This window comes from Ralstonia sp. Ralssp135 (assembly GCF_047304345.1).
GTDB lineage: Bacteria > Pseudomonadota > Gammaproteobacteria > Burkholderiales > Burkholderiaceae > Ralstonia > Ralstonia chuxiongensis.
Genome location: NZ_JBGLYZ010000040.1, coordinates 1 through 45,923, shown reverse-complemented (window position 1 = coordinate 45,923; position 45,923 = coordinate 1). Strand labels below are relative to the sequence as shown.

At 65.1% G+C, this 45,923-nt stretch carries 40 protein-coding genes, 1 tRNA gene and 2 riboswitches; of the genes, 17 read left to right on the top strand and 24 right to left on the bottom strand.

Annotation, left to right across the window (positions count from 1 at the left end):
- Nucleotides 1-1,497: GMC family oxidoreductase (locus ACCD03_RS21495; RefSeq protein ID WP_413412828.1), on the top strand; the 1,497-nt coding region annotated here is incomplete at its 5' end.
- 311 nt (nucleotides 1,498-1,808) lie between these two features.
- Here ACCD03_RS21495 and ACCD03_RS21490 read toward each other — a convergent pair.
- From ACCD03_RS21490 to ACCD03_RS21455, 8 genes are all read right to left on the bottom strand, one after another.
- Entirely contained in the window at nucleotides 1,809-2,717 is a 909-nt protein-coding gene (locus ACCD03_RS21490; RefSeq protein ID WP_413412827.1) for an amino acid ABC transporter substrate-binding protein, read from the bottom strand.
- A gap of 257 nt (nucleotides 2,718-2,974) precedes the next feature.
- Nucleotides 2,975-3,862, bottom strand: coding sequence for an amino acid ABC transporter substrate-binding protein (locus tag ACCD03_RS21485; RefSeq protein ID WP_413412826.1), 888 nt, complete (start codon nucleotides 3,860-3,862; stop codon nucleotides 2,975-2,977).
- Between the two features lie 124 nt (nucleotides 3,863-3,986).
- Nucleotides 3,987-5,648 (bottom strand): acyl-CoA dehydrogenase family protein, encoded by a 1,662-nt coding sequence (locus ACCD03_RS21480; protein ID WP_413412825.1) that lies wholly within the window; start codon nucleotides 5,646-5,648, stop codon nucleotides 3,987-3,989.
- A gap of 79 nt (nucleotides 5,649-5,727) precedes the next feature.
- Complete coding sequence (locus ACCD03_RS21475) at nucleotides 5,728-6,237, bottom strand: N-acetyltransferase family protein (RefSeq protein WP_413412824.1); 510 nt, start codon at nucleotides 6,235-6,237, stop codon at nucleotides 5,728-5,730.
- A gap of 8 nt (nucleotides 6,238-6,245) precedes the next feature.
- Complete coding sequence (locus ACCD03_RS21470) at nucleotides 6,246-6,545, bottom strand: DUF6916 family protein (RefSeq protein WP_325653918.1); 300 nt, start codon at nucleotides 6,543-6,545, stop codon at nucleotides 6,246-6,248.
- An 89-nt stretch (nucleotides 6,546-6,634) separates the two neighbouring features.
- Nucleotides 6,635-7,153 (bottom strand): phage tail protein, encoded by a 519-nt coding sequence (locus ACCD03_RS21465; RefSeq protein WP_045205189.1) that lies wholly within the window; start codon nucleotides 7,151-7,153, stop codon nucleotides 6,635-6,637.
- Nucleotides 7,154-7,170: 17 nt separating this feature from the next.
- Nucleotides 7,171-7,707 (bottom strand): phage tail protein, encoded by a 537-nt coding sequence (locus ACCD03_RS21460; protein WP_024977107.1) that lies wholly within the window; start codon nucleotides 7,705-7,707, stop codon nucleotides 7,171-7,173.
- Nucleotides 7,708-7,717: 10 nt separating this feature from the next.
- The gene (locus tag ACCD03_RS21455) at nucleotides 7,718-8,269 is read right to left on the bottom strand and encodes a phage tail protein (RefSeq protein WP_253535847.1); all 552 of its coding nucleotides are present in this window, start codon (nucleotides 8,267-8,269) and stop codon (nucleotides 7,718-7,720) included.
- Nucleotides 8,270-8,771: 502 nt separating this feature from the next.
- Here ACCD03_RS21455 and ACCD03_RS21450 point away from each other — a divergent pair.
- Entirely contained in the window at nucleotides 8,772-13,805 is a 5,034-nt protein-coding gene (locus ACCD03_RS21450) for a putative Ig domain-containing protein (RefSeq protein WP_413412823.1), read from the top strand.
- 74 nt (nucleotides 13,806-13,879) lie between these two features.
- Here the strand turns inward: ACCD03_RS21450 and ACCD03_RS21445 are convergent, their stop codons facing one another.
- Complete coding sequence (locus tag ACCD03_RS21445; RefSeq protein WP_316677817.1) at nucleotides 13,880-15,040, bottom strand: nitronate monooxygenase family protein; 1,161 nt, start codon at nucleotides 15,038-15,040, stop codon at nucleotides 13,880-13,882.
- A gap of 215 nt (nucleotides 15,041-15,255) precedes the next feature.
- Nucleotides 15,256-15,357, top strand: a riboswitch (TPP riboswitch).
- A gap of 98 nt (nucleotides 15,358-15,455) precedes the next feature.
- On the opposite strand from ACCD03_RS21445, the gene thiC reads away from it, so the two are divergent.
- The 6 genes from thiC to ACCD03_RS21415 all read left to right on the top strand — a co-directional run bounded on the left by thiC (nucleotide 15,456) and on the right by ACCD03_RS21415 (nucleotide 21,327).
- Nucleotides 15,456-17,363 carry a phosphomethylpyrimidine synthase ThiC gene (gene thiC / locus ACCD03_RS21440; RefSeq protein ID WP_045205184.1) on the top strand — a complete coding sequence of 636 codons (1,908 nt, stop codon included), beginning with the start codon at nucleotides 15,456-15,458 and terminating at the stop codon, nucleotides 17,361-17,363.
- Between the two features lie 12 nt (nucleotides 17,364-17,375).
- Nucleotides 17,376-18,521, top strand: coding sequence for an FAD-dependent oxidoreductase (locus ACCD03_RS21435; RefSeq protein WP_253535850.1), 1,146 nt, complete (start codon nucleotides 17,376-17,378; stop codon nucleotides 18,519-18,521).
- The gene (gene thiS / locus ACCD03_RS21430; RefSeq protein WP_325653930.1) at nucleotides 18,518-18,733 is read left to right on the top strand and encodes a sulfur carrier protein ThiS; all 216 of its coding nucleotides are present in this window, start codon (nucleotides 18,518-18,520) and stop codon (nucleotides 18,731-18,733) included. Before ACCD03_RS21435 ends, thiS begins: the two co-directional genes overlap by 4 nt.
- Nucleotides 18,734-18,742: 9 nt before the next feature.
- On the top strand, nucleotides 18,743-19,570 hold the full coding sequence (locus ACCD03_RS21425; protein WP_253535851.1) for a thiazole synthase: 828 nt from the start codon (nucleotides 18,743-18,745) through the stop codon (nucleotides 19,568-19,570).
- Nucleotides 19,567-20,721 (top strand): thiamine phosphate synthase, encoded by a 1,155-nt coding sequence (locus ACCD03_RS21420; protein WP_413412822.1) that lies wholly within the window; start codon nucleotides 19,567-19,569, stop codon nucleotides 20,719-20,721. The genes ACCD03_RS21425 and ACCD03_RS21420 overlap by 4 nt, the downstream gene beginning before the upstream one ends.
- Nucleotides 20,722-20,847: 126 nt before the next feature.
- Entirely contained in the window at nucleotides 20,848-21,327 is a 480-nt protein-coding gene (locus ACCD03_RS21415) for a VOC family protein (RefSeq protein ID WP_316677807.1), read from the top strand.
- Between the two features lie 68 nt (nucleotides 21,328-21,395).
- Here ACCD03_RS21415 and ACCD03_RS21410 read toward each other — a convergent pair whose 3' ends face one another.
- From ACCD03_RS21410 to ACCD03_RS21390, 5 genes are all read right to left on the bottom strand, one after another.
- Nucleotides 21,396-21,755, bottom strand: a complete 360-nt coding sequence (locus tag ACCD03_RS21410; RefSeq protein ID WP_413412821.1) for a hypothetical protein — start codon at nucleotides 21,753-21,755, stop codon at nucleotides 21,396-21,398.
- Nucleotides 21,756-21,769: 14 nt separating this feature from the next.
- The gene (gene thiD / locus ACCD03_RS21405; protein ID WP_413412820.1) at nucleotides 21,770-22,681 is read right to left on the bottom strand and encodes a bifunctional hydroxymethylpyrimidine kinase/phosphomethylpyrimidine kinase; all 912 of its coding nucleotides are present in this window, start codon (nucleotides 22,679-22,681) and stop codon (nucleotides 21,770-21,772) included.
- Between the two features lie 527 nt (nucleotides 22,682-23,208).
- Nucleotides 23,209-23,904, bottom strand: coding sequence for a hypothetical protein (locus tag ACCD03_RS21400; protein WP_413412819.1), 696 nt, complete (start codon nucleotides 23,902-23,904; stop codon nucleotides 23,209-23,211).
- Between the two features lie 75 nt (nucleotides 23,905-23,979).
- Entirely contained in the window at nucleotides 23,980-25,374 is a 1,395-nt protein-coding gene (locus ACCD03_RS21395) for an alkaline phosphatase (protein ID WP_413412818.1), read from the bottom strand.
- A 16-nt stretch (nucleotides 25,375-25,390) separates the two neighbouring features.
- On the bottom strand, nucleotides 25,391-26,851 hold the full coding sequence (locus ACCD03_RS21390; RefSeq protein ID WP_413412817.1) for an alkaline phosphatase: 1,461 nt from the start codon (nucleotides 26,849-26,851) through the stop codon (nucleotides 25,391-25,393).
- A 224-nt stretch (nucleotides 26,852-27,075) separates the two neighbouring features.
- Between ACCD03_RS21390 and ACCD03_RS21385 the strand changes: the two genes are divergently transcribed.
- The 5 genes from ACCD03_RS21385 to ACCD03_RS21365 all read left to right on the top strand — a co-directional run bounded on the left by ACCD03_RS21385 (nucleotide 27,076) and on the right by ACCD03_RS21365 (nucleotide 31,214).
- Nucleotides 27,076-27,825, top strand: coding sequence for an AAA family ATPase (locus tag ACCD03_RS21385; protein WP_260803693.1), 750 nt, complete (start codon nucleotides 27,076-27,078; stop codon nucleotides 27,823-27,825).
- Between the two features lie 42 nt (nucleotides 27,826-27,867).
- Nucleotides 27,868-27,951: riboswitch (S-adenosyl-L-homocysteine riboswitch) on the top strand.
- 108 nt (nucleotides 27,952-28,059) lie between these two features.
- Nucleotides 28,060-29,484: an adenosylhomocysteinase gene (ahcY, locus tag ACCD03_RS21380; protein WP_413412816.1), complete on the top strand. Its 1,425-nt coding sequence runs from the start codon at nucleotides 28,060-28,062 to the stop codon at nucleotides 29,482-29,484.
- 55 nt (nucleotides 29,485-29,539) lie between these two features.
- Nucleotides 29,540-29,884 (top strand): phage holin family protein, encoded by a 345-nt coding sequence (locus ACCD03_RS21375; RefSeq protein WP_004628357.1) that lies wholly within the window; start codon nucleotides 29,540-29,542, stop codon nucleotides 29,882-29,884.
- Between the two features lie 10 nt (nucleotides 29,885-29,894).
- The gene (metF, locus tag ACCD03_RS21370; protein WP_413412815.1) at nucleotides 29,895-30,725 is read left to right on the top strand and encodes a methylenetetrahydrofolate reductase [NAD(P)H]; all 831 of its coding nucleotides are present in this window, start codon (nucleotides 29,895-29,897) and stop codon (nucleotides 30,723-30,725) included.
- Nucleotides 30,726-30,755: 30 nt separating this feature from the next.
- A complete protein-coding gene (locus tag ACCD03_RS21365) occupies nucleotides 30,756-31,214 on the top strand; it encodes a TfoX/Sxy family protein (protein WP_413412814.1) in 459 nt (152 codons plus the stop codon).
- A gap of 4 nt (nucleotides 31,215-31,218) precedes the next feature.
- Here ACCD03_RS21365 and ACCD03_RS21360 read toward each other — a convergent pair whose 3' ends face one another.
- Nucleotides 31,219-31,833, bottom strand: a complete 615-nt coding sequence (locus tag ACCD03_RS21360; protein WP_325653958.1) for a pyridoxamine 5'-phosphate oxidase family protein — start codon at nucleotides 31,831-31,833, stop codon at nucleotides 31,219-31,221.
- A gap of 17 nt (nucleotides 31,834-31,850) precedes the next feature.
- Entirely contained in the window at nucleotides 31,851-32,456 is a 606-nt protein-coding gene (locus tag ACCD03_RS21355) for a 5-formyltetrahydrofolate cyclo-ligase (RefSeq protein WP_413412813.1), read from the bottom strand.
- A gap of 43 nt (nucleotides 32,457-32,499) precedes the next feature.
- On the opposite strand from ACCD03_RS21355, the gene ACCD03_RS21350 reads away from it, so the two are divergent.
- From ACCD03_RS21350 to ACCD03_RS21335, 4 genes are all read left to right on the top strand, one after another.
- On the top strand, nucleotides 32,500-34,452 hold the full coding sequence (locus tag ACCD03_RS21350; protein ID WP_253535864.1) for a lytic transglycosylase domain-containing protein: 1,953 nt from the start codon (nucleotides 32,500-32,502) through the stop codon (nucleotides 34,450-34,452).
- A 185-nt stretch (nucleotides 34,453-34,637) separates the two neighbouring features.
- Complete coding sequence (locus tag ACCD03_RS21345; protein ID WP_045205168.1) at nucleotides 34,638-35,642, top strand: complex I NDUFA9 subunit family protein; 1,005 nt, start codon at nucleotides 34,638-34,640, stop codon at nucleotides 35,640-35,642.
- Between the two features lie 225 nt (nucleotides 35,643-35,867).
- Complete coding sequence (locus ACCD03_RS21340) at nucleotides 35,868-36,557, top strand: glutathione S-transferase family protein (RefSeq protein ID WP_253535865.1); 690 nt, start codon at nucleotides 35,868-35,870, stop codon at nucleotides 36,555-36,557.
- Nucleotides 36,558-36,607: 50 nt separating this feature from the next.
- Entirely contained in the window at nucleotides 36,608-37,840 is a 1,233-nt protein-coding gene (locus ACCD03_RS21335; RefSeq protein ID WP_413412829.1) for a multifunctional CCA addition/repair protein, read from the top strand.
- 30 nt (nucleotides 37,841-37,870) lie between these two features.
- Here ACCD03_RS21335 and ACCD03_RS21330 read toward each other — a convergent pair whose 3' ends face one another.
- The 8 genes from ACCD03_RS21330 to ACCD03_RS21295 all read right to left on the bottom strand — a co-directional run.
- Entirely contained in the window at nucleotides 37,871-38,776 is a 906-nt protein-coding gene (locus ACCD03_RS21330) for a glutamate/aspartate ABC transporter substrate-binding protein (protein WP_413412812.1), read from the bottom strand.
- A gap of 83 nt (nucleotides 38,777-38,859) precedes the next feature.
- Nucleotides 38,860-39,696, bottom strand: coding sequence for a 3-keto-5-aminohexanoate cleavage protein (locus tag ACCD03_RS21325; RefSeq protein ID WP_413412811.1), 837 nt, complete (start codon nucleotides 39,694-39,696; stop codon nucleotides 38,860-38,862).
- The gene (locus ACCD03_RS21320) at nucleotides 39,690-41,045 is read right to left on the bottom strand and encodes an aspartate aminotransferase family protein (RefSeq protein WP_325653969.1); all 1,356 of its coding nucleotides are present in this window, start codon (nucleotides 41,043-41,045) and stop codon (nucleotides 39,690-39,692) included. The genes ACCD03_RS21325 and ACCD03_RS21320 overlap by 7 nt, the downstream gene beginning before the upstream one ends.
- Before the next feature lie 16 nt (nucleotides 41,046-41,061).
- On the bottom strand, nucleotides 41,062-41,970 hold the full coding sequence (locus ACCD03_RS21315; RefSeq protein ID WP_413412810.1) for a MurR/RpiR family transcriptional regulator: 909 nt from the start codon (nucleotides 41,968-41,970) through the stop codon (nucleotides 41,062-41,064).
- A 182-nt stretch (nucleotides 41,971-42,152) separates the two neighbouring features.
- Nucleotides 42,153-42,458: a hypothetical protein gene (locus tag ACCD03_RS21310; protein WP_024977076.1), complete on the bottom strand. Its 306-nt coding sequence runs from the start codon at nucleotides 42,456-42,458 to the stop codon at nucleotides 42,153-42,155.
- 286 nt (nucleotides 42,459-42,744) lie between these two features.
- Nucleotides 42,745-42,820: transfer RNA gene (locus tag ACCD03_RS21305), tRNA-Phe, on the bottom strand.
- 67 nt (nucleotides 42,821-42,887) lie between these two features.
- Entirely contained in the window at nucleotides 42,888-43,601 is a 714-nt protein-coding gene (locus ACCD03_RS21300; RefSeq protein ID WP_316677772.1) for a response regulator, read from the bottom strand.
- Between the two features lie 36 nt (nucleotides 43,602-43,637).
- Nucleotides 43,638-45,923: sensor histidine kinase (locus ACCD03_RS21295; protein ID WP_413412809.1), on the bottom strand; the 2,286-nt coding region annotated here is incomplete at its 5' end.

The following is a 45,923-nucleotide window of genomic DNA, read 5'->3' as shown; positions in this document are numbered from 1 at the left end:
GGGCTGGGCGGGCGTCAGGGCTATCAGCCACGCGGGCGGGGGCTGGGCGGTAGCTCGTCGCTCAACGCGATGATCTACATCCGCGGCACGCCCAGCGACTACAACCACTGGGCGGCGCTCGGCTGCACCGGCTGGAGCTGGAACGACGTGCTGCCTTACTTCAAGCGCTCCGAAGGCAACGAACGCTTTGCCGGCCGCGATGACGACGCGCTGCACGGCGGCACCGGCCCGCTGCACGTAAGCGACCTGCGCACCGGCAACCCGATCGCACAACGCTTTGTCGATGCCGGCGTGGCAGCAGGCTACCGCCGCAACAACGATTTCAACGGCCCCGATCAGGAAGGCGTCGGCTCATACCAGGTCACGCAGTACAACGGCGAGCGCTGGAATGCCGCGCGCGCCTACCTGCATGGCGGGGACAAGGCAGACGCCACCTTCAGCCGCAACCGCCGCCAACTCACGGTGATGCCCGACACACAAGCGCTGCGCATCGTCTTTGAGGGCAAGCGCGCGGCCGGTGTGACGGTGGAGCGCGGCGGTCGCACAGAAACGCTGCGCGCGCGTCGCGAGGTGATCGTCTCATCGGGCGCGTTCGGCTCGCCGCAGTTGCTGATGGCCTCGGGTGTGGGCCCGGCGGAGCATCTGCGCTCGCTCGGCATTCCCGTCGTGCACGACCTGCCAGGCGTCGGCCAGAACCTGCAGGATCACCTCGACATCATCCTGCACAAGAAAGTCTTCAACCTGGATTTGATCGGCTATTCCGCGCGCGGCAGCGTCCACATGCTGGGCGAGATCCTGCGCTATCGGCGCGAGCGTCGCGGCATGCTGGCAACCAACTTTGCCGAAGCCGGCGGCTTCATCAAGAGCCGGCCCGATCTGGCCGATCCCGATCTGCAACTGCACTTCGTGGTGGCCATGGCCGACAACCACAACCGCACGTTCAACTACGGCCACGGCTATTCGTGCCACGTGTGCGTGCTGCGCCCGAAGAGCCGCGGCGAAGTGCGCCTGGCCTCCGCTGACACGCGCGAGGCACCGCTGATCGATCCACGTTTCTTGTCTGACCCTGACGACATGAACGGCATGCTCGCCGGCTTCCGCGCCGTGAAGAGCATCTTCGCGCAGCGTCCGTTGGCTGACCTTGGCGGGCGTGAGCTGTATTCCGGAAACATCCGCGGCGATGGCTCCGACGACGAAGCCGTCCGCGCCCTGATCCGCCAGCATGCCGACACCATCTATCACCCCGTCGGCACCTGCAAGATGGGCAGTGCGGACGACGACATGGCCGTGGTCGATCCGGAACTGCGCGTGCGCGGCCTCACGGGCCTGCGCGTGATCGATGGCTCGGTCATGCCCACGCTGATCGGCGGCAACACCAACGCCCCCATCATCATGATTGCCGAACGCGCCGCAGACCTCATGCGCCAAGGCGGCCGCCCGACGCTGAACGTGGTGAGCAGCATCCCCGCACAAGCTGCCCCGGCCGAGGTGCACTGAGAAACAAGACAGCAAGACACACCTGGGCGCCAACCCAGGCACACCCACGGTGTGGCCGTTGATGCCCTAGATGGCGCCTTGAATTTGTGTGAGCGGGCGGATAAAGGAAGGAGGCCTGTCTGAGCGCAGCGAGTTTGCCTCCTTCCCCGCACGGTCACAGAAATTCAAGGGGAAGCCGCCATCTCGGGCGCGCCTTTCTTTGCTTACTTTCTTTGGCAAGACAAAGAAAGTGAGTCAGCCCCGGCAGGGGATGAAACCAGGGATGGACCACAAACGCCCACCCCCGGCAGGGGACAAAACAGCCGCCAGCATTAGTTGCCAGCACTATCCGTAGGCGTATTAAACGAATCCCGCAGCAAATAACTCATCGGCACCTCCAGATTCACCCCATTCGGCGGAATCGGCTGCTGAAACCACTTCTTGTACAGCTTCGGCACCTCGCCATCGACAATCAGCCGCGTCATCGATTGGTCGATCAGCTTCTTGAACTCGGGGTCCTGCTTGCTGAGCATGATCGCGTATGACGACACAAGCTGCGTCTTGCCCGTCAGGCGGTAGTCAGCCGGGTTCTTGGCCGTGGCGCGCATGCCCGAGAGCAGGATGTCGTCACCGGCAAATGCATTGGCGCGGCCATCGGCCAGCATGGCGAAGGCGCTGCGCAGGTCGTTGGCATCCACCACGTGCATCGTCATACCCGTCTCGTTGAGCTTGCGTGCGAGGTCGGCATTGGTCGATCCGCGTGCGGCCACCACGGTCTTGCCGTTCAGGTCTTCCCATTGCTGGATCGGCGAGCCAGCCTTCACCAGCATGCGGCCCTTGGTGATGTAGTGCGGAATGGTGAAGGCGACCTTCTCACGGCGCTCGCGCGAGTTGTTGGTTGAGCCGCATTCCAGGTCGGCCTTGCCCGAGGCGACCACGTCCATGCGTGTGGCGGCTGTCACCGGCAGGTATTGCACCTTCAGGTCGGGGCGCTTGAGCGAGGTCTTGATCGAATCGATCAGGCGCGAGCAGATGTCGATCGTGTAGCCGACCGGCTTGTTGCCATCGAGGTACGAAAACGGAATCGAGTCTTCCCGATACGCCACGTGCACCGTGCCCGAATCGCGGATGCGATCGAGCGTCGGGGTGGCGGCAACGGCGGTGGAGGGGAAGACAGCGGTGGAAACAGCAGCGGGAACGGCAAGCGCGGCCAGCAGCCACGTGCGCGCAGCGAACGGCATCGTCAAAGGTCCTAGGAGAGGTTCGGGCTTCTAATGGCCAGCCGACCGCATCGGGGCCCTATCGACGCGGCCGTGCGCGCAATCGATTGCCGGGCGACGTCCGCTCGGCTGCGCAGCATTGGCTGGGGCGCGCCGTCACTCCCCCCGGGAATGCCAAAACGTGAAGCAATGTCACGCGCCGCCATGGGCGCGCATTATGCGCTGAATGCGGGTATACCCTCAAGCACCTTCTCGGTGCATGGTTGATCAGCGTTGCGCTAATCCGCCACCTTGTCGGTCGGGAACTTGAACGAATCGCGCAGCAGGAAGCTCATCGGGATCTCCAGCTTCACGCCATTTGGCGGAATGGGTTGCTGGAACCACTTTTTGTAGAGCTTTTCCGCCTCGCCATCGAGGATTGTGCGTGACATCGCCAGGTCAATCACTTTCTTGAACTCGGCATCGTCCTTGCCGAGCATGATCGCGTACGGCGCCACCGCCAGGTTGCTGCCGACGACTGCGTACTCCGCCGGGTTGGGCGACGTCGCCCGGAAGCCATAGAGCAGCACATCGTCCATCGCAAACGCATCGGCCTTGCCGGCCGCCACCATGCCGAAGGCTTCGGCGTGGTCGCGGGCCTCCACCACGTTGACCTTGAGCACGCGCGCATCGGCCATCGCGCGGATCTGCCCACCGTTCGTGCTGCCGCGCGTGGACACCACCGTCTTGTTGTTGAGATCTTCCCAGCGGTGAATGCCTGAACTGGTCTTCACCAGCATGCGGCTGCTGGCAATGTAATGCGGGATAGTGAACGCTACCTTCTCGCGCCGCTCGCGCGTGTTGTTGGTCGAACCGCATTCGAGGTCTGCGCGGCCCTCGGCGATGGCGCCGATGCGCGTGGCGGGCGTCACGGCCACGTATTGCACCTTCAGGTCGGGCCGCTTGACCGCCACCTTGATCGCGTCGACCAACCGCGCACAGAGGTCGATCGAATACCCCACCGGCTTGCCGCCATCGACATAGGAGAACGGTACGGAATTTTCGCGATACGCCAGCCGGACGGCGCCGGTATCGCGGATGCGGTCAAGCACGGGGGATGCAGCCAACGCCTGGAAAGTGCACAACGCCAGGCCGGCCGCGAGCAATGCGCGGGTCGGGTGCGGCACGGAATGTCTCCTGTCTGGTTATTTTTTTGGTGCCGGCGCGCTCGCGCGGCTCCCCCACCCTAGGCGATGTGATCTTTCATCCCGCTTTCACGCCGGCCGTCCCGCTTTACTCTTCACAGAATCTTCATACAGGCCACGCGCGTTGCAGCACCGCACCCAGCTCCTGCGCATGTCCGTCGAGCGTGCCGAACACGCGACCGTGCTGATGATGGAAGCGGCTGGCGATGAAGCGCTCGGCGTCGTCCGGGTGGGCGTGGGACAGCATCAGCGCTGCCTGCGCCGTGAGCGCCAGCCCCTGCGCGATGCGGCGTGCGGAGGTTTCCTGGATGTCGTCCGGCTGATGCAGCATCGCCTGCAGCGCAGCCAGCTCCGCACGCACGGCACGGTGGCCCTGCGCGCGCTCGCCAATGTCGTGCACCAGGCGCAGCGCGTCGTCCGGCGTGCGGGCGATGGCGCGCAGCACGTCCAGGCACATCACGTTGCCCGAGCCTTCCCAAATGGAGTTGACCGGCGCTTCGCGGTACAGGCGCGCCATCGGCCCTTCTTCCACGTAGCCGTTGCCGCCCCAGACTTCCATTGCCTCGCCCGTCGCCTCAATGGCGCGCTTGCAGACCCAGAACTTGGCGGCGGGCGTGACGATGCGCTTCCACGCCGCGGCCAGCGGATCGACGTCGGCACGCTCGAACGCGTTGCCCAACTCCATCATCAGCAGCGTTGCCGCCTGCGACTCGAGCGCGAGGTCGGCCAGCACGTTGCGCATGAGCGGTTGGTCAGCCAGCAGGCGGCCGAATGCCATGCGATGGCGCGCGTGGTGCAGGGCTTGCATCAGCGCGTGGCGCAGGATGGCCGCGCTGCCAATCACGCAATCCAGCCGCGTGTGCGTGGCCATCTCGATGATGGTCGGAATGCCGCGCCCTTCCTCGCCAATCAGGATGCCCTCTGCGCCGAGGAACTCTACTTCGCTGCTGGCGTTGGACCGGTTGCCGAGCTTGTCTTTCAGGCGCTGGATCTGGATCGGGTTCTTGCTGCCATCGTCACGAAAGCGCGGCACGAAGAAGCACGACAGCGGCCCGTCTTCCGCGCCCATGCGCGCGACCACGAGGTGCGCATCGCACATCGGCGCAGAGAAGAACCACTTATGCCCGGTGATCGCGTATGTGGCGCCGCGGCCCTCGCCGCGCAGGGGCATCGCCACCGTGGTGTTGCTGCGCACATCGGAGCCGCCCTGCTTTTCGGTCATGCCCATGCCGACAAGGATGGCGGTCTTCTGGCGCCACGGCAGATCGCGTGCGTCGTGTTCGCGGGCGTAGAGACGCGGCCCCAGATCGGCAAACAGCGCCGTCTCTTTCTGCAGAACGGGGATGCTCGCGAACGTCATCGTCGCCGGGCACAGCGTGCCGGATTCGATCTGCGCTTGCATGTAATAGCCCGCCGTGCGGGCGGTCCATGCGCCCGCACGCGGCTCGGCGAAGGGTAGCGCCTGCAGCCCCTGGCTGCGCATCAAGCCGAGCAGCGCATGCCACGCCGGGTCGAAGCGGATGGCGTCGATTCGCTCGCCGGTGCGGCTGTGGGTGTGGAGTTCGGGGTGGTACGTGTTGGCCTCGGCGGCCCACCGCAGCGTCTCGGGGGCGCCGAGCTGATCACCGAAGGCTTGCAACGCGCTGGCGTTCCAGCCGCCGCCCAGACGTTCGAGTGCGTTTTGCAGCGTGGTGTCGGACGTGAAGGGGTTGAAGCCGGTCAGGTCCGGGACCTGGTTGAAGACGCGGTGGGTGGCCTCGGTGGGCATTTGGGGTCTCCTGGCGTGGTGCTTTGGTTGTGTGGGCCATGGTAGACCACCGGTGGTGGGGGTGGGTGGAGGAGGATTTCTATACGGTTGCCGCTTGCCTGGCGGCCCCATCCCACTCGAGAAACAGATACACGCCCTTGTCCTCCACCAGGCGAAACCCCATCCGCTGATACAAGCGCTGAGCAGGGTTGAAGCGCTCCACGTGAATCTGCACGCGTTTTCCTGAAGCGTGGGCCTGCGCAAACACAGCAGAAATCACCGCACTGCCGATCCCCGAACCGCACTGCTCCGGCACCAGCGAGATATCGATGATCAGAAGGGCTTCCTGCCGATGCTGCAGGTAGATTCGCCCGGCGGGTATGCCATCCTGTTCGATCACGAAAAATTCCGCATCGGGGTAGGCAAAGTACGCGCGTTGCTGGGCATCGAACTGCATCCGCACGAACTGCGCTTTCTGTTCGGTGGTCCAGCCGGTCGCCCGCAGCTCGGCTTCGCGGGTGGTGCCGTAGAGGTGCAGCAGGAAGGGCTGGTCAGTGTCGGTCAGCGGCCGCAGTGCGGTGCCGTGCCGTTCAATGCGGAAGACGGGCATGCGGTGCCTCAGCTGAGATTGAAGCAGGCCTGGTAGCGGAAGCCGTCGGCACTGCGTTCGACCGGTACCAGAAAGATCGCCTGTTCGGGCAGCGCGTCGTGCTGCAGGAAGTACGTGCCCTGCTGCAGCGTGAACGAGGCATCGCCTGTAAAGAACAGCGAGAACGCCTGCTGGCCCGGGCGTGCCGCGGGCGTGGTCACTTCGTTCAGTCGCAGGGTGAACTGCGGATTGGGGATCTGGCCGGGCTCCTGCAGCACAGAGAACGCGGTGCCGACATGCGGCTGGAACAGTTCGGCGGAGAGGGTCATGGGGGCAACGAAAAGACAGATGCGGAAATCGGCGGGCCGAAAGGCGGACCGGTGCGACATGCGCGGCCGGTCCGCCACGAGGGCTCGGCTTACGGACGCGTCGGCCAAGCGCCCTGCAGGGCGATGCAGTAGTTCATCACCAGGTATGGCTGCATGTTTTCGTGCGGCAGACTGCCGCCGGCTATGCCGACTGCCTGCGGGGACAGGGTCGTGAGGGCTGGGGACGAATCCGTCGCGATGAACGCCTGGTTGAATGTCACCTGGAAGCGCGACGGCAGACGGCCTGCTGCCGTTTGTGAAGCTGCACGGCTGTTGTCACCGTATGCGGTGTGCGTGTGAGCGGGCATCTCCTCGCTCAACAGCGTGACCGTCGACGAGCCTTGCAACTCGTTCGGCACGCCGTTCTGCTCCGTGCCTACTACTGCCCGCCCCCGCAGGTCGGGCAAGCCGAACGTGCTCGTGCCGTTGCCGCCATACATGGTGCCCAGGATAGAGAACAGCGCGGTGTTCTGTGAGATCGGCATGATCGCGCCGTCGCAGGCTGCCCAATCCACCGGGGCAAAGTTGAAGCCGAAGACCCGGATTTCTCCGAGGAATTGATCAGACATGGGGTTCCCTTTTCGACTCAGCCTTGCGACGGGTAGATGCCCGCGGTGGCAATGATGTAGTTGATGGAGGCCGTCGGCATTTGATTGGTATGTGGCTGATTGCCACCGGTCTGCCCGATCGTCTGGGGGGCCAGTGCGGCCTTGCCCGGCGGATTTGCCGTGCCGGCGTCGTAGAAGCCCTGCGCGTTCGGTACGGTCGCCAGCAGTGTGCTGGGGCCGGGCGTGATGGTGGTGGCGGCCGCACTGGTGCAGTTGATGGCGTGGTTGTGCCCCGGAATCTGATCGGTCGTCAACGTCACGCTGTCGACGCCGAACTGCTGACCGATCAGGCGGTTGGTGAGCCCTAGGCCCTGCCCTTGTCCCACGGGAAGCTTCCCTTGCAGGTCCGGCAAGCCGAAGTTGCTCTGGCCATCGCCACCGTAAGTGGTGCCGAGCAGGGTGAAGAGGGCCTCGTTCTCGGATATGCCAATGATCTGGCCCTGGCAAAGCAGCCAGCCCACCGGGGCATAGTTGCCAGCGAACAGGCGGATTTCGCCAACGTATGGTTCTGCCATGAGTGATCTCCTAGCCGCGTGACGGGTACACGCCGGTCAGCGCGATGATGTAGTTCAGCGCCAGCGAAGGCTGCATGTTCTCGTGCGGCTGGTTGCCGCCGCTGCTGGAGCCGCAGGCTTCGCTCGACAGTGGCGTCAATGTGCCCGGGGCGCCGTAAAGCAGGGTGCCCGCGCTTGGGGGCCCCGGATTCGTCGCGTTGTAAATGTTGCTGGTGGCTAGAAGATGGTTCTGCGTGATGCCGGTATTCGGCAATGTGGCAGGCGTCGTCGATGCGGTGAATGAGTGGCTGTGCGCCGGCAGTTGCGGGGTCGACAGCGTGACGGTCTCGGCGCCACCTACCTCGCCCTGCACGTAGTCCTGGAGGTCGCGGTGCAGCGGCGTGCGGCCGCGCAGGTCCGGCAACGCGAAGTTGGTCGTGCCATTGCCGCCATATTGGGTGCCCAGCAGCGAAAACAGCGCGGTGTTCGTCTGGATGGGCAGCAGTGCGCCATTGCACAAGGCCCATCCTTTTGGTGGAAAAGGAAATCCACAGAGGCGAATCTCGCCCAGGTATTGATCCACGACCCCTCCTCGTAATGTGGCATCGCCACGATATTGAATTCTTCGCTTCGAAGCAGAAATTTTTCTATTAATGGTCTCTGCGTCTCAATTTGATTGCCAGTCTGGTCATGGTGTATCAGCAGACATAATGGACGGGATTTTCGCGTTGCCCATATGAAAATCCAGTGTCAAGGCAGAAGAGCGTGCCAAAAGCGACACATCATGCCAATTCATCCGAAAGTTGGTATTGACGACACGGGACGCCTTTCATAGCATCGCGTCGGGATCATTACGCCTGCTCATTTTAAAAGAAACAAAGGGGCATTGATCTGCCGGGGGGTATTTGTGAGGGTTAACGCTTAATCATTGCATGGTTAGACGCTATGCAACGGATTGTAGGTGTTCAAATCTGCGCGCTATTTCCCCTCATTACCGGGGGGTGCCTGATAGGGATCAGGCACTGAATTTCCCATGACGCCACAAAGAGAAAAGCCCGCGACAGAGCGGGCGGAGCGAGGGAGAAATGCGCGTGCTGAAACAAAGCAGCCCGTATGGCCGGCGTGGGGTCGCCGGATGGTCAATGTTCAGGTGCCTGAAGGCGCAGGGGCGGGAATGGATGCGCCGGGGCCTGCTGGCTTTTCTGGCGATTTGGCTGACGGTGTTGTCGCAGGGCGCGCTTGCAAACATCTCGTGCTCCGTCTCGTTTTCGATGCAGCAGAACACGACGAAAACCTACACGCTGACGTCCAGTGAAAATTCGGTATGTGACCCGCTCAATGCGGGGTTGGCGTTCGACACCATCGGGGATCAAAACTTCAACTCCACCTCGGGTGCCGTTACTACGCCGACCACGCAAGGCGGCACGTTCTATATCTTTGCGAACGTTCCTGGCGGCGGCGGTGCCGCCAACGGTTTTGTCTACACGCCACCAAGCCCCTCTTTCAGCGGCACCGATACGGCGACGTTCTTCATCACGGATAACGGCGGCGCTTGGACTGCGACAGGTTTCTTGACGATTACCGTCACCCCGACCTCGCCCACGGTAACCAGCGTCTCGCCCACCGCAGGCCCGACTGCCGGTGGCACCTCCGTCACCATTACCGGCACCAATTTCACCAGCGTAACGGCGGTCAAGTTTGGCGCGACCAACGCCACCGGCTTCACTATTGATAGCGCCACGCAGATCACGGCCACCTCGCCGGCAGGGGCCGCTGGCACTGTTGACGTCACCGTGACCAACGCTAGCGGAACCAGCACCACCGGCATCGCCGACCGATACACCTTTGTGGCGCCTCCCGTTGCGAACGCGGTCAGCACCACCGTTACACACGGCAGTACAAGCAACCCCGTCACGCTGAACATCACCGGAGGCACGCCGACCGGCGTGGCCGTCGCAACGCAGGCAGCGCACGGCACAGCCACCGCGTCGGGCACGTCGATCACCTACACGCCCAGCGCGTCCTACTCTGGCTCGGACTCATTCACGTACACGGCAACCAACGCGGGCGGCACGTCTGCTCCGGCCACCGTGACCGTCACCGTGTCGAATCCGACAGTCACGTATGGGCCGTCCTCGCCTGCAGCCGGCACGGTGGGTACGGCTTATAGCCAAACGCTGGCTTCGGCCAGTGGCGGCACGGCGCCTTATACCTACACGATCGCGTCGGGTGCGCTGCCGGCGGGCATCTCGCTGGCCAGCGACGGCACGCTGTCGGGCACGCCCACGGCGGGCGGTACGTTCAACTTCACCGTTACGGCCACCGACAGCAGCACAGGCACCGGCCCGTTCACGGCGACCAGCGGTACGCTCACGCTGACCGTCGCCGCGCCGACGATCACGCTCTCGCCGTCCACACTGAGCAATGCCACCGTTGCAACGGCATACAGCCAGACGATCACGGCCAGCGGCGGTACGGCGGCCTACACTTACGCCATCACTGCTGGAGCGTTGCCGGCCGGCCTCACGCTCAGTTCTGGCGGCGTGCTGTCGGGGACGCCCACGGCAGGCGGCACGTTCAACTTCACCGTGACCACCACCGATAGCAGTACCGGCAGCGGCCCGTATACGGGCAGCCGCGCCTATTCGCTGGTCGTCAATGCGCCCACGTTGGCGATCACACCGGCATCGGGCAGCCTCAGCGCTTCGGCCGGCGTGGCTTACAGCCAGACCTTCACAGGCAGCGGTGGTCTGGCGCCATACACCTATAGCCTTGCGGTCAATAGCGGGACGATGCCGACCGGTCTCTCGTTCAGCACCGGCACCGGCGTGTTGTCCGGTACGCCCACCACCACGGGCGTGGTCAATTTCACGGTGACTGCCACCGACCACGCAACGGGCACCGGGCCGTACAGCACGTCTGGCACCTACACGCTGACCACCTCGGCGCCCACCATTACTGTGTCGCCCACCACACTGAGTGCGGCAACTGTCGGCGCCGCCTACAGCCAGACTGCCACGGCCAGCGGGGGTGCCGCGCCTTATAGCTACGCACTGACTGCCGGTGCGCTGCCAGCGGGCCTGAGCATGAACAGCAGCACTGGGGCGATCACCGGCACGCCCACGGCGGGCGGCACCTTCAACTTCACCGTCACGGCCACCGACGCCAACAGCTATACCGGCTCGCGTGCGTACACCGTGACGGTGAGCGCTGCCACCGTCACGGTGAGCCCGAGCACGTTGCCGGGCGCTACCGTCGCTACGGCTTACAGCCAGACCATCTTGGCCAGCGGCGGCACAGGTTCCTACACGTATGCCGTCACGGCGGGTTCGCTGCCGGCGGGGCTGACGCTGTCCAGTAACGGCACGCTGTCGGGTACGTCCACGTCGGGTGGCGTGTTCAACTTCACTGTCACCGCGACTGACAGCAGTACCGGAACCGGCCCCTACACCGGAAGCCGAGCCTACTCGCTGACGATCGCGTCGCCCACCTTGACCATCACACCGGCCTCGGGTTCTCTCAGTGGCGTAGCAGGCACGGCGTACAGCCGCAACTTCACGGCAAGTGGTGGTACGAGCCCATACATCTATGGCCTCGTGGTCAACAGCGGCACCATGCCCGCGGGCCTGACGTGGAACGGCGCCACCGGCACGCTGTCAGGTACTCCAACCACGGCCGGCACGGTCAGCTTTACCGTCACCGCGACCGACAGTTCGACGGGGACGGGTGCTCCATTTGCGGTAGGCGGGGTCTATACGCTCACCATCGCCGCGCCTAGCGTGACGGTATCGCCTGCCACGCTGCCCAACCCGGCGATTGCATCGGCGTACAGCCAAACCATCTCGGCAGCCAATGGCACCGCGCCGTACACCTACGCTGTGACGGCGGGTGCGTTGCCGGCAGGCCTGAGCTTGAACACCACCACCGGCGTCCTCTCGGGCACGCCCACCGCAGGCGGAACGTTCAACTTCACCATCACGGCGACGGATGCCAATAGCTTCACGGCCAGCCGTGCCTACAGCGTCACCATCGGTGCGCCCACGGTCACGGTGAGTCCTGCGGCCGCCAATTCGGCCCAGGTCACCACGGCCTACAGCCAGACCTTCAGTGCGGCCGGCGGCACCGCGCCTTACACGTACGCCGTGTCCACAGGTACGTTGCCTGCGGGCCTGAGCCTGAACGCCAGCACAGGCGTTCTGTCAGGCACGCCCACTACGCTGGGCAGCAGCACCTTCACCGTGAAGGCCACTGACAGCAGTACCGGCACCGGCGCCCCGTACAACGGGACACGCAGCTACACGATCACGGTGGGCCAGGTAATCGGCACCGCGCCGGCAATCACGGCCACCACCATGTCGACGGCACCGATCACGCTGCATGCAACGGCCAATGCAACGGGCGGTCCGTTCTCGTCCATCGCAATTGTCAGTCCGCCTGCCAGCGGCACCGCCGTCGTCAACGGTCTGGACATCATCTACACGCCGACCCCGACCACCTCCGGCGCAGTCAACTTCACCTATGCGCTGATCAACACGGCTGGCACATCCGCGCCAATTCCGGTGACGGTCAACGTGAATGCGGTGCCGATTGCCGTGGCGCAGAAACAGGCCACCACGTCGTCTGGCCAGGCGGTGAGCGTGGACTTGACCGAAGGCGCCACGGGCGGCCCCTTCACGGGGGCGACGCTGGTGTCGGTGGCGCCAGCCAACGCCGGCACGGCCACGATCGTGCAGAAGGCTGTGCAGACGCCGGCGGGCGTGAGGAGCCCGGCTGCGGCGGCATCGACCTATGTGCTGAACTTCACCCCGTCGGGCACCTACAGCGGCCAGGCCGTGCTGACGTACACGCTGTCCAACGCCTTTGCCACCTCGACACCGGCCACCGTGCAGGTGAGCGTGGCGCCGCGCAAGGACCCCTCGGCCGACCCGGATGTGGCAGGTCTGATCAACGCGCAAGTCCAGGCCGCGCGCCGCTTTGCCACCACGCAGATCGACAACTACAACCGTCGCCTGGAAGCGCTGCATGGCACTGGCCGGGCACCGTCGGGCAACGGTTTGACTGTCGCCATGCCGGGCCAGCGCGTGGACATGCAAGCGCGTTGCCAGGATGTCGCCGGCATTGCCGCGCACGATGCCTGCATGCGCGGTGACGGCCTGGGCGTGCGGCCATTCGCGCGCGGCAAGCGCAACACCGATGCGGCCAACGGCAACACCGACAAGTCGAACGCCGATGCGGGTCCCGACCTGCCCGGTGCTGATGCAGCCGGCGCTGGCCCGGACAACACCGATCCGAATCTCGCGTTCTGGAGCGCCGGTACGCTGGACTTTGGTTTCGCCAACGCTGGCACGCAACGCTCCGGTTTCCGCTTCACCACAGGCGGTGTGACGGCCGGCGCAGACTATCGAGTGTCGGATCAGCTCTCGATCGGTGGCGGCTTCGGCTACGGGCGTGACTCCACCGACATCGGCAACGCGGGCACCAAGAGCACGGGCGACAGCTATAGCCTTGCGCTCTACGGCAGCTATCGCCCGCTGCCTTCGTTGTTCGTCGATGGTGTGGCCGGCTTCGGCACGCTCAGTTTTGACTCGCGCCGCTGGGTGACGGACTCCAACGACTTTGCCACCGGCAAGCGCAACGGCAAACAAGTGTTCGCCTCCGTGTCGGCCGGCTATGAGCATCGCGATCGCACGTGGCTGATCTCGCCTTACGGGCGCCTGGCGGTCTCGCAATCGACGCTGGATCAGTTCACCGAATCGGGCGCAGGCATCAACGCGCTGACGTATTTCGATCAGACGGTGACGACGGTATCCGGCACGCTGGGCCTGCGTGCGGAATACACGCAGAAGACCAAGTGGGGCACGTTCCTGCCGTTCGCACGGGTGGAGTACCAGCACGACTTCAATGGGCAGAGCAATGCAGGGTTGGCGTATGCCGATCTGGCATCGGCGGGCCCGGCTTACTACGTGCCGGGTACGCCGTTTGGGCGCGATCGCATGCAGATCGGGTTGGGAACGAAGTTCCGCACCGGGCCGCTCACGTTTGGGTTGGACTACAGCGTGATGGCCGGGATGGGCGGTTTGCAGCAGGGGATTCGGTTGACGTTTGCTGCACCGTTCTGAGGCAATAAGCGGTAAGCGCCCAACAAAAAGCCAGCCTTCGGGCTGGCTTTTTTTTCGAACGAGATGTCAGCGCATCAGGTTGCCGTCGAGGATTCCGCCGGCTTCTCCCCAGTCAACAAGTAATGCATCAACTCCCGCACCGGCCGAATCGCCTCCCCAAACGGCAACTTCCCAGCCCCACGGAAAAACAGCCCGCGCTCCACATCCCCACGCAGCGCCTGCGCAAGCTTCAGGTCAATGCAAAACTGCCCGACCTTGCCAATCCCATCCCGCAGTCCGCAGGTCTGCAAACAATCGAACCCCTGCAGGCAATCCCGCACCTTGGCCTTGGCCTGCAGCGCGCTTTCGCGTGAGAGATAACGCGACAGCCAAGGCGTCATCACGGCGCGAGCCGGCAACCCAGCCACGCTGACGAACTCGCCGATATCGCCTTGCTCCGCGCCCGTCAGCACCCGCTTGAAGCGCACGTGCGCATCGCCCTCTTCCGTCACCGCAAACGCAGTGCCGAGCTGCACCGCAGCGGCGCCCTTGTCGAGCCAATGCTTCACCTTGGCATGCGAATCAATGCCGCCGGCCAGGATGATCGGAATCTGTTCCGCAGCCAGCCCCAGCTTGATGAACAGTTCACGGCATTCGTCCAGCACGCGCGCGAACGAAAAGCGCTCGTCGCGCAAATCCTCAATGCGGGCTGCGCCCAAGTGCCCGCCCGCATGCGTCGGATGCTCGATCACCACCGCATCCGGCAACCGCGACTTCTTCATCCACCGCTTGAGCACCACGCCCACGCCGCGCGAGTCGGAAAGGATTGGGATCAGCGCGACCCTCGGGTGCTCGGCGGTCATCTCGGGCAGATCGAGCGGAAGCCCCGCGCCCATGACGATGGCATCCGCGCCGCTCTCGCAGGCCTGGCGCACGAGCGCGGGGTGCGATTCCACCGCCTTCATCACGTTCACGGCGATCATGCCGTTGCCCTGGCTGCCTTCACGCGCGGCGCGAATCTCGCGGTCCAGCGCGACGAGGTTGGCGGCGTTGATGGCGTCCTTGTCGCGCGATTTTTCAGTCGCGGCAACCAAGTCCGCATGGTGATGCCGCAAGTCGATGCTGGCGATGGTGCCGACGCCGCCTTCGCGCGCCACGGCGCCGGCCAGCCGGTGCGCCGAAATACCCACGCCCATCCCGCCCTGCACGATGGGTACGAGGCTGCGCCCCGCGAGTGTGAACCGACGCTCCAGCATGACAACTCCCAGCGGCAATGCCGCAATGCAATAGAAAAGGGATTGAGCGTCGCATAGGTGAAACGCAGCGGGGTTGCGCAAGATCAAGGCCGGCTGCGTCAGTGCGCGCCGCCGCACATTGCATGGCGGTTTGGACTGAAATGACCCGTCGGCCGTCACCTCATTGGTTTTCGTGCTGGCAACGCCGGCAGCCCTGTGCTTAAATTCAGCCTCGTTGGATGAAACAGGGGTGCCGTACGGATGGGCCGTGCGGCTGAGAGAGTCCCTTCGCACCCGATCCGGTTCGTACCGGCGTGGGAAGTTTCAGAACACCGCGTAGTCTCTGGCAGCCACCCCTCAGTTCTTCGGGTCACGCCACCTCTCCCGGTTTCGTCCACTGCCTGCTCCACCAGGCCACAGAATCTAGGACGAGACCATGCCCCAAGCCAAAAACGCCCCCGCCGCATCGTTCGACTCGCTGCAGTCCGAGCTCGACCAGAAGTTCGCCTATCCGGCCTCCAGCAAGACCTACATCAACGGCAGCCGCCCGGATATCCGCGTGCCGATGCGCACCATCAAGCAGACCGCCACGCGCACCGACAAGGGCGAGATGCTGAACCCGCCGGTGCCGGTGTACGACACCTCGGGCCCGTACTCCGACCCGGACGTGCACATTGATCTGAAGGCGGGCTTGGCCCCGCTGCGCGCCAAGTGGATCGACGAGCGCGGCGATACGGAAATCCTCTCGGGCCTGTCGTCCGAATACGGCCGCACGCGTGCCAATGATCCGGCCACGGCCCACCTGCGCTTTGCACAACTGACGAACCCGCGCCGCGCCAAGGCCGGCGCCAACGTGAGCCAGATGCACTACGCGCGTCGCGGCATCATCACGCCCGAAATGGAATACGTCGCGCTGCGTGAATCGCTGAACCTGCAGGCGCTGCAAGACAAGCCCGAGTACCGCCAACTGCTCAAGCAGCATCCGGGCTTCTCGTACGGCGCCAATCTGCCGCAGCGCCCGGAAGACATCACGCCGGAATTCGTGCGTGCGGAAATCGCTGCAGGCCGCGCGATCATCCCCGCCAACATCAACCACACCGAGCTGGAGCCGATGGCCATCGGCCGCAACTTCCGCGTGAAGATCAACGGCAACCTCGGCAACTCGGCGGTGACGTCATCGCTGGCCGAGGAAGTGGAAAAGATGGTGTGGGCGATCCGCTGGGGCGCCGACACGATCATGGACTTGTCCACGGGCAAGCACATCCATGAGACGCGCGAATGGATCCTGCGCAACTCGCCGGTGCCCATCGGCACGGTGCCGATCTACCAGGCGTTGGACAAGACCGGCGGCGTGGCCGAAGACCTGACGTGGGAGATGTTCCGCGACACGCTGATCGAACAGGCCGAGCAAGGCGTGGACTACTTCACCATCCACGCGGGCGTGCTGCTGCGCTATGTGCCGCTCACGGCCGATCGCATCACGGGCATCGTCTCGCGCGGTGGTTCGATCATGGCCAAGTGGTGCCTGGCGCATCACAAGGAAAACTTCCTGTACACGCACTTCGACGAGATCTGCGAAATCATGAAGGCGTACGACGTGTCGTTCAGCCTGGGCGATGGCCTGCGCCCGGGTTGCATTGCCGACTCGAACGACGCCGCGCAATTTGGCGAGCTGCACACGCTGGGCGAACTCACCAAGAAGGCGTGGGAGCACGACGTGCAGGTCATGATCGAAGGCCCGGGCCACGTGCCGCTGCAGCGCGTGCAGGCCAACATGGACGAAGAGCTGAAGCACTGCTTCGAAGCCCCGTTCTACACGCTGGGCCCGCTGGTGACCGACATCGCCCCGGGCTACGACCACATCACCAGCGGCATCGGCGCAGCCAACATCGGCTGGTACGGCACCGCCATGCTCTGCTACGTCACGCCCAAGGAGCACCTGGGCCTGCCGGACAAGGAAGACGTGCGCGAAGGCATCATCACCTACAAGATCGCTGCGCACGCGGCTGACCTTGCCAAGGGCTGGCCGGGCGCGCAGCTGCGTGACAACGCGCTGTCCAAGGCACGTTTCGAATTCCGCTGGGAAGACCAGTTCAACCTCGGCCTCGATCCGGAGAAGGCACGCGCCTTCCACGATGAAACGCTGCCGGCCGAGGGCGCCAAGATCGCGCATTTCTGTTCGATGTGCGGTCCGAAGTTCTGCTCGATGAAGATCACGCAGGAAGTGCGCGACTACGCGGCATCGCTCGACGCCAACGCCACTGCCGCCGCAGTTAACCCAACTGCGGGCATGGAAGAGAAGTCGATCGAGTTCCGCAAGAGCGGCAGCAAGATCTACAGCTAACCAACCGGTGCAATGCCAACCTCGACTTCATTCGACGTAACGATCCTCGGTGGCGGCCTCGCTGGCCGCCTGTGTGCCTGGCAGCTCGCGCAAACGGGGGTGCCCCCCGCGCGCATTGCCGTGGTGGAGCGCGGCCCGCGCGACGGCAGCGGTGCCGCCGCGTATGTTGCTGCAGCCATGCTGGCGCCATTGGCCGAAGCTGCCGTGGCCGATCGTTTCGTCGTCGACTTGGGGTTGGCAAGCCTGGCGCTGTGGCGCGATTGGTTGCCCAAGCTACGCACGCCGGTCTTCTTCCAGGAGGCCGGCACGCTGGTGGTGTGGCATGCGGCGGACCGTGGAGAGGCATCGCTGTTTGCCAACCACGTGCGCAATGCCGCCCCGCCCGAGCGCGTGGCGGCTGATCTGCGTGCCGTAGACGCAACGGGCATTGCCCAGCTCGAGCCGCTGCTCGCACAGCGCTTCACGCAAGGGCTGTATCTGGCAGGCGAAGGCCAACTGGACCCGCGTGGCGTGTTGGATGCGCTGGCGACCGAGCTTGAAGCGCTGGGCGTGCAACTGCGCTGGAACACGGAAGTTGCCGATCCGAGCCCCGACGCGCTGGCCGCTGCAGGGCTTGGCGCGCGCCTCGTGCTCGATTGCCGTGGCCTGGGTGCCAAGCCGCAATGGCCGCGCTTGCGTGGCCTGCGCGGCGAGGTGGCGCGCATCCATGCGCCCGACGTGTCGCTCACGCGGCCGGTGCGCATGCTGCATCCGCGCTATCCGCTGTACATCGCGCCCAAGCCGGGCAATGTCTACGTGATTGGCGCGACCGAGCTTGAATCCGACGACATGTCGCCGGCAAGCGTGCGCTCCACGCTGGAATTGCTGTCTGCGGCCTACGCCGTGCACCCCGCGTTTGGCGAGGCGCGCGTGCTCGAGCTGAACACACAGTGCCGGCCGACGCTCCCGGACCACCGTCCGGCCATCCGCTGGGATGGCGCTGGCACGCTGTCGGTCAATGGCCTGTACCGGCACGGCTACATGATTGCGCCCGCCGTCACCCAAGCCGCGGTGGCAGCGGCGTGCGACGTGCTGGACGGTTGTGCCTTCGATACGGACGACTGCGAATGGCCTGCGCTGTTCGCTGGCGCCGTATCCCCCGAACCTGTTTTGTCATGACGCTGAACGTCACCCTCAACGACCTGTCGCTCGCGCTGCCTGCGGGCAGCACGCTGGCCGATGCCATTGGTGCTGCCGCGCCGCAACTGCAGATCGCCCCGCCGTTTGCCGCATCGGTGAATGGCGATTTCGTGCCCAAGGCGCGCCATGCGCAGCATGCGCTCAACACGGGCGACCGCATTGCACTCGTGCAGCCTGTCGTGGGCGGCTAGGAGTTTCTGATGTCGACAACCAATCTTTCCACCGTGGCTGACCCGCTGCGCCTGTACGACGAGACCTTCGCCTCGCGCCTGCTGCTCGGCACGGCGCGTTATCCGTCGCCGCAATCGCTGGAAGACGCGGTGCGCGTGTCCAACCCGGCCATGCTGACGGTCGCGCTGCGCCGCCAGAGCGCCGGCTCGCCCGAGGGCGGCGCCGGCTTCTGGAAGATGCTGCGCGCGCTCGGCGTGCCCGTGCTGCCGAATACCGCTGGCTGCTATTCCGCCGACGAGGCTTACACGCTCGCGCAGATGTCGCGCGAAGTGTTCGAGACCGATTGGATCAAGCTCGAAGTCATCGGCGATGACTACACGCTGCAGCCGGACACGCTCGCGCTGCCGGCCGCCGCCGAACGCCTCATCCGCGATGGCTTCAAGGTGCTGCCGTATTGCACCGAAGACCTCGTGCTGTGCCGCCGCCTGCTCGACGTCGGCTGCCAGGCGCTGATGCCCTGGGCCGCGCCCATTGGCACCGGCCGCGGGCCCACCAACCCGTACGGCCTGCGCCTGCTGCGCGAGCGCCTGCCCAACGTGCCGCTCATCGTCGATGCGGGCCTGGGTGTGCCGTCTCACGCCACGCAAGTCATGGAATGGGGCTACGACGCCGTGCTGCTGAACACCGCTGTCGCGCAAGCGGGCGACCCGGTGGCGATGGCGCAGGCGTTTGCGATGGCCACGCAGGCTGGTCGTCTCGCGCGCCTGTCTGGCCCGATGCCTGAGCGTGATGTTGCGCAGGCCAGCACGCCGGTTGTTGGGTTGCCGTTCTGGCATGCGGAAGAGAAGCAGGCATGAGTGCATCCGCCTTGCGTTTTTCCGCTGCGTGGCCGGAAGCCGCTGCATTCGCCGCACAGATCATCGATCGCCATGTGGAAGCGTTTGGTCGCGCGCCGCACGCCTGGAGCGTGACCGACCGTGCTGACGAAGCCACCACTCCCAACACTGTTCTGCTGACGACGGATGCGGCGCAAGCCGAACGAGCTCGCTCTGCTGGCGCCGCTGTTGTGCTGATGGCAGTGGAAGGCGATCAACGCGTCGACACCGTGTGCGACCGCCTCGGCACGTACCGCTTCGCGTCTTCGGCACAAGGCGATGCATTCGATGCGCGCTTTGCCGCCATCTTCGGTGCGGCGCTCGCGCTGGCATTCGAGCCGCGCGATGCGCTGTGCGTGGCGCGCGCGTGGATCGCCGAAGGCAATGCCGACGCGCTCGCCTGGCCGACGCACTTCAACGCCCTGCCCCGCGTGCTCGAACCGGCCTTGCCGTGCCCGACCGCAGCGGACCTCGCCTTTGCGCCGTGCCCGACGCAACTCGGCATCTACGCCGTTGTGCCGGACGCTGAATGGGTCGAGCGCCTCGTCGCGCTGAAGGTGCCGACGGTGCAACTGCGCTTCAAAACTGACGATGCGCATGCCGTGGTCGACCAAGTTCGCCGCGCAGATGCAGCGGCACGCGGCAGTGCTACGCGCCTGTTCATCAATGACCATTGGCGCGTGGCGCTGGACGTGCACGCAGAAGTACCCAACAGCGGCATCTACGGCATCCACCTCGGCCAGGAAGATATCGACGATGCTGACCTGGTGGCGATCCGCTCGGCCGGACTGCGCCTTGGCATCAGCACGCACGGCTTTGCCGAAATGCTGCGCGTCGCACCGCTAAACCCGAGCTACCTAGCGCTGGGTGCCGTGTTTGCCACACCCACCAAGACCATGCCGACCGTGCCGCAGGGCCTCGGCCGCTTGTTCGCCTACGCCGCCGCCATGCGCACGCGTGTGCCGGCCCCGCCGCTGGTGGCCATCGGCGGCATCGATCTGGCAGCGATGCCGCGCGTGCTGGAATCCGGCGTGGGCTCTGTGGCGGTGGTGCGTGCCATCACCCAGGCAGCCGATGTGCCGGCTGCGGTGGACGCGCTGCAAGCGACGTTCGCGGCGCACGTGCGCGCGTAAGCATCGCGCGCTGCACGCAAGCGCGCTTGCGCCGCGCACCCGGGTTTTCGCTGACCTATCCTGTTCGTGCGCCGCTGCGGCTGCTGCCGCGGTGGTGAACCCCAATCACGCTGCAGGAGACAAGACATGGCGGTCCAGCCCATCCCCGAGGGTTACCACAGCGTCACCCCGTACCTGAGCATCAAAGGCGCCGCGCGCGCCATCGACTTCTACAAGCAGGCCTTCGGCGCCACCGAAATCATGCGCATGAACGGCCCCAACGGCACCATCGCGCACGCTGAAATGCGCATCGGCAATTCACCGATCATGCTGGCCGATGAATTCCCCAACATGGCCTGCGCCAGCCCCGACACACTGCAGAGCACGTCGGTCGGGATGATGATCTACGTGCCCAACGTGGACGCCGTATTTGCCAATGCCCTGAAGGCCGGCGGTACGGAAGTCCGCCCGGTGGTGGACCAGTTCTACGGCGACCGCTCCGGCACGCTCAAAGACCCGTTCGGCCACGTGTGGACGGTCTCAACGCATGTGGAAGACGTGGCGCCCGATGAGATGGCCAAGCGCATGGAGAAGTGGACGAAGGAGCAGGCGGCGGCGTCGGCGTGAATATCGGTGTGGCAAAGAAAAAGCGCGGACGAGAGCCGCGCTTTTTTTTGCCCATGTTTGTTGATGGCCTAGCGCGGCTGGCACGTCACCTGCACGTTGTTCACATCGCCATTGACCGTGCCGCTGCCATTGGTCACCACGCAGTTGGCCGATGCGGGCTGCGCGCTGATCGTCACCACGTAGCTATTGTCGAATGGCACCAGCCCGCCAAACACGAACGGGCCGTTGGCCGCCAGCGTGAGCGAATCGCGGCCGTTGTTGAGCAATACGATCGATTGGCCGCCGGGCAGCCCGGTCAGCGTGCCGCCAATCGAGAAGACGCTGCCGATGGGCGAGCCCAGGCTGATGTAGCCATTGCAGGCACCGATCAGCGCGCACAGCGCAGCCACCGGAAGGCAGCGAACCAGCACGATCGGCAGGCGTTTCATGGCAGCTCCCCTGATCAGTCTTCCTCGACATCCACTTCAAGCGAGCGCGGTGCTGCGAGCGGCCGCGGTGCGAACCCGTGGTTCAACGGACCCGCGCCACGCCCGAGCGCCAGATGGCGGCCCGCACCGATGGCATGCAGCAGGTAGTCGAGCGCGGCTTCGATGGCCACTTCCAGCACATCACCGCGCGCCAGGTGCGCGGCAATGGCGGCGGACAACGTGCAGCCTGTGCCGTGTGTGTGCGGCGTGTCGATGTAGGTATGGGCGTAGACGCGCTCGGTGCCGTCGGCGGTGACGAGCACGTCTTGCAGCACGCCGTCTTCGCCGGCGTTGGCCGTGGCGCTCAGATGCCCGCCCTTGAGCAGCACGGCGCGGGGCCCAAGCGCCAGCAGGTCACGCGCGGCGGGCAGCATGTCGTCGGCCGTGCGCACCTCGCGGCCGAGCAGCGCGCTGGCTTCCGGCAGGTTGGGCGTGACGAGCAGCGCGCGGGGGAACAGCCACTTCGCCATCGCCTGCGCCGTGGCATCGCTGCCGAGCTGCGCGCCGCTGGTGCTGACCATGACCGGATCGACGACCAGGTTGGCGATCGGGTGGCGGTCCAGCGCAGAGAGGATGGCCTCCACCACCTGCGGCGTGCCGAGCATGCCGGTCTTGGCAGCGTCCACGCCAATGTCGGTTGTCACGGCATCGATCTGCGCGGCGACGATGTCGGGTGTGAGCGATTCCACCGCCGTCACACCCAGCGTGTTCTGTGCGGTGATGGCCGTGATGGCCGACATGCCGTAGCAGCCGAGCGCGGCAAACGTCTTCAGGTCAGCCTGGATGCCCGCACCGCCGCCACTGTCCGAACCGGCGATGGTGAGCACGCGCGGCACGTGCGAGGCGGGAGCGGCAAACGCAGCGAGGGTCGGGTCGGTGATCGTCATGTCGGTGCGAATGTTTGGGGGGGTGTTTCGCACTATAGCGCTATCGCGGCCGGATCGACGCGCCGGCCTCTGACCTTGGAAGGCGACGGTTTCAGGCCCAAGCGCGAAGCGAAAACCGTGGAGCGTGACGGTTTTTGGCTCGGGCGCGAGGCTCAAACCGTGAGGGGCGATCGTTTCCGGCCCGAAGGCGAGCCTCAGACCGTGGAGTGCGACGCCCTGACCCTCGATCACGAGGCCCAAACCGTGGAGCGTCACCCCGCGAGGGTCGAACGCGGGGCTCAGAGCGCGGCGCACCGCTGTCAAAGCACCGTTTTGTTGGCTCTTGGAGAGCCGCGCGTGGGGCTCCGAGCGCCGTTCCCCACCCTCCAAGGCTGGAGCGTGAGGGTTGGAGCGTGGAAGGCCGCCCTCCGAGGTCGAAAATTTGAAGCTCGGAGAGCGGAGCACCGGCCTTGGGTGCTGGCGATCGACTCTCCGACCCTGGAGCACGAGGCCTTCTGCCCCGCGCTCCGGCTGCAGACGGCGGCGCGTCAGTCCATCAGGTCGGTGTAATCGGCGGCGGCGTAGCGTTGGGCGCGTTCCCACGGTGCGGCGGTGGGCGCCGGCAATGCCGTCACGCGCGTGAGCTTGCGTTGCGTGCCGGTGGCGTTGCGCGATTCCACGCGACGCGGGTATTGGCCGGCCACGTCCCAATCGACGGTGACGGTGCGCTCGCCCTGCGTCGCGCGGTAGGTCTGCACGCCATTGCGTACCGGGCCTTCGACGCGCATGCCCTTGAGCGCGGCCGGGTCGAGCAGGTGATAGGCCGTCGCCCACGAGCCGTCGAAGCCGATGTTGGAGTATTCGGCCGGTTCCACGGCGTAGTTCTTCTGCTGCGATTCGCTGACTACGCGCACGGTCAGCGCGCCCTTGGCGTCGCGTTCGATCCAGCGTGGGGCGGTGTCGGTGTCGGCGTGCTTGTGGCCGGCGTGGGTGTTGGCGTGGTCATGCTCGGCGTGCGCCGACGCGGGCGGTAGTTCGCGTGCGATCCAGACGCGGTCGCCCTGGCGATAGACGCGCTCGGCAAAGCGGACGTCGCGCTGGATGCCGTCGGTGCCGAGCGACGAGAGTTGATGTTCGACGCGCAGGGCGGTCAGCGAGTTGGATGAAGCCGGGCCGGCGGCCTGTGCCGTGCCGGCAAGCGCGGCGAACGCGAGCGAAAGAAGGAAGCGAGCAGATCGGGTCATACGAATTTGGTCAGGCTGAAACGAAAAAAGCGCATGCCGATTGCCTCGGCATGCGCATCAATGGAAACGCAGGAATCAGAGGCCCATGGCCGTCTTGACCACGCCGAACACTTTCGTGTTGTCCAGCGTGCCCTTCAGCGGTGCGCTGCCCGGACCAGAGGAGAACAGCATCACATCCCCGCCGCCGTGCGTTTCCGAACCAGGGGTGCCGAGCTGCACGCCCACTTCCTGCAGGTAATCGTCTGCAGCCGTATCGACCGCGGCCACGTTGTCGCGCGTGGCCTTGCGCGGCGTGCCGCCGTTGCCGAACACCAGCGTGGTGTACGGCAGACCGTCGGCGGCCAATTGCGGCTGGCCGGTCTTGATGTCGTTCGACACGCCCAGGATCGGATTGCCCTTGCGGGGGTAGCCGTTGATCGTCATCGTGTGGTCGTGGTCGGCCGTGACGACGATCAGCGTGTTCGATAGATCCGCAATCGACAGCGCGCGCTTGATGGCTTCGTCGAATGCGCCCGCGTCTTCCAGTGCGCGTTTGGCATTGGTGCCGTGCAGCGCGTGGTCGATGCGGCCGCCTTCCACCATCAGGAAGTAGCCCTTGCCGTTCTTTTGCAGCACGCGCATGGCCTTCTCGGTCATGTCGGCCAGGCTGGGCTCATCCACATTGTTCTTCTTGCGGTCCAGCTCGTAGTTCATGTGGTCCAGGTTGAACAGGCCGAGCAGCTTGTTCGTCGTCGCCGGGTTGACGGCGGTCAGCGCCGTGCCGGTGGTCACGTAGGTGTAGCCGGCGGTCTGGAACTGGGCGGTCAGGTCGGTCGTGTCGGTGCGCTTGCTGCCCGTGGTGCCTTGCGGCAGGTAGTGACGGCGGCCGCCGCCGAGCAGCACGTCCAGACCATCCTTGAGCGCGGCGTTGTACAGCGCGTTGCCGGGCGCGCCCTGCGCAGCGATCTGGTTTTCACCGTCGCGGTGGCAGATGTGCGAGTACGTGGCGGCCGGCGTGGCGTGCGTGACGCGCGTGGTCGTCACCGCGCCCACCGACTTGCCGGCAGCCTTGGCCAGTTCCAGCAGCGTCACGGCCGGCGTGCCGTTGTTGGCGGGGCACGTGCTGTCTGCACCGCTCACGTAGCCCTTGCCGGTGGCATCGCTGGCTTTGGTGTCGGCCGACATGGAGATGACTTCGTTGTTCATCTTCACGCCGGTCATGTACGCCGACATCGACGGCGCGCTGTCGGTGGTCTGCGCATCGTTGGAATACGTCTTGATGCGCGCCGTGCGCTTGAGCGATTCCATCGTCAGGCGGCCGGCCTCGCCCACCTTGTAGATGCGCGTGGCGGTGACGGTGGTCGGGCCCATGCCGTCGCCCAGGAAGAAGATCACGTTCTTGGCTTCACCGGCGGCGTGCGCTTGTGCGCAGGCACCGGCTGCCAGCGCCAGCAGCGTGGCGCGCAGGATACGGTTCGATTGCTTGTTCATGATTGCCCTCTCCCTCTTACAGACCCACGGCCTGCTTGATGAGGCCGAAGACCTCGGTGTTGTCCATCGTGCCGGTAAAGCGCTCGGCACCCAGGCCGCGTGCGCCGATGAAGACATCGGTGCCGCCGTGCGTTTCGCCGCCCGGCGCAACCGGGATCACGGCTTCCTGGTGATACGTCTTGTCGTACACGGCAGCATCCGTCAGCGCGCCGCGCGTGGCGGGGCGGTTCTCACCCGTGCCGAAGCCGATGATGGTGAACGGGTTGCCGCCCGTGTCGGTGGCGTTGGCGCCCGTCACGTAGTTCTTCAGCAGGCCGAGCACGCCGGGGTTGCTGTCGCTGGTCGGGCCTGTGCGCTTGGCGTAGCCGTTGAGCACCAGCGTGTGGTCGTGGTCCGCCGTCACGACGATCAGCGTGTTCTTCAAGCCCGGATCGATCGTGTTGAGCTTGTCGATTGCGCCGCGAATGGCGGAGTCGAACGCCACGGTGTCCTGCAGTGCCTTGCGGGCGGTGGTTTCGTGCAGTGCGTGGTCGATGCGGCCGCCTTCCACCATCAGGAAGAAGCCCTTCTTCTTGGCGGCCAGCACGTCGATGGCCTTGTTGGTCATCTCGCCCAGGCTCGGTTCCTTGCTCGGATCACGATCCAGGTCGTACGACATGTGGCTGCTGGTGAACAGGCCCACGACCTTGCCGTCGGTGGCTTGCAGCGTGTCGAACTCGGCTTTGTTGCTGGCATAGCGGTAGCCGCCGGCCTTGAGTTCGGCGATCAGGTCGCGGCCGTCGGTGCGCGCGCCACCCGCCGTGCTCGGCTGGAAGTGCTTGCGGCCGCCGCCAAAGACGACGTCCACGCCATCACCCAGCGCGGCGTTGAAGCCCTTGCCCGCCGGGGTGAGTTGCGCGGCGATGGTGTTCTCGCCATCGCGGTGGCAGATGTGCGAGTACGTGGCGGCTGGCGTGGCGTGCGTGATGCGCGTGGTGGTGACCACGCCCGTGCCATAGCCTGCGGCCTTCATCAGTTCGAGCAGCGTGGTGACGGGCTTGCCGTTGCTGCTCGGGCAGGTGCTGTCGGCGCCCGAGAGGTAATCCTTGCCGCCCGCGTCATAGGCCATCGTGTCCGCAGACATCGAGATGACCTCGTTGTTCATCTTCACGCCGGTCATGTACGCCGACATCGACGGTGCCGAGTCGGTCACCTGCGCGTTGTTCGAGAACGTGCGCACGAAGCCGGTTTCCGGCAGCGTGTCCATGGTCAGTTCGCCGTCTTCGCCCACCTTGTAGATGCGCGCGGCAGTCATGGTGGTCATGCCCATGCCGTCGCCGAGGAAGAACACGACGTTCTTGGCGGGCGTGGTGCTGGGTGGGTTGGCGTCCGGCGCGGCGCTGCCGGCGTTGCTGGACGTGCCGTCGCTGCCGCACGCTGCCATGGCGAGCGCGGCTGCCACGGCGGCGGCGTACTTCGTGAGTTTATGGTTGTGCATCGTTGGCTCCCTGAACGATGCCCGGCACTTTGGTGGCCGCGTGTTGCACATCCGTGATACGGGTGCGCCACTTCCTAACCGGATCGCAAGGTTCGCCTCTGACAGCGCATTGACACTGCGGCGTGATGCGCGCTACGGAGGCTCGATTGCCTGAGCAGGCAACCGACCCCGAGCCAGCATGCGGCGCGATACGATGCGGCATCTGCGATTTGCTCCGCGCCCCCATGCTCACCCGCCAGTTCGTCAGCCACGTCACGCTAAGGCGCGACACCGTTGCCGCGTTCGACGCGTATCCGTTCAGCCTGCCCGCCGTGCGTGCGCTCGACACGCTGGAGCTGCATCCCAAGGTCACGTTCCTCGTTGGCGAAAACGGTTCGGGCAAATCCACGCTCATGGAGGCGATTGCCGTGGCGCTTGGCTTCAACGCCGAGGGCGGCTCGCGCAACTTCAACTTCAGCACCCACGCATCGCACTCCGAGCTGCACGCGCATCTGCGCATTGCCAGGGGCTTTCGCAAGCCGCGCACCGAGTTCTTCCTGCGCGCCGAGAGCTTCTTCAATGTGGCCACGAATATCCAGCAGATGGATGAGGAGCCCGGCCTGGGCGGGCGCGTGATCGATTCCTACGGCGGCCGATCGCTGCATGCGCAATCGCATGGGGAATCGTTTCTCGCGCTGCTGATGAATCGGTTTGGCCCGAACGGCCTGTACCTGCTCGACGAACCCGAGGCGGCGCTGTCGCCGCAGCGGCAGCTGGCCGTGCTCACGCGCCTGCACGACCTGGTGCAGGCGGAAAGCCAGTTTGTGATCGCCACGCACTCGCCCATCCTGATGGCCTATCCCGACGCGTGGATCTATCAATGTGACGGAGACGGCATTCGGCGCGTCGCCTACGAAGAGACCGAGCACTTTCAGGTCACGCGGGACTTTTTGGCGAATCCGCAGCGGATGCTGAACATGCTGCTGGAGCAATGAACGGCCGTGGTGACGGACGGCCGAATCCGCTACAATCCAGCCCATTCCGAGGAGCGTTGCAACGACCGGCCCAAGTTCAGACGGGGCGGCCGCCAGGCTCGGAAGTTCAAACGGCGCTCGCAGTATCGTGGCTGACACGATGGCGAGAACGCATCTATCCGGGGCCCCAGCATGGGCCCCGTCTCAGTGGTTATCTCCCTGCGTGCGGTCACCCATTTTTTCCGGAGTGATCCAATGAACGCTGTCACCGAACTGAAACACGATTACCTCGTCGCCGACATCAAGCTGGCCGACTGGGGCCGCAAGGAAATCGCCATCGCCGAGACCGAAATGCCCGGTCTGATGGCGATTCGCGACGAGTTTGCCGCGAGCCAGCCGCTCAAGGGCGCGCGCATTGCCGGCTCGCTGCACATGACCATCCAGACCGCCGTGCTGATCGAGACGCTCAAGGCACTCGGCGCCGACGTGCGCTGGGCCTCGTGCAACATCTTCTCGACGCAGGACCACGCTGCCGCGGCGATCGCCGTATCGGGCACGCCGGTGTTTGCGTACAAGGGCGAATCGCTCAAGGAATACTGGGACTTCACGCACCGCATCTTCGAATGGGCCGACGGCGGCACGCCGAACATGATCCTGGACGACGGCGGCGACGCAACGATCCTGCTGCACCTGGGCGCCAAGGCTGAGAAGGACGCTTCCGTCATTTCGAAGCCCACCAGCGAAGAAGAAACCTTCTTGTTCGCGGCCATCAAGGAAAAGCTGGCCAAGGACGCAACGTTCTACAGCCGCAACCTTGACGCCATCAAGGGCGTGACCGAAGAAACCACCACGGGCGTGCACCGCCTGTACCAGATGGCCCAGCGCGGCGAACTGCGCTTCCCGGCCATCAACGTGAACGACTCGGTCACCAAGAGCAAGTTCGACAACCTGTACGGCTGCCGTGAATCGCTGGTCGACGGCATCAAGCGCGCGACCGACGTGATGATCGCCGGCAAGGTGGCGGTCGTGGCCGGCTACGGCGACGTGGGCAAGGGCTCGGCACAGGCGCTGCGCGCGCTGTCGGCGCAGGTGTGGGTGACCGAGATCGACCCGATCTGCGCGCTGCAGGCCGCCATGGAAGGCTACCGCGTGGTCACGATGGACTACGCCGCCGAGCACGGCGACATCTTCGTGACTTGCACGGGCAACTACCACGTCATCACGCACGACCACATGGCCAAGATGAAGGACCAGGCCATCGTCTGCAACATCGGCCACTTCGACAACGAGATCGACATCGCCTCGGTTGAGAAGTACCAGTGGGAAGAGATCAAGCCGCAGGTCGATCACGTGATCTTCCCCGACGGCAAGAAGATCATCATCCTGGCCAAGGGCCGCTTGGTGAACCTGGGCTGCGCCACGGGCCACCCGTCGTACGTGATGAGCAGCTCGTTCGCCAACCAGACCATCGCGCAGATCGAGCTGTGGACGGAAGCGCAGAAGGGCTCGAACAAGTACCCGGTGGGCGTGTACACGCTGCCCAAGCATCTGGACGAGAAGGTCGCGCGCCTGCAGCTCAAGAAGCTGAATGCGCAACTGACCGAGCTGACCGACCAGCAAGCCGCGTACATCGGTGTGAGCAAGGAAGGCCCGTACAAGGCTGACCACTACCGCTACTAAGCCGTACCTGCCGGCGGCATTTCCCGCCGCCGGCTCTCCAACCGAGGACTGCTCCATGAGACTGCTCGCTGTCTGGGTCATCAACGCCCTGGCGTTGCTTCTTGTCGCCTATCTGCTCAAAGGCATCCACGTCAACGGCTTCGGCTCCGCGCTGATCGCGGCGCTCGTGCTGGGTCTGGTCAACACGCTGATCCGCCCGATCCTGGTGATCCTCACCCTGCCGGTGACGCTGCTCACGCTTGGGCTGTTCATCTTCATCATCAACGCGCTGCTGTTCCTGTTTGTCGGCAACCTGCTGGCGGGCTTTCAGGTGGCCAGCTTTGGCGCGGCGCTGCTGGGCTCCATCCTGTACAGCGTGATCTCGTGGCTGCTCTCGAGCCTGCTGCTGCGCGAGGCTTAAGGTTTCTGTCATGCAAGATCGTCAATTCAGTTTCGAATTCTTCCCGCCCAAGACGGCGGAAGGCGCCGAGAAGCTGCGCAACACACGCGCGCAGCTTTCGCCGCTCAAGCCGCGCTTCATCTCCGTGACCTTCGGCGCGGGCGGCACCACGCAACAGGGCACGCTCGACGCCGTGGTGGAAATCCAGCGCGAAGGCATCGAAGCGGCGCCGCACCTGTCGTGTGTCGGCTCGTCGCGCGAGAGCATTCGCGGCATCCTCAACACGTATCGCGAGCACGGCATCCGCCGCATCGTGGCGCTACGCGGCGACATGCCCTCGGGCATGGGCGAGATCGGTGAATTCCGCTTCGCCAACGAGCTGGTCGAGTTCATCCGCCAGGAAACCGGCGAGGCTTTCCACATCGAAGTGGCGGCCTATCCGGAATACCACCCGCAGTCGCGCTCGGCGCGGCACGATCTGGAGAACTTCGCCCGCAAGGTGAAGGCCGGTGCCAACTCCGCCATCACGCAGTACTTCTTCAACGCGGACGCGTACTTCCAGTTCGTGGACGACGCACGCAAGCTCGGCGTGGACGTGCCCATCGTGCCCGGCATCATGCCGATCACGAATTCGTCGCAGCTCATGCGTTTTTCCGAGATGTGCGGCGCGGAAGTGCCACGCTGGATCGCCAAGCGCCTCGAAGGCTTCGGCGACGACCGTGAATCGATCCGCGCCTTCGGCCTGGACGTGGTGACGGCCATGTGCGACCGCCTGCTGCAAGGCGGCGCGCCGGGCCTGCATTTCTACACGCTCAACGCCGCCGGCTCCACGCGTGCCATCTGGCAGCGTCTGGGCCTGTAAGCAGAAAGCAGCAAAGCAGAGGAGATCGTCATGGCAGCCGCACCCGATCCGCTGATCGCCTGGTTGCTTGACGAACTCCGGCCGCTCGCCGCGCAAATCGGCGAGATCCGCGCCCGCCGGATGTTCAGCGGGGCGGCGCTGTATTACGACGACATCGTGTTTGCGCTGGTGCTGCGCGGCACGTCTTACCTGCGCGTGGACGACCTCACGCGCGAACGTTTTCTCGCTGAAAAATGCACGCCGTTCAGTTACGAGCGCAACGGCCGCACCATCAGCATGACCGGCTACCTGAGCACGCCGGCAGAGGCGCTCGACGGCGGGCAGCCGTTGCGCGACTGGGCGCGGCTGGCGATTGAAGCCGCACTGCGTGACGCGAATGCCAAGGCGGCCAAGCCGAAGCGCGCCGCAGCAAAGACTGCCAAGGCGCCCAAGGCAACAAAGACAACGGCGACCAAGAGGGTCGCCGCAAAAAAGACAGCCAAACGCTGAACGCTCAGTACAGCGTTGTCTTCAGGCGCTCGGGCAATTCACGATCATAGGCATCGCCATCAAATGCGCCACCGCTGATGTGCTGCAGGATCTTGCCTGCGGTGGGCACGGCCGGCTTGGCGTCCTGCGCGCCGTGCGCCCACAGCTTTGAGCGCACCAGCGCCTTCGAGCAGTGGAAATACACCGTCTGCACCTGCACGAGGATCACGCTGCGCGGCAGTTTGCCCTGCACCGCAAACGACGCGAGCAATTCCGGTTCGGCCGAAATGGTGGCCGTGCCGTTGACGCGCAACGTTTCACCCACGCCCGGCACGATAAAGAGCACCGACACGCGCCCGTCTTCGACGATGTTGCGCAGGTTGTCGATGCGATTGTTGCCAGGCCGATCGGGAATCGCCAGCAGGCGTTCGTTGAGGATACGCACGAAGCCTGGCGCATCGCCCTTCGGCGAAGCGTCCGTGCCTTGCGCGCCCACCGACGACAGCACGATGAACGGCGACGCCTCTACGAACGCGCGGTAGTCGGCGTTCAGGTGGTCGATCTCTTTAAGCAGCGAGCGCGGGTTCGGGGCGCCATACACGGCTTCAAGGTCGGCAACGGTTTTCAGCGTGTGGGACATGGGCTTTCTGTGAGGGGTTAAAACGCGCCGCGCTCGGTGACGATGCAGTCCAGCGCGATGTCGTGCGGTTCCGGCGCGATGGATTCCACGCGGTTCACTTCATATGCCACGCCAATCGTGCGCGGGCGGTGCCCGGCGGCATGCAGCGCAGCCAGCGTGCGATCGTAGAAGCCGCCGCCGTAGCCGATGCGATAGCGTTGCCCGTCAAAGCCCACGCAAGGGATCAGCAGAGCATCGGGCGTTTCCATCTCGCCCGAGCGGGGGATGGGGATGTTGTACGCGCCGGGCGTCATTTCACAATCGGGCGTCCATCGCCGAAACTGCAGGGGAGAAAATTTGTCAGTCACCACAGGCAGCAGTGCATGGCGCGTAGCGTCAGCCGCCAGCCAATGGCCCAGCACGGTCAACGCATCGAACTCTCCCTGCGTTGGCCAGTAGGCGGCCAGGCGTTTGACGGGCAGTGCGTTCAGCAACCCAGCCAGGTGATGCGCCAGCGCGGCATCGTGGGCGATGCGGTCTGGCTGTGCAGCGCGTGCATCGAGCAACATGGTGCGCAGCGTGCGGCGCGATTCGATTGGCGTGGTGGGATTGGCCGGATCGTGCGGGTTCCCTAAGGCTGACATGGGATAATTCGGCAGACCTAACAGTGATTGGATGGGGCAGGAGATGACATTGAAGGCCAAGGCAGTATATCGCGCGGTAGCGCTGGCTTTTGCGGGCGTGGTGGGCATGAGCGTGGTTGGCCCGACGCCGCTGGCGATGGCCGCCAAGCGCCAGGCGCCGCAAGGCATTCCGGCCAATCCGGACGATGCGTTTGTCGAGTTGCGCAACGCCGCGCGCCGCAACGATGTGTCGCGCAGCTGGGAGTTGGCGGACAGCCTCTCCGATTACCCGATCCAGTCTTACGTGCAGTATTTCCGCATCAAGCCGCAGCTGTTCGATGCCAGCGGCTATGCCCGCACCGATGCCCCGGAAGACGAAATCCGTTCGTTCCTGCAGCGCTACAAGGGCGAGGCGATTGCCGACCGGCTGCGCAACGATTGGCTGCTCGTGCTCGGCAAGAAGCGCGACTGGGCTACCTTCGATGCCGAGTACCCCAATTTCGTGCTGAAGGACGATACGCAGGTCGAGTGCTATGCGCTGCTCTCGCGCGCGATGAAGGGCCAGAACGTGGCCGCCGATGCGCGCAGCACGCTGTCGGATCCCAAGGGCTATGGCGAAGGCTGTGTCGACCTGATCGGCTATCTGGCGCAGTCCAAGCAGTTCACCCGTGCGGATGTGGCCTATGCGGCGCGGCTGTCGCTGGAGCAGAACCTTGTCACGCAGGCATCGCGCATTGCGGCGGTGCTGCCCGAGGGCGATCGCGTAGACAACGACACGCTGGCCAACGTGACGCGCATGGCGCGCAACGATCCGTCGCAGGCGACGGCGTATCTGCTGGCGCAAAGCGGCGGCCTGTCGCGTGAAGAGCAAGGCGCGGGTTGGGGCGTGATCGGCCAGTACGCCGCCAAGAAGCAGACGCCCGATGCGCTGGATGCCTACCGCCGCCAGATGACGCTCGGCGGCGATGCCTACCTGTCGGACGATTCGCAGGAGTGGCGTGTGCGCACCGCCCTGCGCGCGGGTGACTGGAAGATGGTGCGCCAGGCCATTGAGAAAATGCGCCCCAGCCTGCGTGATCGTGATCCTGCCTGGACGTATTGGTACGGCCGTGCGCTTAAGGCAGACAACCGCAACGATGAGGCCCGCCAGCAGTTCCAGTCGATCGCCGGCCAGTTCAATTTCTATGGCCAGCTGGCGCAGGAAGAGCTCGGCCAGCGCATCACCGTGCCGCCGCGCACAGCCGTGACCGACGCCGAAATCGACGTGATGGGCCGTAACCACCCGGGCTTTGGGCGTGCCAAGAAGCTGTACGACCTGAATCTGCGCTTCGAAGGCAACCGCGAGTGGAACTGGGAGCTGCGCAACATGAGCGACCGCGAGTTGCTCGCCGCAGCCGAATATGGCCGCAAGCTGGGCTTGCTCGATCGCACCGTCAACTCAGCGGACAAGACCAAGACCGAGCACGACTTCTCGCTGCGCTTCCCGACGCCGTACCTCAGCGTGGTCCAGCGCAACGCCGATGCCGTGGGCTTGGACATTGCCTGGGCCTACGGCCTGATCCGCCAGGAGTCGCGCTTCATCATGGATGCGCGGTCGTCGGTGGGTGCTTCCGGCCTGATGCAGGTGATGCCGGAGACCGCCAAGCACATTGCCAAGAAGATCGGCCTGCCAGGGTTCCGCGTTTCGCAGATGAGCGACATCGATACCAACGTGCTGCTGGGTACGGCCTACCTGTCGATGATCCTGACCAACCTGGACAGTTCGCTCACGCTGGCTACCGCCGGCTACAACGCGGGCCCAGGCCGCCCGAAACGCTGGCGCTCGACGCTCGCGCGGCCGGTGGAGGGCGCGATCTTCGCCGAGACGATTCCGTTCAACGAGACCCGCACGTATGTGAAAAACGTGCTGTCGAACGCGACGTACTACAGCGCGTTGCTGACCGGCCGCCCGCAGTCGCTGAAGGATCGCCTGGGCAAGGTGGCGCCGGAATCCGTGACGCCGGACGACTTGCCATAAGCGCCCTATCGTCATCCCGCCGTCACATCAAACGCCCGCCGCAACGCGGGCGTTTTTTCTTGGGTGTGTGCGCTGGCTGGCGCACAGAAGTGTGGCTTGCGGCACGCCGCATCGACATATCTTGGGGGCGATCGCCTTCGGGATGTATTGTGGTGTTGCCCCCCTCCCGTCTTGGAGATGCCTCTATGCAGCCCTCCAATCTGCTCGTCTTTGGCGGTACCGGTTTTATCGGTTCGCAGTTGCTCTCACGGCTGGTGACGGAGACGTTTTCCGCGCCCGGCTTACCCGAGGGCCGGATGATCGTGCCCACGCGCGATCCTGAGTCCGCCCGCGCACACAACCTCACGTTGCTGCCGCGTGTGGATGTGATGGACGCCGACATCTACGCCGACGATGCCCTCGACGCGCTGTTTCTGGCGCTCACCGAGCGCGGTGGCGAGCACTGTGCCGTCATCAACCTCGTTGGCGTGCTGCAGGACGCGCGCGGGATGCCGTACGGGCCGAATTTCCAGCGCGTGCATGTCGATCTGCCCCGCCGCATCGTCGCCGCATGCCGACGCCATGGCGTGAACCGGCTGCTGCACATGAGCGCGCTGGGCGCCGACCCCGCCGGCCCGTCGATGTACCTGCGCAGCAAGGGCGACGGCGAACGCGTCGTCATGAACAGCGAGCTTGACTGGACGGTGTTCCGCCCGTCGGTGGTGTTCGGCCCGCAAGATCATTTCCTGAATCTGTTCGCGAGCATGCAGCGCATGGCGCCGTTTGTGCCGCTGGCCTGTGCCGACGCGCGCTTCCAGCCTGTCTACGTGGATGACGTGGCCGCCGCGTTCATCAACGCGCTCAAGAAGCCCGCGACGATCCGGCATGCTTATCCGCTGGTCGGGCCGCGCGTCTACACCCTGGCAGAGCTGATGCGCTTTGCCGGACGTGCCAGCGGCCACCCGCGCTGGATCGTGCCACTTCCCGAAGGCTTGGGTCGTATGCAGGCCGCGTTGCTTGAGCATCTGCCAGGCGCGCCCATCTCGCGGGACAACCTCGACTCCATGCGCGTGGATAACGTCAGCATGGAACCGGTCGCACCGGAACTCGGCATCCACCCGCTCGGCATGGAGGCGGTGATGCTGCCCGCGCTGGCCGGTTTTGGGCCGGACCGCGGATTGCGTGCTGCACGCACACGGGCGCATCGCTAGAAGCTACGAAAACCCGGGGTATGTGCCCCGTTTGTGAATCCGCTTCACAACCGTGGCCAATCCGTTTCATTTTGTGGCGGTGCAGCGCAAGGCTAGAATGGTTCGCTCGCCTTCGCGCTGCCGCTCGCCGCTTCCGATACAACAAGACTAGAGCGCCCCGGCATTCCCGCGCGATGCCGGCGGGCTCCCACAATAATTGCTGTGCACTCTCCAAGGACGGGAATCATGAAACTGGTCATCGGCAACAAGAACTATTCGTCGTGGTCGCTACGCCCGTGGCTGCTCGCCAAGCAGGCTGGCATTCCGTTCGAAGAGATCCGCGTGCGCCTGCTGAGCGAGACCTTTGCCGCCGACGTGGCACGTCATTCGCCGGCCGGCCGCGTGCCGGTGCTGGTGGACGGCGACATGAACGTGTGGGATTCGCTCGCCATCTGCGAGACGCTGGCCGAGCGTTTTCCGCGCGCACAACTGTGGCCGGCTGACCCGAAGGCCCGCGCACACGCACGCTCGATCTGCGCGGAAATGCACAGCGGCTTCACCAACCTGCGCAACAACATGCCGATGAACGTGACAGCCGTGCTGCCCGGCATGGGCTGGAACGTGGCCGTGCAGCGCGACATCGACCGCATTGCTGCCATGTGGACCGAGCTGCGCCAGAAATACGCTGCGGAAGGTCCGTTCCTGTTCGGACACTTCACGGTGGCCGACGCGTTCTACGCGCCGGTGGTCAGCCGCTTCGCCACGTACGGCGTGCGTCTGCCGGAGGCCGCAAAGACCTACGCCGATTACATCCTCAACCTGCCCGCCATGCAGGAGTGGATCGACGGCGCACGTGCTGAGCATGACTTCCTGGCCGACGACGAGCCGTATCGCACCGCGCCGGACGAAGACACGCTGGTCGCCGCCAATCAATGACGGAACGCGCAGCACAGACCGAGGCCATCGTCGATCCGGCCACGCACGGACTGGATGTCTACGCCGTCGGCGGCGCCATTCGTGACGCGCTGCTCGGGCTGCCGGTGCAGGACCGGGACTACGTTGTGGTCGGGGCCACGCCCGAAGACATGGAAGCACGTGGTTTTCGTGCCGTCGGCAAGGATTTCCCGGTGTTCCTGCACCCGGAGACGCATGCCGAATACGCGCTCGCTCGCACCGAGCGCAAGACGGCTGCCGGCTACAAAGGTTTCTCGGTCTACTACGCGCCGGACGTCACGCTCGAAGACGACCTGATCCGCCGCGACCTGACCATCAACGCGATGGCGCAGCGCGTGGCGGAAGACGGCGCGCTGGTTGGCCCCGTCGTCGATCCGTATGGGGGGCAGGCTGACCTGGCCTCGCGCACGTTCCGGCATGTGTCCGATGCGTTCATGGAAGACCCGGTGCGCATCCTGCGCCTGGCGCGGTTTGCTGCGCGCTTTGCCGACTTTCATGTCGCACCCGAAACCAACGCGCTGATGCAGCGCATGGTGCAGGCTGGCGAAGTCGATGCGCTGGTGCCCGAGCGTGTGTGGCAGGAAATTGCCCGCGGCCTGATGGAGGCGCATCCGCAGCGCATGTTTGCCGTGCTGCGCGACTGCGGTGCGCTGGTGCGCCTGCTGCCAGAGCTTGACCGGCTGTGGGGCGTGCCGCAGCGCGCCGACTATCACCCCGAAGTCGATACCGGCGTGCACACCATGATGGTGATTGAAACGGCCGCAGCGATGGCGACGTCGCTGCCGGTGCGCTTTGCCGCGCTGGTGCACGACCTCGGCAAGGGCACGACGCCTGAGGACATTCTGCCGCGCCACATCGGCCACGAAGAGCGCAGCGTGCCGCTCATCGAAGCGGTGTGCCAGCGCCTGCGCGTACCGACCGAGTGCCGCGAACTGGCGCTGGTGGTTGCGCGCGAGCACGGCAACATCCACCGCTGCGATGGCTTTGATGCGGCAGCGCTGGTGCGTCTGTTGGAGCGCTGCGATGCGCTGCGCAAGCCCGATCGCTTCCGTCAGGCCCTTCAGGCGTGCGAGGCAGACGCACGCGGCCGTCTCGGGTTTGAAGACCGCAGCTATCCGCAGACGGAACGCCTGCTGCGCGCGCTTGAGGCCGCATCGTCCATCGACGCGGGCGCTGTCGCCAAACGCCACGCCGACAACCCGGCGCATATCAAACAAGCCGTGCATCAGGCCCGCATCGAGGCCGTTGCGCAGGCCGGCATCTAGGTTGGCCCCAGAAGCCGGCCGTGCCGCCGCTCACTCGAACGGCGTGTCGCTCGGGTTGGCGTACAGCGCCTTCAACTGATCGTTCATCGGGAAGTTGAAGTTCAGGTTCTTGGGCGGCACCGGCTTTTCGAACCACTTGGCGTAAAGCGTTTTGATCTCGCCGCTCTTCATCACGCCGATCATCGTGTCGTCCACGAGTTTCTTGAACTGCGGATCGTCCTTGCGCAGCATGAAGCCGTAGGCCTCGAACGATTGCGGCGTGCCGGTCACGACCCAGTCGTCAGGCTTTTGTGCCAGTGTGCGCGCGCCGGCCAGCAGCACGTCATCCATCATGAATGCCGCCACGCGGCCGCTTTGCAGCGTGAGGAATGATTCACCGTAATCCTTGCCGCTGATCACGTTCATGTTCATCTTCTTCTCGTCGTTCATCTTGCGCAGGATGCGTTCTGACGTCGTGCCCGCGTTGGTGATGACCGACTTGCCCGCCAGGTCAGGGAAGTCCTTCACGCCCGATTTCACGTTGGTCAGCAGGCGCGTGCCGGCGATGAAAAAGGTGGTCGAAAACGCCGTCTGCTGCTCGCGCGATTTCAGGTGCGTGGTGACCCCGCACTCCAGATCCACCGAGCCGTTCTGCACCAGCGATGTCCGGTTCTGCGACGTCACCGGAATCTGCTTGATGTCCAGGTTGGGCTTGCCCGTCTTTTTCTTGACGGCGTCGATCACGCGCGAGCAGAGGTCGGCCGAGAAACCGACGACCTCGTTCTTGCTGTCGCGGTAAGAAAACGGAATCGACGATTCGCGCACGCCGATCAGGATCGTGTTGCTGTCCTGGATTTTCTTGAGCGTGCCGTCCAGTGCCTGGGCGTGCGCGCTGATCGCGAGCAGGCTGGCCAGCGCTAGCGGGATGGATCGGATACAGCGGGTGGTCAAACGCATACTTCCTCCAATGGTTGTGGTGCGCGGCCTGTTGTGTTGCGGCCGTCTGTGCTTTGGCTTCGTGGTGATGAATGCGGAGAGTCCTAGCGGCCGAACCAGCTGCGCAGCTCTGCGGCGCTGGCCACCGGCCGATGCAGCGCGTCGAGATGCCGTCGCAGGTTGGTGACGAGCGCCGCGTTGTCGGGTGCCGTGCTGCCGTCGGGCAGCGCCATGTTGTTTTCGAACCCCAGGCGCGCGTGGCCGCCCAGCAGCGCTGCGCTGAGCGCGCATTCGGCTTCGCGCGGTCCGAATGCGCACATCGCCCATGGCACGTTAGCGGTGATGTCACCGCCGTCAGCCCACGCCTGCAGGAAGGGCAACAGATCCGACGGATCGGAGCGCTGGCCTGCGCTGTAGCGGCCGAGCACGAACAGCACCCAATGCGGTGTGTCGGGCAGCACGCCGCGCGCACGCAGGTCGCGGTAGCGCACCACGTCGTCGGCGGAATAGAGGATGTACTGGATGGCCGTGCGCGTGGCTGCAAGCTCACCAAAGAAGCGCGCCGCTTCCGCCTCGTGCGCGGCATCGGGCGCTAGCTCGCGCAGCGCAGCGGAAATCGCCTCCGGCTGCAGCGCGCGTACCGAGGCCATCTGCTGTTCGGGCGTGTAGATGCCGACGGCCTCGGTGGTGATCTGAATCACCAGCGCATCGCCCACGGCGCGTTGCACGGCGGCGATGGCCGGGCGGTAGTCGCCAGGCTCCAGGCTATGCGTGCCGTCTGGGCGGCGCACATGCAGATGCAGCATCGCCGCGCCGGCCTCCACGCATTGGCGCGCGCAGGCGGCCAGTTCGTCGGGCGTGATCGGCAGCGCGGGGTGATCGGCGTGCGTCTTGCGCGCCCCGTTGGGCGCCACGGCGATGGCGATGGGCCGGGTCACCATGCAGCCTCCTGGGCCTTGGCCGTGGCGGCGTCGACCGCATCGCCCAGGCGTTCGACGATCGCGTCGATGTCCTGCGCGCTGGCAATGAACGGTGGCGCCAGCAGGATGTGGTCGCCGCGCTGGCCGTCGATCGTGCCGCCCATCGGATACACCATCAGACCGCGCTGCATCGCTTCGGCCTTCACGCGAGCGTGCGTCTTGCATGCAGGTGCCAGCGGCACCTTGGTTGCGCGATCGGCCACCAACTCCACGCCAACAAACAGGCCGCGCCCGCGTACATCGCCCACGTGCGGGTGGTCGGCAAAGCGCGCACGCAGCGCCGCGCGCAGCTGTTCGCCGCGCGCCTGCACGTTGGCGAGCAGGTTGTCTTCCTCGATCACCTTCTGGACTTCCAGCGCCGCCGCACACGCCGTCGCGTGGCCAATGTAAGTGTGGCCATGCTGGAAGAAGCCGCTGCCGGTCGTGATCGCGTCGTAAATACGGCGATTCACCAGCGTCGCGCCGATCGGCTGATACCCGCCGCCCAGCCCCTTGGCAATGGCGACCATGTCTGGCACCACGCCATCTTCCTCGCATGCGAACAGGTAGCCGGTGCGCCCCATGCCGGACATCACCTCATCGAGCAACAGCAGCACGCCGTGGCGATCGCACACCGTGCGGATCTTGCGGAAGTAGTCGGCCACCGGCGGCACCGCGCCGGCCGTGGCGCCCACCACCGTCTCGGCGACGAAGGCCGCGACATTTTCCGTGCCGAGTTCGACGATCTTCGCGTCCAGTTCATCGGCCAGGCGCTGCACGTATTGCGCGTCGCTCTCGCCATCCAGGCGCTCGCGATACGCATAGCACGGCGAGACATGGTGTGCCGGCACCAGCAGCGGCAGGAACGGCTCGCGCCGCCACGCGTTACCGCCGATCGCCAGAGCGCCCAGCGTGTTGCCGTGATAGCTCTGACGCCGCGCGATGAAGTATTGGCGCTGCGGCTGCCCAATCTCGACAAAGTACTGGCGTGCGAGCTTGAGCGCCGCCTCGATCGCTTCGGAACCGCCAGAGACGAAATACACGTGATCAAGATCGCCCGGCGCCGCAGCGGTCAGGCGCGCAGCCAGTTCTTCCGCCACATCCGTCGTGAAGAACGATGTGTGCGCATAGGCCAGCGCGCGTACCTGCTTGCAGATGGCGTCCACCACGCGTGGGTGGCCGTGGCCCAGACACGAGACGGCGGCACCGCCGCAGGCGTCGAGGTAGCGCTTGCCGTCGGAGTCGATGAGGGTCATGCCCTCGCCGCCGACAGCGGTGGGCAGCGTCTTGCGCGGGTCGCGGTGGAAGACGGAGGTGGTGGACGGAGTCATGGGCGGTCGAGAGGGCTCAACGTTTGGTGGACGGCACGGCGACAGCCGCTTCACTGCGGCGGGCGCTGCGCACGTAGGCGGCTTGTTGCTTGAGCTGGGCGTCGCTGTCGGCAAGGTGCGCGAGCGCGACTGGGCCGGCGTGGCGGAACCACGTCATCAGCAGCGCATCGAGCAGCGCCATCGGCGCGGCCAGCGAATGGAAGAACGACGGAATGGCGACGGGCGCGACGAGCTGCTGCCACGCCAGCTCAGCGCCCGGGGCGATGGCGCTGTCGGTCACATACACGAGGCGCGCACCGCGCGCATGCGCATACTGCATCGCCTCAATGACTTCGCGTGTGTACGGATCAAAGGTGACGGCCACGACGATGTCGTCCTCGCCGCAAAAACGCAGCGGGTCGGCCAGCGTGTTGCCGCTGCCGGTGCACAGCGTGACCTTGTCGTCGAAAAGCTGGGCGGCATAACCGAACGCATGCGTTAGCGCCAGGCAACTGCGCGCGCCCAGCAGATAGACCCGCCGCGCCTTGCACAGAACGGCGGCCACAATATCCAGCGCGGCCAGGTTGGCGGGCGAAAATGCCGCCTGCACATGAGCCCCGATGGCCATGCCGATGCGCTCGGCCTCTGATGCGCCTGCCGCATCGTCGCCCTGCAGCGCGGTGGCGCGGCCGGCAAAGCCGTCGGCCTGCTGGCGCAGGTGGTTCACGCAGATATCGCGCAGCGCGGCAAAGTCATCAAAGCCCAGCGCGCGCGCCAGGCGCGAGAACGTGGCCGGTGGCAGGTCGCAGCGGCGCGCCAGGTCTCGCATCGAAAGCAGGGCGATGTCGTGCTGGTGCGTCTCAAGCAACATGGCGGCACGCTGCAGTTGCGGAGAGAGATCGCTGGCGCGGTCGCGCAGCGTTTGCATGAGCCCATCGAACGTCATAAGGTAATCGTCGTGATTCAACTGTTTCGTAAACTACGCATCTGAAACAGTTGAGTCAATATCGGATTCACCCTTGGGGCCACGCACGAAAACAAAACGGCCGCACCTCAAGGCGTGCGGCCGTTATGGGCAAACAAAAACGGAGGCCGAAGCCTCCGTTAGCTATGCGTGATGCGCGCGTTTCAGGTTGCCGGGGCGTCGAGCTGTTCCATGCGGAACTGGAAGAAACCGGCTCCAATCAGTCCAAGCAGGCTCAGCGCCATGCACGTGCAGGCTAGGATCATCACCGCGCCCAGAGACGAAACTCCGCTCATGAGTGGCGTATGCATCAACGCCGACAGGTTGCCGCCAACCCACATGGCCGCGACGAGGGCCATCAAACACGTCAGCGCTGCGGCATTGCGCAACCACGTCAGCCGCGTCTTGCGGCTGATGCCGTCGAAAGCGTGGAAATGGAAGTGGTGGTGACCGGTGCCAACGAGTGCCATGGAGAATCTCCTTGTGCTTGCCGTTTGATAGCGTTGAGTCACTATACCGAGACCTGCGACAGTTTGGCGCAGTTTACGCCGCTAGGTATACCCTGAGCTGCGCTGCGTCAAGAGGTGCGGGTACATTTTTTGTGGGTGCGACACTGCGCCGCAGATCGGCGACTGGCGCGGCAAATCGGGAGATGGCGGGCGCGGGCAAATGGCACCGCAGAATGAAAAAAGACCTCGCGAGGAGGTCTTTTTTGTTGCCCTGCAAAATCGATCGATCTTGAAGGGCGAAGAATTTTGGTGGCCTGGGGCGGAATCGAACCACCGACACGCGGATTTTCAATCCGCTGCTCTACCAACTGAGCTACCGGGCCAAGCAAAGAAAAGCAAGTATGACAGGAGTTGTGCCCAGCCGTCAAGCATCTCTGAGCACTTTGATGATCACGCGGCCGGTTCGCCCTTGTTGCGCGAGAGTTCGACACCCAGCTGCTTGAGCTTGCGGTACAGGTGGGTGCGCTCAAGACCGGTTTTTTCTGCCACGCGGGTCATGCTGCCGCCCTCGCGCTGCAGGTGGTATTCGAAGTAGGCGCGTTCAAACAGATCGCGCGCTTCGCGCAGCGGCATGTCGAACGAGAACTGCATGCCGCCGCCCTCGGCTGCGCGGGTCGGTACGCCATTGATATCTGTGCGATCGAGCGCGGTAGGTGTACCTGCTGCTGCGGCGTTGGGCATGGCGCCTGCAAGTCCGGCTGCCGGTGTGGCAGCAGGCGTTGCCGAGCGCGGCTTTTCCTTGCTGCGCGACAGGCCCTGCTCCACTGCCGTCAGCAGCTTCTGCAGCGCGATGGGCTTCTCCAGGAAATTCAGCGCGCCGATCTTGGTCGCCTCGACGGCGGTGTCGATGGTGGCGTGGCCCGACATCATGATGACGGGCATGGTCAGCAGACCTTGCGATGCCCATTCCTTGAGCAGCGTTACGCCGTCGGTATCCGGCATCCAGATATCGAGCAGGACGAGGTCTGGCGTTGCGTTCGCGCGGTATTCGCGCGCGCGCTGAGCGTTCTCGGCGACTTCAACAACGTGCCCTTCGTCTCCGAGGATTTCGGAGAGCAACTCCCGGATACCCATTTCGTCGTCGACAACGAGGATGGTGGCCATGCTTTTCCTCTATGTGCGGCGGGATTGCCGTCCGCGCTACGCGAGTTTTACGAACAGTATGGAAACCTGGGCGCCGACGATGTCGGTACCCGATGTGCCCGATGTTGTGCTGGATTGGCGGTTGCGCAATTCGATTCGCGCTCCGTGCTCGTCCATGATTTTCTTCACCATGGCCAAGCCCAATCCTGTGCCCTTGGCTTTGGTCGTGACGTACGGCTCGAAGGCGCGGTTGAGGATGCGGGAAGAGAACCCGCCGCCGTTGTCCGCGATTACAAGCCGCACAGCTTGCCGCCGCGCGCCCGAGGCGTCGTCGTATTCTACCGTGTCAGTTTGCAACATGACATGCGGAGCAGCTCGCCCGGCCGCTTCATTCTCGGCCACGGCGTCCTGCGCATTCTGCAGCAGGTTGTGGATGACCTGGCGCAGTTGCGTCGGGTCGCCCTTGATGAGCGGCAGATTGGCGCCCAGCTTGGCTTCGATGATGGGGTGATCGCGGCGGTCAGGGTGATCGATGCCGTACAGGTGCAGCACTTCGGCGGCAAGCGCGTTGAGGTCCAGCTCCTGCAGCATGGCCGGCGGCGTGCGGGCGTAGTCGCGGAAGTCATCGACCATGCGCTTCATCGCCGACACCTGATTGACGATGGTGGTGGCGCCGCGCCGCAGCACCTCGGCGTCGGTGTCCGACAGCTTGGGTGAAAGCTTCATCTCCAAGCGCTCAGCCGAGAGCTGGATGGGCGTGAGCGGATTCTTGATTTCGTGTGCGAGGCGCCGCGCAACCTCGCCCCACGCCACCGAGCGCTGTGCCGAAATCACGTCGGAAATATCGTCGAACACCACCACATAGCCGCGTTCGGTGCCGTGCGAGCCCACCGACGGGCCGGGCAGGCGCGTGCCGCGCACCAGCAGCGTGAGGGGTTCGTCTTCGTCTTCGAGCGGAATTTCGACCTGCTTCTGCCAGTGGGCCACTGCGCCGCCGGCGGCTGTGCTTGCGTCTTGTTCAGCGAAGGCCTGTTCGACCACCGGCGCGAAGGCTGCCACCGGTGTGATGCTGGTCAGCGCCTGACCGACCCACGCGCCGAAGGGCTGTTTGAAGATGCGTTCGGCACCCGGATTGGCAGTCAGCAGCACGAAGCGATGGTCGAACACGAAGACGCCCGCGGTCAGGTTGGTCAGCACGCTCTCAAGATAGGCTTTCGATTGCTCGAGTGCTGCGCGATTCTGCTCCACGGCGCGGCGCGCGTCGGCAAGCTGCCGCGTCATCTGGTTGAACTGTTGGGTGAGTACACCCAGTTCGTCGCGCGTATGCAGTTCCCGCTTGGGGGAGAGATCGCCTTCGGCTACTTCGCGCGTGCCCTGGAGCAGCATCAGCAGCGGCCGTGCCAGCTGCGCGCCCAGCAGCAGCGCGAGCATCACCGCGATGAACACCGCCAGGAACAGCGTGAGCGTGAGCGTGCCGATGTACATCTTCCGCAGACCCGTGCGGCCGAGCGCTTTCTCCTGGTATTCCTGGTAGGCGCGTTGGACGGCGTCGGCATTGCGGGCGAGCGCCTGCGGCACCGGCTGCACGAGCTGCAGGAAGCGTTCGTCGCGGCCGCTTTCGCCGATCAAGCCGAAGCCGCGCGACGTGCTGCTGCCATCTTCCGGCCGGCGATCTGCCAGCAAACCGGTGCCGGCCCATTTGCGTGCCGGCGTGTTCAGTCCGATGCTCGGCTCGTCGCGGGACGACGTGCCCAGCGCCACCACCACATGCAGCTGGTACAAATCGTTGCGGCGGCCGTTGCTGCGTGCCGCAGGTGCCGAGGCGGCTGGCGCGGAAGCGCTATCGGTTTCGTTATCGCTGCCGCCCTCCAGGCTGGCATAGCCGCCCGGCGCGCGGGCCTGTTCGAGCACGGCCTGGTCGGGCAGGTTGGGGACGAGCGTGTCGTAGGTATTTGATGCGGTGGCGATCACGCGCCCACTGGCCGTGAAGATGGTCGCCTCCTGCACGCCGAACTGCTCGCGCAATCGATTGAGCGTGATGGCCGTGGCCGAGGCGGACCCATCGCCCACTTGCTCCGCGATCAGGCGGCCCTTGTTCTGCAGGTCGGCCAGCGCCGAGTCCATGGTCGAGCGGCCGAGGTTCAGGCCCGCCTCCAGCGCCGATTCGACCTTCACGTCGAACCACGACTCGATACTGCGCGACACGAACTGCAGCGACACCAGGTAGATCAGCACCCCCGGCAGCACGCCCACCACGCCGAAGAACACCGCCAGCTTGGTCATCAGCCTCGTGCCGAACTTGCCGCGCCGCGCGCGCAGCGCCAACGCCAGCATCAGCCCGCC

Bases quoted from the DNA above. Each gene is read 5' to 3' on its own strand.
- ACCD03_RS21490 (WP_413412827.1), bottom strand. From the start codon at position 2,717: ATGCCGTTCGCTGCGCGCACGTGGCTGCTGGCCGCGCTTGCCGTTCCC.
- ACCD03_RS21480 (WP_413412825.1), bottom strand. From the start codon at position 5,648: ATGCCCACCGAGGCCACCCACCGCGTCTTCAACCAGGTCCCGGACCTG.
- ACCD03_RS21475 (WP_413412824.1), bottom strand. From the start codon at position 6,237: ATGCCCGTCTTCCGCATTGAACGGCACGGCACCGCACTGCGGCCGCTG.
- ACCD03_RS21470 (WP_325653918.1), bottom strand. From the start codon at position 6,545: ATGACCCTCTCCGCCGAACTGTTCCAGCCGCATGTCGGCACCGCGTTC.
- ACCD03_RS21465 (WP_045205189.1), bottom strand. From the start codon at position 7,153: ATGTCTGATCAATTCCTCGGAGAAATCCGGGTCTTCGGCTTCAACTTT.
- ACCD03_RS21460 (WP_024977107.1), bottom strand. From the start codon at position 7,707: ATGGCAGAACCATACGTTGGCGAAATCCGCCTGTTCGCTGGCAACTAT.
- ACCD03_RS21450 (WP_413412823.1), top strand. From the start codon at position 8,772: ATGCGCGTGCTGAAACAAAGCAGCCCGTATGGCCGGCGTGGGGTCGCC.
- ACCD03_RS21445 (WP_316677817.1), bottom strand. From the start codon at position 15,040: ATGCTGGAGCGTCGGTTCACACTCGCGGGGCGCAGCCTCGTACCCATC.
- thiC (WP_045205184.1), top strand. From the start codon at position 15,456: ATGCCCCAAGCCAAAAACGCCCCCGCCGCATCGTTCGACTCGCTGCAG.
- ACCD03_RS21435 (WP_253535850.1), top strand. From the start codon at position 17,376: ATGCCAACCTCGACTTCATTCGACGTAACGATCCTCGGTGGCGGCCTC.
- thiS (WP_325653930.1), top strand. From the start codon at position 18,518: ATGACGCTGAACGTCACCCTCAACGACCTGTCGCTCGCGCTGCCTGCG.
- ACCD03_RS21425 (WP_253535851.1), top strand. From the start codon at position 18,743: ATGTCGACAACCAATCTTTCCACCGTGGCTGACCCGCTGCGCCTGTAC.
- ACCD03_RS21420 (WP_413412822.1), top strand. From the start codon at position 19,567: ATGAGTGCATCCGCCTTGCGTTTTTCCGCTGCGTGGCCGGAAGCCGCT.
- ACCD03_RS21415 (WP_316677807.1), top strand. From the start codon at position 20,848: ATGGCGGTCCAGCCCATCCCCGAGGGTTACCACAGCGTCACCCCGTAC.
- ACCD03_RS21410 (WP_413412821.1), bottom strand. From the start codon at position 21,755: ATGAAACGCCTGCCGATCGTGCTGGTTCGCTGCCTTCCGGTGGCTGCG.
- thiD (WP_413412820.1), bottom strand. From the start codon at position 22,681: ATGACGATCACCGACCCGACCCTCGCTGCGTTTGCCGCTCCCGCCTCG.
- ACCD03_RS21400 (WP_413412819.1), bottom strand. From the start codon at position 23,904: ATGACCCGATCTGCTCGCTTCCTTCTTTCGCTCGCGTTCGCCGCGCTT.
- ACCD03_RS21395 (WP_413412818.1), bottom strand. From the start codon at position 25,374: ATGAACAAGCAATCGAACCGTATCCTGCGCGCCACGCTGCTGGCGCTG.
- ACCD03_RS21390 (WP_413412817.1), bottom strand. From the start codon at position 26,851: ATGCACAACCATAAACTCACGAAGTACGCCGCCGCCGTGGCAGCCGCG.
- ACCD03_RS21385 (WP_260803693.1), top strand. From the start codon at position 27,076: ATGCTCACCCGCCAGTTCGTCAGCCACGTCACGCTAAGGCGCGACACC.
- ahcY (WP_413412816.1), top strand. From the start codon at position 28,060: ATGAACGCTGTCACCGAACTGAAACACGATTACCTCGTCGCCGACATC.
- ACCD03_RS21375 (WP_004628357.1), top strand. From the start codon at position 29,540: ATGAGACTGCTCGCTGTCTGGGTCATCAACGCCCTGGCGTTGCTTCTT.
- metF (WP_413412815.1), top strand. From the start codon at position 29,895: ATGCAAGATCGTCAATTCAGTTTCGAATTCTTCCCGCCCAAGACGGCG.
- ACCD03_RS21365 (WP_413412814.1), top strand. From the start codon at position 30,756: ATGGCAGCCGCACCCGATCCGCTGATCGCCTGGTTGCTTGACGAACTC.
- ACCD03_RS21360 (WP_325653958.1), bottom strand. From the start codon at position 31,833: ATGTCCCACACGCTGAAAACCGTTGCCGACCTTGAAGCCGTGTATGGC.
- ACCD03_RS21355 (WP_413412813.1), bottom strand. From the start codon at position 32,456: ATGTCAGCCTTAGGGAACCCGCACGATCCGGCCAATCCCACCACGCCA.
- ACCD03_RS21350 (WP_253535864.1), top strand. From the start codon at position 32,500: ATGACATTGAAGGCCAAGGCAGTATATCGCGCGGTAGCGCTGGCTTTT.
- ACCD03_RS21345 (WP_045205168.1), top strand. From the start codon at position 34,638: ATGCAGCCCTCCAATCTGCTCGTCTTTGGCGGTACCGGTTTTATCGGT.
- ACCD03_RS21340 (WP_253535865.1), top strand. From the start codon at position 35,868: ATGAAACTGGTCATCGGCAACAAGAACTATTCGTCGTGGTCGCTACGC.
- ACCD03_RS21330 (WP_413412812.1), bottom strand. From the start codon at position 38,776: ATGCGTTTGACCACCCGCTGTATCCGATCCATCCCGCTAGCGCTGGCC.
- ACCD03_RS21325 (WP_413412811.1), bottom strand. From the start codon at position 39,696: ATGGTGACCCGGCCCATCGCCATCGCCGTGGCGCCCAACGGGGCGCGC.
- ACCD03_RS21320 (WP_325653969.1), bottom strand. From the start codon at position 41,045: ATGACTCCGTCCACCACCTCCGTCTTCCACCGCGACCCGCGCAAGACG.
- ACCD03_RS21315 (WP_413412810.1), bottom strand. From the start codon at position 41,970: ATGACGTTCGATGGGCTCATGCAAACGCTGCGCGACCGCGCCAGCGAT.
- ACCD03_RS21310 (WP_024977076.1), bottom strand. From the start codon at position 42,458: ATGGCACTCGTTGGCACCGGTCACCACCACTTCCATTTCCACGCTTTC.
- ACCD03_RS21300 (WP_316677772.1), bottom strand. From the start codon at position 43,601: ATGGCCACCATCCTCGTTGTCGACGACGAAATGGGTATCCGGGAGTTG.